General features: G+C 63.7%; 46 protein-coding genes and 1 other RNA gene (1 of these 47 running past the window's edge). 23 read left to right on the forward strand and 24 right to left on the reverse strand.

Annotated elements, in window-relative coordinates:
- The 4 genes from CH268_RS15910 to CH268_RS15925 all read left to right on the forward strand — a co-directional run.
- Positions 1-78 carry the 3' portion of a TIGR01777 family oxidoreductase gene (locus tag CH268_RS15910; RefSeq protein ID WP_048318650.1) on the forward strand. It extends 813 nt beyond the left edge of the window, so only the last 78 of its 891 coding nucleotides appear in the window; the start codon falls outside the window, past its left edge; it ends in the stop codon at positions 76-78.
- Positions 79-99: 21 nt separating this feature from the next.
- Entirely contained in the window at positions 100-891 is a 792-nt protein-coding gene (lipB, locus tag CH268_RS15915; RefSeq protein WP_094664995.1) for a lipoyl(octanoyl) transferase LipB, read from the forward strand.
- 10 nt (positions 892-901) lie between these two features.
- Entirely contained in the window at positions 902-1,915 is a 1,014-nt protein-coding gene (lipA, locus tag CH268_RS15920; protein WP_176457962.1) for a lipoyl synthase, read from the forward strand.
- A 61-nt stretch (positions 1,916-1,976) separates the two neighbouring features.
- Complete coding sequence (locus CH268_RS15925) at positions 1,977-2,732, forward strand: DUF4191 domain-containing protein (RefSeq protein WP_027497404.1); 756 nt, start codon at positions 1,977-1,979, stop codon at positions 2,730-2,732.
- Between the two features lie 37 nt (positions 2,733-2,769).
- Here the strand turns inward: CH268_RS15925 and CH268_RS15930 are convergent, their stop codons facing one another.
- Positions 2,770-3,234 carry an RDD family protein gene (locus tag CH268_RS15930; RefSeq protein ID WP_032368127.1) on the reverse strand — a complete coding sequence of 155 codons (465 nt, stop codon included), beginning with the start codon at positions 3,232-3,234 and terminating at the stop codon, positions 2,770-2,772.
- A gap of 169 nt (positions 3,235-3,403) precedes the next feature.
- Between CH268_RS15930 and glnA (CH268_RS15935) the strand changes: the two genes are divergently transcribed.
- The 5 genes from glnA (CH268_RS15935) to CH268_RS15955 all read left to right on the forward strand — a co-directional run bounded on the left by glnA (CH268_RS15935) (position 3,404) and on the right by CH268_RS15955 (position 8,652).
- A complete protein-coding gene (gene glnA, locus CH268_RS15935) occupies positions 3,404-4,840 on the forward strand; it encodes a type I glutamate--ammonia ligase (RefSeq protein ID WP_032368128.1) in 1,437 nt (478 codons plus the stop codon).
- A 207-nt stretch (positions 4,841-5,047) separates the two neighbouring features.
- A complete protein-coding gene (locus tag CH268_RS15940) occupies positions 5,048-5,698 on the forward strand; it encodes an ABC transporter permease (protein ID WP_027497407.1) in 651 nt (216 codons plus the stop codon).
- Positions 5,691-6,887, forward strand: coding sequence for an ABC transporter ATP-binding protein (locus CH268_RS15945; protein WP_094664997.1), 1,197 nt, complete (start codon positions 5,691-5,693; stop codon positions 6,885-6,887). Before CH268_RS15940 ends, CH268_RS15945 begins: the two co-directional genes overlap by 8 nt.
- Positions 6,884-7,669, forward strand: coding sequence for an ABC transporter permease (locus CH268_RS15950; protein ID WP_027497409.1), 786 nt, complete (start codon positions 6,884-6,886; stop codon positions 7,667-7,669). Before CH268_RS15945 ends, CH268_RS15950 begins: the two co-directional genes overlap by 4 nt.
- Positions 7,669-8,652 carry a glycine betaine ABC transporter substrate-binding protein gene (locus CH268_RS15955; RefSeq protein WP_027497410.1) on the forward strand — a complete coding sequence of 328 codons (984 nt, stop codon included), beginning with the start codon at positions 7,669-7,671 and terminating at the stop codon, positions 8,650-8,652. The genes CH268_RS15950 and CH268_RS15955 overlap by 1 nt, the downstream gene beginning before the upstream one ends.
- Here the strand turns inward: CH268_RS15955 and CH268_RS15960 are convergent.
- From CH268_RS15960 to CH268_RS15970, 3 genes are all read right to left on the reverse strand, one after another.
- Positions 8,649-11,696, reverse strand: coding sequence for a bifunctional [glutamine synthetase] adenylyltransferase/[glutamine synthetase]-adenylyl-L-tyrosine phosphorylase (locus tag CH268_RS15960; protein ID WP_032382797.1), 3,048 nt, complete (start codon positions 11,694-11,696; stop codon positions 8,649-8,651). The two genes, CH268_RS15955 and CH268_RS15960, sit on opposite strands and share 4 nt — an antisense overlap.
- A 142-nt stretch (positions 11,697-11,838) precedes the next feature.
- On the reverse strand, positions 11,839-13,179 hold the full coding sequence (gene glnA / locus CH268_RS15965) for a type I glutamate--ammonia ligase (protein ID WP_027497412.1): 1,341 nt from the start codon (positions 13,177-13,179) through the stop codon (positions 11,839-11,841).
- A 101-nt stretch (positions 13,180-13,280) separates the two neighbouring features.
- Complete coding sequence (locus CH268_RS15970; RefSeq protein WP_094665051.1) at positions 13,281-14,846, reverse strand: alpha/beta hydrolase; 1,566 nt, start codon at positions 14,844-14,846, stop codon at positions 13,281-13,283.
- Between the two features lie 83 nt (positions 14,847-14,929).
- Between CH268_RS15970 and CH268_RS15975 the strand changes: the two genes are divergently transcribed.
- The 4 genes from CH268_RS15975 (at position 14,930) to pip (ending at position 19,098) form a co-directional block, all read left to right on the forward strand.
- Complete coding sequence (locus tag CH268_RS15975; protein ID WP_094664999.1) at positions 14,930-16,654, forward strand: NAD+ synthase; 1,725 nt, start codon at positions 14,930-14,932, stop codon at positions 16,652-16,654.
- A 143-nt stretch (positions 16,655-16,797) separates the two neighbouring features.
- Positions 16,798-17,649 carry a 3-methyl-2-oxobutanoate hydroxymethyltransferase gene (gene panB, locus CH268_RS15980; RefSeq protein ID WP_032368131.1) on the forward strand — a complete coding sequence of 284 codons (852 nt, stop codon included), beginning with the start codon at positions 16,798-16,800 and terminating at the stop codon, positions 17,647-17,649.
- Between the two features lie 41 nt (positions 17,650-17,690).
- Entirely contained in the window at positions 17,691-18,140 is a 450-nt protein-coding gene (locus tag CH268_RS15985; protein ID WP_176457963.1) for a hypothetical protein, read from the forward strand.
- A gap of 1 nt (position 18,141) precedes the next feature.
- Positions 18,142-19,098, forward strand: coding sequence for a prolyl aminopeptidase (pip, locus tag CH268_RS15990; RefSeq protein WP_032374378.1), 957 nt, complete (start codon positions 18,142-18,144; stop codon positions 19,096-19,098).
- Here pip and CH268_RS15995 read toward each other — a convergent pair.
- The 5 genes from CH268_RS15995 to CH268_RS16015 all read right to left on the reverse strand — a co-directional run bounded on the left by CH268_RS15995 (position 19,088) and on the right by CH268_RS16015 (position 23,203).
- A complete protein-coding gene (locus tag CH268_RS15995; protein WP_094665001.1) occupies positions 19,088-20,533 on the reverse strand; it encodes an RNB domain-containing ribonuclease in 1,446 nt (481 codons plus the stop codon). The two genes, pip and CH268_RS15995, sit on opposite strands and share 11 nt — an antisense overlap.
- 2 nt (positions 20,534-20,535) lie before the next feature.
- Entirely contained in the window at positions 20,536-20,718 is a 183-nt protein-coding gene (locus CH268_RS16000) for a hypothetical protein (RefSeq protein ID WP_027497419.1), read from the reverse strand.
- A 59-nt stretch (positions 20,719-20,777) separates the two neighbouring features.
- An RNA gene (gene rnpB / locus CH268_RS16005) (RNase P RNA component class A) lies at positions 20,778-21,217 on the reverse strand.
- Between the two features lie 25 nt (positions 21,218-21,242).
- A complete protein-coding gene (locus tag CH268_RS16010) occupies positions 21,243-22,613 on the reverse strand; it encodes an MFS transporter (protein ID WP_094665055.1) in 1,371 nt (456 codons plus the stop codon).
- Positions 22,614-22,642: 29 nt separating this feature from the next.
- Complete coding sequence (locus CH268_RS16015) at positions 22,643-23,203, reverse strand: TetR/AcrR family transcriptional regulator (protein ID WP_094665057.1); 561 nt, start codon at positions 23,201-23,203, stop codon at positions 22,643-22,645.
- Positions 23,204-23,292: 89 nt separating this feature from the next.
- Here CH268_RS16015 and CH268_RS16020 point away from each other — a divergent pair, with 89 nt between their 5' ends.
- A complete protein-coding gene (locus tag CH268_RS16020) occupies positions 23,293-23,817 on the forward strand; it encodes a DUF1697 domain-containing protein (protein WP_027497422.1) in 525 nt (174 codons plus the stop codon).
- Positions 23,814-25,064 carry an SLC13 family permease gene (locus CH268_RS16025; RefSeq protein ID WP_094665003.1) on the forward strand — a complete coding sequence of 417 codons (1,251 nt, stop codon included), beginning with the start codon at positions 23,814-23,816 and terminating at the stop codon, positions 25,062-25,064. The genes CH268_RS16020 and CH268_RS16025 overlap by 4 nt, the downstream gene beginning before the upstream one ends.
- A 19-nt stretch (positions 25,065-25,083) precedes the next feature.
- Here CH268_RS16025 and CH268_RS16030 read toward each other — a convergent pair whose 3' ends face one another.
- The 4 genes from CH268_RS16030 to cobC all read right to left on the reverse strand — a co-directional run bounded on the left by CH268_RS16030 (position 25,084) and on the right by cobC (position 29,210).
- A complete protein-coding gene (locus CH268_RS16030; RefSeq protein ID WP_255182410.1) occupies positions 25,084-26,196 on the reverse strand; it encodes a bifunctional RNase H/acid phosphatase in 1,113 nt (370 codons plus the stop codon).
- On the reverse strand, positions 26,193-26,930 hold the full coding sequence (locus CH268_RS16035) for a zinc ribbon domain-containing protein (RefSeq protein WP_032387854.1): 738 nt from the start codon (positions 26,928-26,930) through the stop codon (positions 26,193-26,195). Before CH268_RS16035 ends, CH268_RS16030 begins: the two co-directional genes overlap by 4 nt.
- A gap of 106 nt (positions 26,931-27,036) precedes the next feature.
- Positions 27,037-28,158, reverse strand: coding sequence for a Nif3-like dinuclear metal center hexameric protein (locus CH268_RS16040; RefSeq protein WP_094665007.1), 1,122 nt, complete (start codon positions 28,156-28,158; stop codon positions 27,037-27,039).
- Positions 28,159-28,172: 14 nt separating this feature from the next.
- The gene (cobC, locus tag CH268_RS16045; RefSeq protein ID WP_094665009.1) at positions 28,173-29,210 is read right to left on the reverse strand and encodes an Rv2231c family pyridoxal phosphate-dependent protein CobC; all 1,038 of its coding nucleotides are present in this window, start codon (positions 29,208-29,210) and stop codon (positions 28,173-28,175) included.
- Between the two features lie 42 nt (positions 29,211-29,252).
- Between cobC and CH268_RS16050 the strand changes: the two genes are divergently transcribed.
- The 3 genes from CH268_RS16050 to CH268_RS16060 are packed head-to-tail and all read left to right on the forward strand — an operon-like array spanning position 29,253 to position 31,351.
- Positions 29,253-29,945, forward strand: coding sequence for an HAD-IA family hydrolase (locus tag CH268_RS16050; protein ID WP_027497428.1), 693 nt, complete (start codon positions 29,253-29,255; stop codon positions 29,943-29,945).
- Positions 29,942-30,415, forward strand: coding sequence for a low molecular weight protein-tyrosine-phosphatase (locus CH268_RS16055; protein WP_176457964.1), 474 nt, complete (start codon positions 29,942-29,944; stop codon positions 30,413-30,415). The genes CH268_RS16050 and CH268_RS16055 overlap by 4 nt, the downstream gene beginning before the upstream one ends.
- 18 nt (positions 30,416-30,433) lie before the next feature.
- Positions 30,434-31,351, forward strand: coding sequence for an SURF1 family cytochrome oxidase biogenesis protein (locus CH268_RS16060; protein ID WP_094665011.1), 918 nt, complete (start codon positions 30,434-30,436; stop codon positions 31,349-31,351).
- On the opposite strand, the gene CH268_RS16065 is transcribed toward CH268_RS16060, so the two are convergent.
- The 3 genes from CH268_RS16065 to CH268_RS16070 all read right to left on the reverse strand — a co-directional run bounded on the left by CH268_RS16065 (position 31,292) and on the right by CH268_RS16070 (position 33,536).
- On the reverse strand, positions 31,292-32,260 hold the full coding sequence (locus CH268_RS16065) for a cobalamin biosynthesis protein (protein WP_032390987.1): 969 nt from the start codon (positions 32,258-32,260) through the stop codon (positions 31,292-31,294). The two genes, CH268_RS16060 and CH268_RS16065, sit on opposite strands and share 60 nt — an antisense overlap.
- A gap of 47 nt (positions 32,261-32,307) precedes the next feature.
- A complete protein-coding gene (locus CH268_RS28260; RefSeq protein WP_255032530.1) occupies positions 32,308-32,433 on the reverse strand; it encodes a hypothetical protein in 126 nt (41 codons plus the stop codon).
- Between the two features lie 200 nt (positions 32,434-32,633).
- The gene (locus CH268_RS16070; protein WP_094665013.1) at positions 32,634-33,536 is read right to left on the reverse strand and encodes a LysR family transcriptional regulator; all 903 of its coding nucleotides are present in this window, start codon (positions 33,534-33,536) and stop codon (positions 32,634-32,636) included.
- 75 nt (positions 33,537-33,611) lie between these two features.
- Here CH268_RS16070 and CH268_RS16075 point away from each other — a divergent pair, with 75 nt between their 5' ends.
- Together CH268_RS16075 and CH268_RS16080 are read left to right on the forward strand one after the other, a co-directional pair.
- Complete coding sequence (locus tag CH268_RS16075) at positions 33,612-35,141, forward strand: CoA-acylating methylmalonate-semialdehyde dehydrogenase (RefSeq protein WP_032384612.1); 1,530 nt, start codon at positions 33,612-33,614, stop codon at positions 35,139-35,141.
- Between the two features lie 82 nt (positions 35,142-35,223).
- On the forward strand, positions 35,224-36,390 hold the full coding sequence (locus CH268_RS16080; protein WP_094665015.1) for an iron-containing alcohol dehydrogenase: 1,167 nt from the start codon (positions 35,224-35,226) through the stop codon (positions 36,388-36,390).
- Here CH268_RS16080 and CH268_RS16085 read toward each other — a convergent pair.
- Positions 36,387-37,796: an amino acid permease gene (locus CH268_RS16085; protein ID WP_094665017.1), complete on the reverse strand. Its 1,410-nt coding sequence runs from the start codon at positions 37,794-37,796 to the stop codon at positions 36,387-36,389. The genes CH268_RS16080 and CH268_RS16085 overlap by 4 nt on opposite strands.
- A gap of 113 nt (positions 37,797-37,909) precedes the next feature.
- Between CH268_RS16085 and CH268_RS16090 the strand changes: the two genes are divergently transcribed.
- Positions 37,910-38,851 (forward strand): NAD(P)/FAD-dependent oxidoreductase, encoded by a 942-nt coding sequence (locus CH268_RS16090; RefSeq protein WP_094665019.1) that lies wholly within the window; start codon positions 37,910-37,912, stop codon positions 38,849-38,851.
- Positions 38,852-38,863: 12 nt separating this feature from the next.
- Here the strand turns inward: CH268_RS16090 and CH268_RS16095 are convergent, their stop codons facing one another.
- From CH268_RS16095 to CH268_RS16110, 4 genes are all read right to left on the reverse strand, one after another.
- Positions 38,864-39,535 carry a nitroreductase gene (locus CH268_RS16095; RefSeq protein WP_094665021.1) on the reverse strand — a complete coding sequence of 224 codons (672 nt, stop codon included), beginning with the start codon at positions 39,533-39,535 and terminating at the stop codon, positions 38,864-38,866.
- A gap of 96 nt (positions 39,536-39,631) precedes the next feature.
- Positions 39,632-40,519: a MetQ/NlpA family ABC transporter substrate-binding protein gene (locus CH268_RS16100; protein WP_094665023.1), complete on the reverse strand. Its 888-nt coding sequence runs from the start codon at positions 40,517-40,519 to the stop codon at positions 39,632-39,634.
- Between the two features lie 26 nt (positions 40,520-40,545).
- The gene (locus tag CH268_RS16105; protein ID WP_255182411.1) at positions 40,546-41,250 is read right to left on the reverse strand and encodes a methionine ABC transporter permease; all 705 of its coding nucleotides are present in this window, start codon (positions 41,248-41,250) and stop codon (positions 40,546-40,548) included.
- Positions 41,247-42,254: a methionine ABC transporter ATP-binding protein gene (locus CH268_RS16110; RefSeq protein ID WP_057473384.1), complete on the reverse strand. Its 1,008-nt coding sequence runs from the start codon at positions 42,252-42,254 to the stop codon at positions 41,247-41,249. Before CH268_RS16110 ends, CH268_RS16105 begins: the two co-directional genes overlap by 4 nt.
- Before the next feature lie 170 nt (positions 42,255-42,424).
- On the opposite strand from CH268_RS16110, the gene CH268_RS16115 reads away from it, so the two are divergent.
- Entirely contained in the window at positions 42,425-43,816 is a 1,392-nt protein-coding gene (locus tag CH268_RS16115; protein WP_094665025.1) for an LLM class flavin-dependent oxidoreductase, read from the forward strand.
- Between the two features lie 2,796 nt (positions 43,817-46,612).
- Here the strand turns inward: CH268_RS16115 and CH268_RS28460 are convergent.
- The 3 genes from CH268_RS28460 to CH268_RS16135 are packed head-to-tail and all read right to left on the reverse strand — an operon-like array spanning position 46,613 to position 49,279.
- Positions 46,613-47,521, reverse strand: coding sequence for a transporter substrate-binding domain-containing protein (locus tag CH268_RS28460; protein WP_094665029.1), 909 nt, complete (start codon positions 47,519-47,521; stop codon positions 46,613-46,615).
- Positions 47,518-48,771 carry a methylaspartate mutase gene (locus tag CH268_RS16130; protein ID WP_094665031.1) on the reverse strand — a complete coding sequence of 418 codons (1,254 nt, stop codon included), beginning with the start codon at positions 48,769-48,771 and terminating at the stop codon, positions 47,518-47,520. The genes CH268_RS28460 and CH268_RS16130 overlap by 4 nt, the downstream gene beginning before the upstream one ends.
- 4 nt (positions 48,772-48,775) lie before the next feature.
- Entirely contained in the window at positions 48,776-49,279 is a 504-nt protein-coding gene (locus tag CH268_RS16135) for a cobalamin B12-binding domain-containing protein (protein ID WP_094665033.1), read from the reverse strand.
- Positions 49,280-49,567: 288 nt separating this feature from the next.
- Between CH268_RS16135 and CH268_RS16140 the strand changes: the two genes are divergently transcribed.
- Complete coding sequence (locus CH268_RS16140; protein WP_094665035.1) at positions 49,568-50,467, forward strand: DMT family transporter; 900 nt, start codon at positions 49,568-49,570, stop codon at positions 50,465-50,467.
- Positions 50,468-50,521 lie beyond the last annotated feature (54 nt).

Raw genomic sequence — 50,521 nt, forward strand, 5'->3', positions numbered from 1 at the left:
AAGGCACTCGAGGATGCCGGCTACACCTTCGAGCACAACACCGTGGGCGAGGCACTGCGGGTGGCTGTCGGCTCATGACCCGGCGTAGCGTCTCGGTTCATGAGTGACGTGAACGCACCGTCGATTCCGGCCACCGGCACCGACTCGGCCCGGGCCAGCAGCGAACCGGTCGTCGTGCGAGAGCTGGGCACCGTCGAGTACACCCAGGCGTGGGCTCTCCAGCGGGAACTGGCCGACGCCCGCGCCGACAATCGGGGCCCGGATACGTTGCTGTTGCTCGAGCACCCTTCCGTGTACACCGCGGGGCGGCGCACCTCGGAAGAAGACATGCCGCGCGACGGTACTCCTGTGGTCGAGGTGGACCGCGGCGGCAAGATCACCTGGCACGGGCCGGGCCAACTGGTCGGCTACCCCATCGTCGCGCTGGCACAGCCCATCGATGTCGTCAAGTACGTCCGCCGGATCGAGGAAGCGCTGATTTCCGTGGTGTCCGATCACGGCATCGCGTGCGGGCGGGTGGACGGCAGGTCCGGGGTGTGGCTCGCGTCCGAGGTTCGCGACGGCGTGCTTCTACCCGAACGCAAGATCGCGGCCATCGGCGTGCGAGTTCAGCGCGGCGTGACCCTGCACGGCTTCTCCCTCAACTGCAATTCGGCGATGACGGGTTTCGACGCGATCGTGCCGTGCGGAATCGCCGACGCCGGTGTGACGTCACTGTCGCTCGAGCTGGGGCGAGACGTCCCGGTCGCCGAGGTACTCGAGTCGGTCACGACGGCAGTTCTGGCCGCGTTGGACGGATCGATGCCGGTCAGAGAGCACGACCTCGAGCAGCCGGAGATCACCACCGCGACGGTGAACCCGCAATTCACCACGGTTCGGTTCGGCGCGTAGCATTGCTGGCGTGACTGTGGCCCCAGAAGGACGCAAGCTGCTCCGCCTCGAGATCCGAAACGCGGAGACCCCCATCGAACGCAAACCCAGCTGGATCAAGACCAAAGCCAAGATGGGCCCGGAATACACCGAGCTCAAAGGTCTTGTGAAGCGTGAGGGTCTGCACACGGTGTGCGAGGAAGCCGGCTGCCCGAATATCTACGAATGCTGGGAAGATCGCGAGGCGACCTTCCTCATCGGCGGCGAACAATGCACCCGTCGATGCGATTTCTGCCAGATCGATACCGGCAAACCCGAGGATCTCGATCGCGACGAGCCTCGCCGCGTGGCGGAGAGTGTGCAGGCCATGGGCCTTCGCTACTCCACGATCACCGGAGTCGCCCGCGACGACCTGGAAGACGGTGGTGCGTGGCTCTACGCAGAGACCGTCCGGTACATCAAGAAGCTCAACCCCAACACCGGCGTCGAGCTGCTGATCCCCGACTTCAACGCCAAGCCCGATCAGCTGGCCGAGGTGTTCTCCTCCCGCCCGGAGGTGTTGGCCCACAACGTCGAGACCGTGCCGCGCATCTTCAAGCGCATCCGTCCCGCATTCCGGTACCAGCGGTCGATGGACGTCATCACCGCAGCGCGTGACGACGGTCTGGTCACCAAGTCGAATCTCATTCTCGGCATGGGCGAGACTCCCGAGGAAGTCCAGGAAGCGATTCGCGACCTGCACGAGGCGGGCTGCGACATCCTGACGATCACCCAGTACCTGCGACCGTCACCGCGGCACCACCCCGTCGAGCGGTGGGTCAAGCCGGAGGAGTTCGTCGAGCACTCCGACTACGCCACCGAGGTCGGGTTCGCCGGCGTGCTGGCCGGCCCGTTGGTCCGCTCCTCGTACCGCGCCGGACGCCTCTACGCGCAGGCCATGGCACACCACGGTCGCGAACTGCCCGAGAGCATGAGCCACCTCACCGACGGCGGCGAAGCTTCTCAGGAGGCCAGCTCGTTGATGGCTCGGCTGGCTCCTCGCTGATCGCTCCACTCGACGTGGCGCGATGCACGTGAGCGTCGGCACAGGCCGTATCCTGTGAGGTATGGCGAACGGCAGTAAAGCTGGCAAAGCGGCAAAGCCCAGCAAGGAAGCAAAGGCGGCTGCCAAGGCAGCCCGCAAGCAGGCATCGAAGGAACGGCGCAGCCAGTTGTGGCAGGCGTTCCAGATGCAGCGTAAGGACGACAAGGCTCTCCTTCCGCTCATGATCGGAGCGGTGGTCGGTCTCGGACTGATCGGCTTCCTGATCGGTCTGGCCTTCGGCTTCCAGTGGTTCCTTCTCCCCATCGGTCTCCTGTTGGGCGTGCTGGTCGCGTTCATCATCTTCGGCCGGCGGGTTCAGAAGTCCGTGTACAAGAAGGCCGACGGTCAGGCCGGTGCTGCGGCGTGGGCCCTGGACAATCTTCAGGGATCGTGGCGTGTCACCAATGCGATCGCAGGCACCACTCATCTCGACGCCGTGCACCGGGTGATCGGGAAGCCCGGAGTGATACTCGTCGCCGAGGGTGCGCCGCAGCGTGTGAAGACCCTGCTGGCCCAGGAGAAGAAGAAGACCGCCCGGCTGGTGGGCGATACTCCGATCTACGACATCATCGTCGGCAACGGGGAGAACCAGATTCCACTGTCGGGTCTGCAGAAGTACCTGTCGAAGCTGCCGAAGAACATCGACGGCAAGCGGATGGACACCATCGAGTCCCGGCTGGCCGCGTTGGGCACCAAGGGTGGCCCGGCAATGCCCAAGGGACCGATTCCCGGTGGGGCCAAGATGAAGGGCGTTCAGCGGACCATGAAGCGTCGCTGACCCGTATTTCGACCGACAGCCCTGGTGCGTCGACCCCTCAGCGGGTCCGCAGCAGGGCTGTTCCCGTTGCGCGGTCGTGCATTCCCCGGCCGTCCATGTCGGTGATCACGGCCGGGACGACGAACAGCAGAATGAGCTGCCGCACCAATGCCCGGACGAAGCCGACTCGCGCATGGGCGTCGATGCGTCCCACCTGCACTCCCACGATGAACTGCCCCGGGGTGAACGAGAACAGCGAGACGCTCGCGATTCCTACGACGAACCACACGGCCAGCACGATCGTCGAGATCAGTCCGCTGGTGGTGTAACCGCCGAGAATCAGCGACGCCACACCGGTGGCCATCGTCCAGTCCAGCAGCAACGCCAGGACTCTACGACCGGTTCCGGCGAGTGCGCCGACGCCCTGCGCGGGCAGACCGAGTTGTTCCCCACGGAAGTTCTGCGGCGGTCGTGGGTTCGCGGCCGCCGGTCCGGACAACCAGGACCCTGTCATTCGTGCCATGATTCCCAGGATAGGCGCGGTCGGGCGCGCGGAAAAACGGGTGGACGTACTGTTGTTCGTGCCAACCGTGAACCACGACGTGTAACACGGGCGAAACACGAGCTTGACGGGCGGGCAACACCGAGTCCATACCGTCAGTTCGACGGACTCTCAACTAAGGAGCAAAAGCGTGGCGTTTTCCACGGCCCAAGAGGTCATCAAGTTCATCGCAGATGAAGGAATCGAATACGTCGACATCCGATTCACGGATCTGCCGGGTGCACAGCAGCACTTCTCCATCGCTGCCAAGGCGTTCACGGCCGACACCCTGGAAGACGGCCTCGCGTTCGACGGCTCGTCCGTCCGCGGCTTCCAGTCGATCCACGAGTCCGACATGATCCTGCTGCCGGACTACGCCACCGCTCAGGTCGACCCGTTCCGCAACGCCAAGACGCTGAACATCGACTTCTTCGTCCACGACCCGTTCACGCGTGAGGCCTACAGCCGCGATCCGCGCAACGTTGCTCGTAAGGCCGAGGAGTACTTGGCCAGCACCGGCATTGCCGACACCGCGTACTTCGGTGCCGAGGCCGAGTTCTACATCTTCGATTCGGTTCGCTTCGATTCGCAGGCCAACGGTGCGTTCTACGAGGTCGACTCGTCCTCGGGTTGGTGGAACACCGGAGCCGAGACCGAAGCCGATGGCAGCCCCAACCTCGGCTACAAGGTTCGCTTCAAGGGCGGCTACTTCCCCGTCGCGCCGTACGACCACTACGTCGACCTGCGCGACCAGATCTCGACCAACCTGCAGAACGCAGGCTTCGAGCTCGAGCGTGCCCACCACGAGGTCGGCACCGGCGGTCAGCAGGAGATCAACTACAAGTTCAACACGCTGCTCCGCGCGGCGGACGATCTGCAGCTGTTCAAGTACATCGTCAAGAACACCGCCTGGCAGAACGGCAAGTCGGCAACCTTCATGCCGAAGCCACTGTTCGGCGACAACGGCTCGGGCATGCACGTGCACCAGTCGCTGTGGAAGGACGGTAAGCCCCTCTTCCACGACGAGGCCGGATACGCCGGACTGTCCGATCTGGCACGTCACTACATCGGCGGCATTCTGCACCACGCTCCGTCGCTGTTGGCCTTCACGAACCCGACGATCAACTCGTACCACCGCCTGGTGCCGGGCTACGAAGCCCCCATCAACCTGGTCTACAGCCAGCGCAACCGCTCTGCGGCGGTGCGCATCCCGATCACCGGTAACAACCCGAAGGCCAAGCGCCTCGAGTTCCGCGCGCCGGACTCCTCGGGCAACCCGTACCTGAACTTCGCCGCTCAGATGATGGCGGGCCTGGACGGAATCAAGAACAAGATCGAGCCGATGGCTCCGGTCGACAAGGACCTCTACGAGTTGCCGCCCGAGGAAGCCAAGAACATTCCTCAGGCACCCACCTCGCTCAACGCGGTCATCGACCGTCTCGAGGCCGACCACGACTACCTCACCGAGGGTGGCGTCTTCACCACCGACCTCATCGAGACGTGGATCTCGCTCAAGCGTGAGCAGGAGATCGCTCCGGTCAACCTGCGTCCGCACCCGTACGAGTTCTCGCTCTACTACGACGTGTGAGTTCTCGGGTCATCTTTCGTCGGTGACCCGTCGATAGTCCACGAACGCCCGACCGGGCTGACCCGGTCGGGCGTTCGCGGTTCGAATGGGCTTGTCGCCGAAGCCATTTCGTCGTTTCGCTGCAAAAGGGTTCACCTGACGTTTGAATGGGTAACGACGGGGTACAGAAAAGCATCCGCGCTCAGCCGAACAGAGGACTACAACTGCATGGACGCTCTGTGGGACTTCATTGTCGGGCGGCGAAGGCAGTTGGCGATCGATTCGTATCTCCACGTGTCGGCCGTCATTCAATGTGTCGTCATTGCAACCGTCATCGGGGTGGCGATCGGTGTGCTCGTGTACCGAAGCCCTGCGGGCTCCGCAGTCGCGACGGCCCTGGCGAGTACGGTTCTCACCATCCCGTCGTTCGCACTGCTCGGAGTTCTCATTCCGGTGCTGGGTCTGGGCGTCAAACCCACTGTGACAGCACTTGTTCTGTACTCCCTTCTCCCCATCATCCGCAACACCGTGGTGGGCTTGGCAGCCGTCGATCCGGCCGTTGCCGACGCGGCCCGCGGAATCGGAATGAGCCGCGCTCTGGTGTTGCGCCGCATCGAGATCCCACTCGCGTGGCCGTCGATCCTCACCGGCATGCGCGTCAGTACGCAGATGGCCATGGGCATTCTCGCCATCGCCGCGTACGCCAAGGGTCCCGGACTCGGCAACCTCCTCTTCTCGGGCCTCGCCCGCGTGGGTAGCCCCACAGCTCTACCGCAGGCTCTGACCGGCACTGTCCTGATCGTCCTGCTGGCGTTGATCCTCGATGGGATCTACGTGTTGATCGGCAAACTGACCACCTCGAGGGGTATCCGTGAGTGACTCGACCCGTACATCGAATGTCTCCGGCGCGGAAATCGTGCTCGAGAACGTGACCAAGAGCTACCCGGGGCAGAAGCTCGCTGCCGTCGACAACGTGTCGATGACCATCCCCGCGGGCGAGGTCGTCGTACTCGTCGGGCCGTCCGGTTGCGGCAAGACGACGACGATGCGCATGATCAACCGTCTGATCGAGCCGACATCGGGCCGCATCACGATCGGTGGCAAGGACGCACTGTCGATCGATCCGAACGAATTGCGCCGGACCATCGGCTATTCCATTCAGCAGGCAGGCCTGTTCCCGCACATGACGATTGCGCAGAACGTCGGGATGGTGCCGGGTCTCATCGGGTGGAACAAGAAGCGAATCGACGACCGCACGGACGAGATGCTGGACCTCGTCGGCCTCGATCCGGCGGTCTATCGCCAGCGTTATCCGCGGCAGCTCTCCGGCGGTCAGCAGCAACGCGTCGGAGTCGCACGCGCTCTCGCCGCCGATCCCCCGGTGCTGTTGATGGACGAACCGTTCGGTGCCGTCGACCCGATCACCCGCGGGTTGCTGCAGGACGAATTGATGCGTCTGCAAGCAGAATTGGGCAAGACCATCGTTTTCGTCACGCACGATTTCGACGAGGCGGTCAAGCTCGGTGACCGCATCGCCGTGCTCGGTAACCAGTCCACGATCCTCCAGTACGACACTCCCGAGGCGGTGCTCGCCAACCCGGCCGACGACACCGTGGCCGGGTTCGTCGGAGCCGGAGCCGCGTTGAAGCAGCTGACGTTGATGCGAGTACGCGACATCGAGCTGTCCGACGTGCCAGTGTTCGGCGAGGACGACTCGGTGGAATCGATGAACACCGCGCTGGGATCGGATCCCGAAGCCTGGGGAATCATCGTCGACTCCCGTAGACGCCCGATTCGGTGGACGGATCGACGCCACCTCGCGGGTGTGGGGAGCCTCCGTGACGTCGGGGTGCCGATGGGAGAACTGGTTTCGACCCAGTCCACCCTGCAGGATGCGCTGGAAGCTCTACTGTCCGAGGGCAATGCGACGGCGACCGTCACCGGCAATCGCGGCGAGTACGTCGGCACCGTGACCATCGACGTGCTGATCGACACCATCAAGTCGTTGCGGTCGCAACACGCGAACGATCACGACGAGCCGCGCGAAGCTGCTGGGACTCCGTCGTGACGACACTCGCCGATACCGGCGACGAGACCAAGGACGCCGCGCGTACTGCCAAGCGCGCCGAGCGAATTCGTCTTCTCATCCAGCCGGCCCTGGTGCTGGTGATCGTGGCGATTCTGTTGGTCTACGCGTTGACCAGAGACCTCACCGCGACGCAGGCCGAGACGATCAACATCAGCACGATCTCCACCAGGGTTCTCGAGCATGTGCTGATCACCTTCGTCGTCACCGCGTTGGTGCTCGTCATCGCCGTGCCTCTGGGAATTCTGTTGACTCGCAACGGGTATCGCAAAGCTGCACCACTGTTCATCGGTATCGCGAACATCGGGCAGGCCGCACCGGCCGTCGGCTTGCTGGTGTTGTTGTTCCTGTGGACGGGCGCAACGGGTTTCTGGACCGGCGTTCTCCCGATCGCGTTCTATTCGTTGCTCCCCGTTCTGCGCAACACCATGTTGGGCTTTCAGACAGTCGAGCCGAACTACATCGATGCCGCTCGCGGACAGGGCATGTCGAACATGGGCATTCTGCGCCGCATCGAATTTCCGCTCGCGGTGCCGTTCATCCTGGCGGGTCTGCGCACCTCGCTCGTGCTCGCCGTCGGCACCGCAACTCTGAGCTTTCTCGTCGGAGCAGGCGGGCTCGGCGTTCTGATCGACACCGGCTACAAGCTCAACCAACCACTCATTCTCGTCGTGGGTGCCGTTCTCGCGGTAGCACTCGCGCTGTTGGTGGATTGGCTGGGCGCACTCGCCGAGGCCTACCTCGGACCGAAAGGACTCCGCTGATGCGGCGCACCACCCGACGACTCGCAGCGCTGTGCGCCACCACCGTTCTCGCGCTGACGGGGTGCGGATTGCAGTCCGGCGGCGCGATGCCGTTGTCGGTCGAGGCCGGCAGCATCACTCCGCTCGAGGGGCTCGAAGGTGCCGAGTTCACCGTCGGATCGAAGGACTTCACCGAGCAGATCATCCTCGGCTACATCCTCGAATTCGCGCTGAGCGCAGCCGGTGCCGACGTTCGAGACCTCACCAACATCGTGGGCTCGCAGAGCGTTCGACTCGCGATGCAGAACGGCCAGGTGGACCTCGCCTACGAGTACACCGGAACCGGGTGGATCAACTACCTGGGCAACGAGAAGCCCATTCCCGATGCCACGGAACAGTTCGAGGCAGTGCGCGACGCCGACAAGGCCAACGGCATCGACTGGGTCAATCCCGCGCCGATGGACAACACCTATGCGCTGGCCATGAATCAGCAGGTCGCACAGGAAACCGGTGTGCGCACGCTGTCGGACTACGCCGCTCTGGTGAACCGAGATCCCGCCGCCGCGTCGCTGTGCGTCGAGACCGAGTTCAACAGTCGCCAGGACGGGCTCCCCGGTCTCGCCGCCACGTACGGTTTCGACGCCAACGCCATCTCGGTGCAAATCCTGCAGACCGGCGTCATCTATCAGGCAACTGCGGACGGTTCGCAGTGCCGCTTCGGTGAGGTGTTCACCACCGACGGTCGAATCAAGGGCTTGAACCTGACCGTGGTCGAAGACGACAAGGCGTTCTTCCCGCGGTACAACGCGACTGTAGTCGTGCGGCAGGAGATCGCCGATCGCTATCCGGAGATAGCCGAGGTCACCGCTCCCATCTCCGCTGCGCTCACCAACGAAGCGATCTCGGAGTTGAACAAGCAGGTCGACATCGACGGCCGGGAACCCGCGGACGTCGCACGTGACTGGATGGTCGAGCAGGGCTTCGTCACCGCGGGCAGCGACTAGAGCCCGCCGAACGTCCTCTCCACGACTGCCTTGGCCCGACGCGTGACGCGCAGATAGTTGTCGAGGAATGCCCCGGCGTCGCCGTTCTCCCACCCCGCCACCTGTGCGACGGCGGACAGGACGGCACCCGGTCTCGGCAGTTGGTCGGTCGGCTTACCGCGAACCAGGACGAGCGCATTGCGCGCTTTCGTCGCCAGGATCCACGCTTCGCGCAGCAGCTCGATGTCGGTCTCACTCATCAGCTCGGCTGCGCCGATCGCGTCGAGAGTTTGCAGCGTCGAGGTGTTGTGCAGTGACTCGACCTTGTGTGCGTAGCGGAGCTGGATGAGCTGTACGGTCCACTCGATGTCCGCCAGTCCCCCGCGTCCGAGCTTGGTGTGGGTGGCCGGGTCGGCTCCCTTGGGGAGACGCTCGGAGTCGATCCGCGCCTTGATACGCCGAATCTCACGAACGGCGTCGGCCGACACTCCCCCCTCGGGGTAGCGAACCTTGTCGGCCATCAGCAGGAAGCGGATGCCCAGGTCCTGATCTCCCGCCACCTGATGCGCACGCAGCAGAGCCTGCACCTCCCAGGCCTGAGCCCACTGGGCGTAGTAGGCGGCGTAGGACGACAGCGTGCGCACCACCGGGCCGTTGCGACCTTCCGGGCGGAGGCCGGTGTCGACTTCGAGAGGCGGGTCGGTGCTCGGCGCTCCGAGCAGTTTCCGGATGCGATCGGCAATGGTGTTGGCCCACTTGACCGCAACGGTCTCGTCGACGCCGTCCACCGGTTCGCAGACGAACAGCACGTCGGCGTCGCTTCCGTAGCCGAGTTCGCCGCCGCCGAGGCGTCCCATACCGATGACGGCCAGGGTCGCCGGTGCCGGCTCGCCGCGCTCCTTCTCACTCGCCCGCACGGCGGCCGCCAATGCCGCGTTGATCACTGCGGCCCACACCGAGGACAACGCCCGGCAGACCTGAGGGACGTCGAGCATGCCGAGGATGTCTGCCGACGCCACCCGGGCCAGTTCGTGGCGGCGCAGCGCCCTGGCGGCATTGATCGCCCGAACCGGGTCCTCGTAGCGAGCCGAGGACGACAGGATGGCGCGGTAGGTCTCTTCGGGTTCGGCGTCCAGCAGGCGCGGGCCGGTCGGCCCGTCGGCGAACAACCTGATGACCTCGGGGGCCTTGATCAGCAGATCCGGCACGTACGCCGAGGATCCGAGGACGATCATCAGCCGCTGGGCCACCGCACCCTCGTCGCGCAGCACTCGCAGGAACCACGTCTGCTCGCCGGCCGATTCCGAGAGCCGTCGGTAGTTCAGCAGTCCGGCGTCGGGATCCGGTGTGTCGGCGAGCCATTCGAGCAACGTGGGGAGCAGCACGGCCTGAATCTGACCGCGGCGGGTACCGGAACCGACCAGCGCTCGCAGGTGGCCCAACGCATTCTGCGGCGTCGCGTACCCGAGCGCGGCAAGCTGACGCGTCGCCGCGTCGGGGGTCAAACGCACTGTCTCCGAGTCGAACTTGACCACCGAGTCGAGCAGCGGCCGGTAGAAGAGCTTGGCGTGCAGCCGACGGATGCGCTGCGCGTTGCGCTTGATCTCGGCGTTCAGCACACCGAGCGCATCACGATTACCGTCGGGGCGCATGTGCGCGGAACGCGCGAGCCACCGCAGACCTTCCTCGTCGTCCGGTGGAGGCAGGGTGTGTGTGCGACGCATCCGCTGCAACTGCAGTCGGTGCTCGATCAATCGCAAGAATTCGTAGGACGCGGTCAGATTCGCGGCGTCGTCACGGCCGACGTACCCGCCCTCGGTCAGAGCCGTCAGGGCATCGGTCGTGCCCAGTACGCGCAACGACTCGTCTGTTCTGCCGTGTACCAATTGCAGGAGCTGGACGGCAAATTCGACGTCGCGCAGACTGCCGCGTCCGAGTTTGATCTCCCGTTCGCGCAGCTCGGTCGGCACCATCTCCTCGACCCGTCGCCGCATCGCGCGGACCTCGGGCACGAAGTCCTCACGCTGACTGGCCAGCCACACCATCGGGTTGACGGCATCGACGTAATCGTTGCCGAGGGCGATATCGCCGGTCATCGGCCGAGCCTTGAGCAGGGCCTGGAACTCCCACGTCTTGGCCCAGCGCTTGTAGTAGGCCACGTGCGAGTCGAGCGTGCGAACCAGCTCGCCGCGCTTACCTTCGGGGCGCAGCGCAGCGTCGACCTCGAAGAACGCCGAGGACCCGATGCGCATCATCTCGCCGGCGATCCGACTCGCCTGTGAGTCCGCCGGCTCGGCGACGAACACGACATCGACGTCCGAGACGTAATTGAGTTCGCGCGCACCGCATTTGCCCATGGCGATGACGGCCAGCCGCGTCGGACACGGGGCATCGGGACACACGGTCGCCACCGCCACCGACAGAGCCGCAGTGAGCGCCGCATCTGCCATGTCGGACAGTTGGGCTCCCACCACCGTGTACGGCAGGACCGGTTCGTTCTCGACGGTCGCGGCGAGGTCGTACGCGGCCAACACCATGATCTGGTCGCGGTACTTCTTGCGCAGGGCGATCACGGCGGGCGGGCCGGTGACGGACGCGCGGTACAGATCGGGTGCGGCATTGGGCCCGGTCTCCGGCTCGGCCCCGACGGCCTCGAGCAGTTCCGCGACCAGCGTTGCCTTGCTGGGCAACTGGATCTTCGCCGACACACCGCTGCTCTGACCTTCCGCGGTCAGTAACAACCGCCAGGTGGTGTCGTCGGCAACGAGGTGGTCGGCGAGTGCACTGGACGCGCCGACGAGTCCCAGGAGGCGGCCGCGGAATCCCTTGTCGTTACGCAGTGCGGTGTCGAATTCGGCCCAGCCACTGCCGAGCATCTCGTACATGCGCACCAGCGTGCGCAGTGCGAGATCGGCGTTGGGGGCACGCGAGAGCGACCACAGCAGCTCGAGACTCTCTTCGCCCGTCCAGCCCAGGGTGCGCAGATCGGACGGCGCAGTCTCCTCGACGAGACCGAGGCGGCCAGGTCCGGGTACGACCGACCTGGAAGTGGGAGGACGCACCATCAGAATCCACCTCGGGGTGCCACAGATATACCTCGTCGTCAGTAATGCGACGCGAGGGTGCCCACGCCGGCATCGAACCTACATTCGGGATCGACTAGAACGTAGCCCATGGCAGCGCTGGGTTGTTACAGACCCCGCTGCTCTACAAACCGAGGTACGCCCTCAGCTCGTACGGCGTGACGTGGCTGCGGTATTCCTCCCACTCGCGACGCTTGTTGCGCAGGAAGAAGTCGAACACGTGCTCGCCCAGTGCTTCTGCGACCAGCTCGGAACCCTCCATCGCGTTGAGCGCTTGGTCGAGGTTGCCCGGCAGTTCCTTGTAGCCCATGGCGCGACGCTCCGCAGAGGTCAATGCCCACACGTCTTCCTCGGCCTCGGGCGGCAGGGTGTAGCCCTTCTCGATTCCGCGCAGACCGGCCGCGAGCAGCACCGCGAACGCCAGGTACGGGTTGCAGGCCGAGTCGGGGCTCCGGATCTCGACGCGTCGCGACGACGCCTTGTTCGGCGTGTACATGGGCACACGAATCAATGCCGACCGGTTGGCCGGTCCCCAGGATGCAGCGGTCGGGGCTTCGCCACCACGCACGAGACGCTTGTACGAGTTGACCCACTGGTTGGTCACGGCACTGATCTCGTTGGCGTGCTCGAGGATGCCGGCGATGAAGGACTTGCCGGTTTCGGACAGCTGCATCGGATCGTCCGGGTTGTGGAAGGCGTTGGCGTCGCCCTCGAACAAACTCATGTGCGTGTGCATCGCCGAGCCGGCCTGGTCGCTGAACGGTTTGGGCATGAACGTCGCGCGCACGCCCTCTTCGATGGCGACTTCCTTGACCACGTAGCGGAAGGTCATGATGTTGTCGGCCATGGACAGTGCGTCCGCGTACCGCAGATCGATCTCCTGCTGGCCCGGCGCTGCCTCGTGGTGGCTGAACTCGACCGAGATGCCCATCGACTCGAGCGCGTCGATGGCATGCCTGCGGAAGTTCGGAGCCGAGTCGTGCACGGCCTGGTCGAAGTACCCGCCGTTGTCTGCCGGGGTCGGCGGTGAGCCGTCCTGGGGAGCGTCTTTGAGCAAGAAGAATTCGATCTCGGGGTGCACGTAGCAGCTGAATCCGAGGTCGGCAGCCTTGCTCAGCTGGCGACGCAGCACGTGGCGCGAATCGGCCCAGGACGGCGAGCCGTCGGGCATGGCGATGTCGCAGAACATGCGGGCAGAGTGCTGGTGACCCTTGCTGGTCGACCACGGCAGGATCTGGAACGTCGACGGATCCGGCTTGGCGACGGTGTCGGCCTCGGAGACGCGGGCGAATCCTTCGATGGCGCTGCCGTCGAAGCCGATTCCCTCGTCGAATGCACCTTCGAGTTCAGCGGGCGCGATGGCCACCGATTTGAGGTACCCGAGGACGTCGGTGAACCAGAGGCGGACGAAACGAATGTCGCGCTCTTCGAGAGTCCGGAGCACGAATTCCTTTTGACGATCCATGAACGCGAGAGTAAGCAAACGGAGTTAAATCTGTGTTACATCGTGAATTCAGTCTCACTTCGTGGAACTCTCCGCTCACCGCGCGCCCGGTGAGGTAGGTGTCAGCAGACCAGCCCTTCGCCTGGTGGGACGAGGTCCACCAGGTAGTTCGTCAGCGGATCGTCGATGCACTCCACTCCCGAGAACGCCACCGTGTGTTGCGTGCCGTTGTAGGTGACCAAGTCGCCGCGCAGCTGGTCGGCCAGTTCCACGCCCGCTTGGTAGGGCGTCGCCGGATCGTTCGTCGTCGAGACCACCACCAGCGTGGGCAGCCCCTCCGCCTCCACGATGTGGGGCTCGCTGGTGTTCGGCACCGGCCAGAACGCACACAGATCCAGCGGCGCGTTCCCGGTGGAGCGGCCGTCGTCGAGGTACGGCGCTGCCGCTCGGAACCTGGCGTCGGCCTCGTCGGCCTCCCCCCGGTCGGTGGTCGGCGGGCCGTCGACGCATCGGACGGCGTTGAACGCGTCGTCGATGTTGGTGTAGCTACCGTCCTCGAGCCGTCCGGAGTAGGTGTCGGCGAGGCGCAGCAGTGTGTCTCCCCTTCCCTCTCGCAGTTCGCTCAGTCCGGCTCGCAGCAAGCGCCAGAGCTGCGGTGAGTACAGCGCCTGTTGCGCTCCGGTGATCGCGTCGTCGTAGCTCAGTCCGCGCGGATCGGTGGTGTCGGCGGGCGTGTCGACCAGCGGGTCGACCAATGTCCGGAACTGCGCCACGGCCTGGGACGGATCCGTGCCGAGCGGACAGGTATCCGTCTGCGTGCAGTCCGCAGCGAACTGGTCGAACGCGGTCTGGAACGCCGCACCCTGGGCGACGGCCTCGTCGACGGGCGACTGGTCGGGATCGAGTGCTCCGTCGAGCACCATGGCCCGCACGTTCGACGGGAACGCCTCGGCGTAGGCGGTACCGATGCGTGTCCCGTACGAGTACCCGACGTACGTGAGCTTCTCGTCGCCGAGCACTGCGCGGATGACATCCATGTCGCGGACGACTTCACGGGTGCCGACGTGTTCGAGCACGTCGGCCCCGGTGCGTTCGACACATTGCGCCGCGTAGTCACGATGATCGGCTTCGGTGGCGGCGATCCCTTCCGGGCTGACGTCGACGTCCGGTTCCCGACGCTCTTCGTCGACTCCCTCGGACGTCAGGCAGCGCACTTCGGGTTCGGAGGCCCCGATTCCACGTGGATCGAATCCGATGCGGTCGAACCGGTCGGCGATCGGGGTGCCGTCGGCTTGCTCGGCGAGGTAGAGCCCCGACGATCCCGGACCGCCCGGGTTCATCAGGATCGACCCGATCTTCTCCCCCGTCGCCTGTGTGCGTGAGATCGCGATGTCGATGGTCTTGCCGCCCGGATCGGCGTAGTCGAGTGGCACGGTCACTCGGGCGCACTGGACTGCGTCGCCGAGTTCGGACCCATCCGTGTTGTAGGACTCGCACGATTCCCACTGCAGATTCTGGGTGTAGAACGCCTCGAGCCCGGCAGGAACAGGACCGGCCGGAGCCGAGAACGTGGAGTCGGACGCGGTGGACGGATCGGGGTCGGCACCGGGCCCGGGCGCGGAGCAGCCGGCGAGGACGAGGGCGACTGCGGACAGTGCCACGACCGACGTCGTGGTGCGCGTTCTCATGAGTCGATCGTGCCAGGTCTTTCCGGCCACACTCCATTCTCGCTGCCCGGCAGGGACGGCCGTCGAGCACTAGCGTCTACACGGTGCAGGCCCTCAGACTCGCCCTCGCCCAGATCAATCCCGTCGTCGGCGATCTCGAAGCGAATGCGGCGGCAATCGTCGAATGGACCGTCCGTGCCGCCCATGACGGTGCCAACGTGGTCGTGTTTCCGGAGATGGCCCTGACCGGGTATCCGGTCGAGGATCTGGCGTTGAATCCGTCGTTCGCCGCGGCATCGGCGCGGGCACTGACGGGGCTGGCGGAGTCCCTGGACCGAGCGGGGTGCGGCGATCGCATCGTCGTGGTCGGGTATCTCGACCGCGATGTCGAGGGCTCGAGAAACAGCGCGGCGGTGATCGTCGACGGCCGGGTCGCAGCTCGGTACGACAAGCATTCATTGCCCACCTACCGGGTGTTCGACGAGGCACGTTATTTCGCGCCCGGCTCCCGTTTGAGCATCGTGACGGTCAACGGCATGCGACTCGGACTCGTTGTGTGCGAGGATATCTGGCAACCCGGTGGATCCGTTGCCGCCTACGCCTCGGCCGGAGTCGATCTACTGCTGTGCCTCAACGCGAGCCCCTTCGAGCAGGGGAAGGACACGATTCGTCACTCTGTCGTCCAGCGCCGAGCCACCGAGATCGGGACCCCCATCGCGTACGTGAACGCGGTCGGCGGTCAGGACGAGCTGGTGTTCGACGGGGGAAGTCTCGTGCTCGGTCCCGACGGCTCGACGTGGGGCCGGGCTCCGCAATTCGTCGAGCACTTGCTGATCGTCGACGTGGATGCCCCCGCGGATCCGGTCGCGGACTCCCCCGCGGTGGCGGGCTGGACGATCGATCGCGTCGCTCTGCCCGACGTCGCGATCAGCGGCTGGCAGCGTACCGAGCCGTCCCTGGCTCAGCCCCTCGGCACCGAGGAACAGGTGTGGGGCGCGTTGGTGACCGGGCTACGAGATTACGTGCACAAGAACGGCTTTCGTGCGGTCACCCTCGGTCTGTCCGGTGGAATCGATTCGGCGGTCGTCGCCGCCATCGCCGTCGATGCCCTCGGCGCTGACGCGGTGTACGCAGTGTCGATGCCCTCGGAGTTCTCCTCGGAGCATTCGCGCATCGATGCCGAGGATCTCGCCGCGCGCACCGGCATTCACTTTCGAACCGAACCGATTTCCCAGATGGTCGCCGGCTTCGTCGACCAGCTGCACTTGACCGGCGTGGCCGAGGAGAACGTCCAGGCGAGATGCCGGGGAATCGTGTTGATGGCGCTGTCCAACACCTTCGGTCATCTGGTCCTTGCCACCGGGAACAAGTCCGAACTGGCGGTGGGTTATTCGACGATCTACGGCGACGCGGTCGGCGGCTTCGCACCGATCAAGGACGTGCCCAAGACGCTGGTCTGGGGATTGGCGCGCTGGCGCAACGAGTCCGCGATCGACCGCGGAGACGTCCCGCCGATCCCCGAATCGAGCATCGACAAGCCGCCCTCGGCCGAGCTTCGGCCGGGTCAGCTCGACACCGATTCACTGCCCGACTACGACACCCTCGACGCCATCCTGTTTCGGTACGTCGACCACGATCAGGGCGTCGCAGACATCGTCGCGGCGGGTTTCGACGCGTCCGTCGTGGCGGACGTCGTGCGCAAGGTGGACACGGCGGAATACAAGCGGCGGCAGTATCCGATCGGCACCAAGGTCACCTCGCGGGCGTTCGGACGCGATCGCCGGATGCCGATCACGGTCGGGAGGGGCGCGTCCGAGCCCCCGAAGTGACGATCGGCTGTTGCTTCGACTGTGACAAATTGCACTCCCTACCAGCATTCCTGCGACGGAAGGGCGGTGGCAGACTGGTCACGTCATCACACCCCATCCCGGGGACCCGCCGCGCGGGCCTCGAGGACCAGAAAGGGACAAAGATGTCCGAAAATGCTGTGTACGGCGGTTCCTCAACCGAATCTCCGGCGACCGCGCTGACCCGCAAGACCCGTACCCACCATCTGCTGCAGATGAAGGCAGAGGGTGAGCGCTGGGGAATGCTGACGGCGTACGACTACTCCAGCGCCCGCATCTTCGAGGAAGCCGGCGTGCCTGTGCTTCTCGTCGGCGACTCCGCGGCCAACGTCGTGTACGGCTACGACACCACCGTGCCGATCACCGTGGACGAATTGCTTCCTCTCGTACGTGGAGTGGTACGCGGCGCACCGCACGCGCTCGTCGTCGCAGATCTGCCCTTCGGTACCTACGAAGCCTCACCGCAGCAGGCCCTCGAAACCGCTGTTCGTTTCATGAAGGAAGGCCTCGCGGGCGCGGTGAAGCTCGAGGGCGGCGAGCGGGTCGCACCGCAGATCGCCGCCATCACCGCTGCCGGCATCCCCGTCATGGCCCATGTGGGATTCACCCCGCAGAGCGTCAACACCCTCGGCGGATTCCGCGTTCAGGGTCGCGGTGACGCGTCCGAACAACTCGTCGCCGACGCCATCGCCGTACAGGAGGCAGGTGCCTTCGCCGTCGTCATGGAGATGGTCCCCGCCGACATCGCCGGCCAGGTCACCCGCAAGCTCACGATCCCGACGGTCGGCATCGGAGCGGGCAACGAATGCGACGCTCAGGTTCTCGTGTGGCAGGACATGGCCGGATACACCAACGGCAAGACCGCCAAGTTCGTCAAGAAGTTCGCCGACGTGGGCGATTCGCTGCGCACCGCAGCCACCACGTACATGTCCGAGGTGCGCTCGGGAGTCTTCCCCGGACCCGAACACAGCTACTGACCGTCGTCGTCTGATCCCGGTTCGGATGGCACACTCGGGCCATGACAATCAGACGGGGTACGACGTCCATTGCAGGAAGAAGCGCAGTCGCACTGGTCGGTGCGGCTGCGCTTCTCGCCGTAGTGGGGGCATGCAGCACCGACACGACCAACACCGGTTCGTCGTCGACCACGACGACCGCTCCGAGCACGACGGTGGCGACGACGACTCCTGTGGGAGCGGCTGTCACCGATGCCCAGAAGCAGCAGCTGTGCACCGATCTCGAGGCGCAGCTGTCCAATTGGCGCGTGCAGGGCCCCACTCTCGGTCGCGGCGGTCTGAACATTCTGGTGCAGACCTGGGCTGCGCAGAGCGGCGTCATCAATCTCCAGGTGGTGCAGAATCGCGCGCTCGTCGACGACATCACGAAGGAAACGTGCTCGGACGTGCGGGACGAGGCCATCCGCTCCCTCGACATCCCGGATCTGGCCTCCGGTCTGGTCGGTTTCTAGGATGCGCACCTTGTACCCGGAGATCGAGCCCGTGCAGACCGGTCACCTCGACGTCGGCGAAGGGCAGCGGATCTACTGGGAGATCTCCGGCAACCCCGACGGCGAACCGGTGGTGTTCGTGCACGGCGGTCCCGGCGGTGCCACCAATCCGCTGCAGCGTCGCTACTTCGATCCGCAGGTCTACCGCATCGTGTTGTTCGATCAGCGAGGCTGCGGGCTGTCGACCCCTCATATTGCCGACGGGGCAGATCTGTCGGTCAACACCACCGATCGCTTGATCTCCGACATGGAGAAACTCCGCGAGCACCTGAACATCGACACCTGGTTGGTGTTCGGCGGATCCTGGGGCTCCACGTTGTCGCTGGCCTACGCACAGACGCATCGCGAGAGGGTGCGAGGACTCGTGCTCCGAGGAATCTTCCTCGTCCGGCCGTCGGAGATCGACTGGTACTACCGCGGCGGTGCCGGACACATCTTCCCGGACCTGTGGGAGGAGTTTCTCGCTCCCATTCCGGAAGGCGAACGAGACGGGGATCTTGTCGAGGCATATCACCGACAGTTGATGTCCGAGGACGACGCTGCCGCGACCCGGGCCGCGGTGGCGTGGTCGTCGTGGGAGGCAGCGACGAGTTACCTGCTCCCGAAACCCGATGCTGTACAGCATAATTCGGATGCGCGTTTCGCTCGCGCCTTCGCCGGAATCGAGAACCACTACTTCCGCAACGGGTGCTTCCTCGAAGAGAACCAGTTGTTACGCGACGCGCACCTGCTCGACGGTATTCCTGGCGTGATCGTGCAGGGCCGCTACGACGTGGTGTGCCCGGCCACGAGCGCGTGGGCACTGCACAAGGCCTGGCCGAGTGCAGATCTAGTAATCGTCGACGATGCCGGCCATTCTGCGGCCGAGCCGGGCATCGTCCACCACCTGGTCGAGGCGACCGACCGATTCAGGCCGTGACAGACGGATAGTCGAATCGGACTGTGCGCGAGTCGGTGTCGGCCCGAGTCAATCGGACCTTCACCGACTCCCCCGCAGGCGGCTCGCCGTCGCACTTGCCCATGACGATCGGTTCGGACACGAGCACCTCGGCGTCACGCTTGCCCTCGGCACCTCGCAGCACCACTGCGTCGAACGTCTGACCTACGCGATCTTCGAGCACGTGCGCTTCGGTCAGATCGATGCAGGCTCGGTCCACTTTCGACGCTGCAGAATCCGATCCACGCATGATCGCCGGTAGCTCCGGCAGCGCCTGCGCCGCCCACTCGGGGACGGACACACCGGCAACCACGGCCAGACACACCTCGGTGGCGAACCGATCCGACAGCCGTCGCAACGGGGCCGTCACATGGGCGTACGGCGCTCCGATACCCGAGTGTTCGACGGAATCGTCGGTGCCGGGTGCATCGATGGTCGAGTTCGGAGTTCGACTGTCGAACGCCGAATAGTCGGCTCCCCGAAGCAATCCCGTGGCCTGAGTCATCATCGCCAGAGTCGACGGTTCGTCGGTGGGCAGGCCGGCGAGTACCGCGCCGGCGGACGCGCCGACGGGCCACTCGATTCCGAGTGCGTTCGCGGTCTTCTTCAGGGTCTCGACGGCCTCGGGCGGTGCGGGCGGAAGCGTGCGTACGATGCCGATTCCGGCGTCGAGCATGATTCTGGCTGCGCACATGCCCGTCAGCAAGGACACCTCGGCGTTCCAGCCGTCCACTGCTGTTCGCGGTTGCAGAACGATTCGCCAACCGTGCCCGTCCGGAACCACTTCCTGCTCGGGGAGCGTGATGTCGATGGCTCCTCGACGCCTCGCTGCCTCCGCCCGTAGGTGTCCGAACTCGGCAAGGGCAGCGATCGACGGGTGCGGTGTGCCGGCGTCGAAGTCGGCTTGCACTCCCGCGTAATCGAGACGCGCGGTCGAACGCACGAGCGCCCGGGTGACGGTCCACGCCGCGGCTTCACCGACGTCGTCGAGTTCGATGGTCCACAGCGCAGCGCAGCGAGTCTGGCCCTCCAACAGGCTTCCCGAGCCCTCCGACAACTCACGCGGGTGCAAGGGAACAGATCCGTCGGGGAGATAGTACGTCTGGCCGCGTCGGCGGGTTTCCACGTCGAGCGCTCCCCCCGGCATCACCAGCGCACCCACGTCGGCGATCGCGTAGTGCACCACCAAGCCGTTGGCCGTCTTCTCGATGTGTACGGCTTGATCGAGGTCCTTCGAGCCGGGTGGGTCGATTGTGACGAAAGGAATGTCGGTGCGGTCGATTCTGCTGTCGGCGTGCAGGTCTCGGGCTTCGATCGCGTCGCGCATCACGTCTGCGTCGAAGACATCGGACAGACCGAACTCGGATCTGATGGACTCGAAATCGAAGTTCGGAGCCCTCAGCCGGGTGAGCAGCACCGTCAGTTGTTCCAGTCGTCGTCGGAGTCGGCGGCCTTGTTGCGGGCGGCTGCGATCTTCAGCGCCTGCTCTGCGGTGGCCTTGTCCGGATACGGACCCATGCGGTCGAGGGCATTGGTCTCCTTGCCCTGCACAACCTGCTTGGTGCTGATGTCGTAGTACCAGGAGCTGTCGTCGTCGGTCATGACTTCCAGTGTGCCCCATACAGCCACGCCGCAGGTGTACCGCGCGAGAAATTGGAGTGCGAACGAGTCGGCCTGTAAGCCGGATCCTGTGCATCGACCCGCTCTCGCGAGATCGAATAGACGACCATCCATCTGGGCACACCGTTGCCGGGTACCTCGAGCAGTCCACCCGCAGGCTCGGGCGAGCAGCCCTCGAGCACCTGCGCAGCTGCACCCCTTGCGCGGTGCAGCCTTCGACCTTGCTCCGGGCGGGGTTTACCTAGCCACCCCAGTCACCTGGGATGCTGGTGCGCTCTTACCGCACCGTTTCACCCTGACCTGCGTTTCGATTCCGAAGAACCGAACCGCAGGCGGTCTGTTTTCTGTGGCACTGTCCCGCGAGTCACCTCGGGTTGCCGTTAACAACCGCCCTGCTCTGTGGAGTCCGGACTTTCCTCGGCCCGAAGCGGAACGGAACCTGTCCGTCGGTACTTCGAGCCGCAGCCGTCCAGCCAACTCGTTCGCGATTGCGTACTCTACCCGCCTCACGTCGGATGCCCGGCGATTGCCCGGCCATGAAGAACAGAGGCACTCACGATGGCCGCGGCAGCGGTGACGACCACCCCCACCCAGGCGGCGGACGTGTAAGCATCCTCTCCGGGGAAGGTGGAGCCCGGACTCGTTCCGGCGGCGAGTACCAGACCACCGACCGCGCTTCCGAAAGAGAATCCGACACTGCGCACCACCTGGTTGATACTCATAACGCTCGAGGTCTCCGCGGAGGGCACCACCGGCAGCACGACGGCCGGCAGCGCGGCCGAAAAGCTTCCGACTCCGAAACCCAGAACCGCCATCACCGCACAGAGTTCAACGACGCCGGCGCGGGTACCGGCGAACAAGGCGAGAGCCACCAGAACGATCAGTGCGCTGACCGTCAGCGCGCTGCCTGCCCCCACCCGACGCAGCGCTCTGGGTACCAGCTTGCCCGCGAGAAATCCGAACACCGAGAACGGAACCAGGACGAGGCCCGCCGCGAACACGTCGAGGCCGAATCCGTATCCGGCACCGGAAGGCGTCTGCGCGTAGCGCGTAGCGAGGGTCAGTAGCAGATACATTCCGATGCCGCCGAGAAACATCGCGCCGTTCGCTCCGATCACGGCCCTGTGACGAAACAACCGAAGATCGACGAGCGGTGCCGAGCTTCTCAGTTCGACGCGCACCCACATGCCCGCAGCGATGACCGAGACGGCAGCCAGCACCCCCGCCGTCCAGGGGCGGCTCGTCCACAGCGCGGTCTCACTGATGAGAACGAGCACCAGCGTGAGAGGGAGCGCCAGCAGCACCGCACCCGGAACGTCGATGCGGGTCGCGCGCTTGCGCGTCGAGGCAGGAACAACTCGCAGAGCAACGGCAAACGCCATGACCGTCATCGCAGCACCGAATCCGTATGCGAGCCGGAGACCGCCGTGCTCCGCCAGAAACCCCGACAAGGGATAGCCCACACCGACACCCGCAGTAGACGCGACCGACAACAAAGAAATGGTCGATCCGGACCGCTTGTCGGACAGATGATCTCGCACCACACCCATCAGCATCGAAGTCAGGGCCAGTCCCACTCCCTGGGCTGCGCGGCCGAGGAGCAGCCAGGAGAAGGACAGCGGCAGTGCGGTCAGAATGCCTCCGGCCGAGACGACGCCCAGTGTCCCGAGGATTGCTGCCCGTCGATGCGGACCCGATCCGAGGCGGCCCAGAACCGGTGTCGTGACGGCACCGGTCAACAAAGCCAGCGTCAACGTCCACTGTGCACTGGAGAGGGAGACGTCGAAAGTGGTTGCGACGCTGGTGATCAACGGGGCACCGAGGCTACCGACAGCGGCGACGACGACTCCGACGAACAACAGAGAAGGCACGAGCATTCGTGATTCGTCGTGCTCGGAGCCGGAGATCAACGGTTCGTCTCGCTCGTGATGTGGTCGAACAATCCGGCGTGGATACGAGTGCCCACTCCGTTCGCCCAGGGTTGGTCGACGTCATGAATCTGCAGGGCCGCGCCACTGTTGAGCAGCATGCCGAACGCCAGAAACGCTTTGACGGTCACCGCATCGAGACCGGTGACCTCTACGACGGTGTTCCACATCCGGCCGAACGCCTCTCGAACAGCGTCGCGCACCTCTTCGTCGCCACACGCGGCGATCCCCTGCAGCTGCAGCAGGAGTGAGGTTCGATCCTCGAGCATGGCGTAATAGCACTCCCCCATCGAGGCCAAGGCTTGCTGACCGGTGGCAGTACCTGCGGCCGCGCGCATCCCATCCGCCACACGGTCGAACGACGCGACCACCAGCTCGGAGAAGAGTGCCTTCTTGGTTCCGAATATTCGAAAGATGTAGGCCTGGGTGATCCCTGCTTCGCGGGCGATCCTGTCGGTCGAACCGCCGTGCAGTCCGGACGATGCGAATTCGGCTGCCGCTATCCGCAGTATTTGCTGCCGTCGTTCCGTGCCTGTCATCCGTCCTCTCTGCGCCATGCCGCCAAGTTACTGGTTACTAACTACTGACTTCAATGGTTGTTCTCGTGCGCTTCACTACAGTTCTTTCCATGAGTGAATGGGTTGTGCTGCTGCGCGGCATCAACGTCGGCGGCATCAACATCAAGATGGTCGACCTCCGCGCAGCTCTGGCCTCGGCCGGCTTCACGAATGTCCGCACGATTCTGGCGACCGGCAACGTACTGCTGCAGTCGCCGCTGGCGGCCGCCGCCCTCAAAGCACAGGTGGAGAGAACGCTCGCCGAGGCGTTCGGCTACCGAGCCTGGGTTGTCGTACTCGACGTCCCGACACTGAGGGCGATAGTGGAGTCCTACCCGTTCGACGCCGAACGGGAGGGCTGGCATCCTTATGTAGTGTTCGGTAACGACGATAGCCATTTGACCGAATTGTCCGCTCTTGCAGTGGAACTCGACCCCGATCTCGAGAGGATTGCCGAGGGGAACAGCGTGCTCTACTGGGAGGTGCGCAAGGGCAACACCACCGACAGTACGTTCGGAAAAGCCACGGCGAAGGCGAAGTACAAGGCCACGACCACCACGCGGAACGTCCGCACTCTCGTGAAGATTCTCGCGTGACCGTTCTCGCTGCGGCATTGGTCGCCGCCGTTCTCGTATTCGCCATCGTTCGCCCGCGCGGTCTTCCCGAGATCGTTGCTGCACTTCCAGCGGCCGCAGTTGTTCTTCTCGTCGGCCTCGTCAGCCTCGACGCGGCCCGTGAGCAGGTACTCGAACTCGCACCCACCGTCGTCTTTCTGGCGTTCATCCTGATCCTGGCGCATCTGTCGGATGCCCTCGGTGTGTTCACCTGGATCGCTGCGAAGCTACGCCGCGGATCCAAGGGCAGCCCCCGCAGACTGCTGACCCTCGTGTTCGCCGCTGCCGCTGCCACCACAGCCGTACTGAGCCTCGACGCCACCGTTGTTCTGCTGACACCGGCCATCATCGGTGCCGCTCGGATCCTGGGGATGTCGCCGCGTCCACACAGTTACGCCACTGCGCACCTGTCCAATTCGGCGTCGACCTTGCTGCCGGTGTCGAATCTGACCAACCTGCTGGCCTTCGCTGCGACGGGCCTGACCTTCCTGCACTTCACCGCACTGATGGCGCTGCCGTGGATTTTCGCGGTCGCCATCGAACTGGCGGTGTTCCTGATCTTCTTCCGCAAGGATCTGACCCGCACTGCGGCACCGACGGACTCCGCGACCAAACACAGCACTGACGACGTCCCAGCACCGCGAAGCACACTCGTCATCCTCGGCGCGACATTGATCGGCTTCGCCGTGGCAGGACTGTTCGATATCGAACCGTTCTGGGTGGCTGCCGTGGGCTCCGTGGCCATGGCGATCCCAGCACTTCGAGCTCGCCACACCACACCTCGCGCGATTCTGCGCGGTGCCGATCTGCCGTTCTGTGGCTTCGTCTTCCTTCTCGGCATCGTCGTGCTCGGCGTGACGACGGGACCCATCGGCGACTGGCTGGCGCGAATTCTGCCGTCGGACACCACCTTCGCGTCCCTGTTGGCAGCCGCAGCCATCGCGGCGGTGGCGTCGAACATCGTCAACAACCTGCCCGCAACGTTGCTGCTCCTGGCGGCCTTCGGCGCGGACGCTCCCCCGGCGTTGTTGCTGGCCATGGTGATCGGGGTCAATCTCGGCCCCAACCTCACCTACGTCGGTTCACTGGCGATCATGTTGTGGCGACGCGTCGCATCGGCCAACGACGAGCCGGCGGATCTGAGAACGTTCACCATTCTCGGCGTCATCACGACTCCCCTGACCATCGTCGGTGCAGTGGCAGGCTTGTGGCTTGCGCTGCAGATCTGAGACCCGCACCTCCGCAGGATCAGGTCAGGTGAGACGTGTCGTTGACCAATTTCACCGATGCCCCGCCGTCGGGGTAGAACTCGGCGATGCTCAGCGACGCGAGGTCCAGGTGCATTCGGTAGAGCAGTGACGGTCCGACGTCCAGTGCCAGTTGCAGCAGTGTTTTGATCGGCGTCACGTGTGTCACGACTACGATCGTCTTGCCCGCGTACTCTCCGATCAATCGATCGCGTGCCGCTTCGATTCGAATGCGCACTGCGTCGAAACTCTCACCGTTGGGCGGGGCCACCGAGGTGTCACCCAGCCAGGCCCGATGTTGTTCGGGATAGCGGTCTTTCGCCTCCGCGAAGGTCAGACCTTCCCAGTCGCCGAAGTCCGTTTCGGTCAGATCGTCGACGGTGGTCACGTCGAGTCCGAGTGCACCTGCCGCGGCGTCGGCGGTCTGTCGGGCGCGGCCGAGGGGGGACGAGACGATCGCTGCGATGTCGTCGTGTCCGCCGAGCCGTGCCGCTGCAGCGGTGGCCTGTCGAACCCCCAGCTCGGTCAGTTCCGGATTTCCGCGGCCGGAATATCGCCGGTCGACCGACAGCGCGGTCTGGCCGTGGCGCAACAACAACATTCGGGTGGGGTCGCCCACTGCACCGGTCCACCCGGGGGCCGCCGCGGGCTGCTTCGCGGCCGGTTCGGAATCGGGCAGATCAGGGAGGTCGATCCCCTTGGCTGCGGCGTCCATCGCCTCGTTCGCCAGACCGTCGGCGTGTGAGTTCTGCTCCCGCGGAATCCATTGGAAGGTGACGTGATCGAACGTCCGAACAAGCTCTGCCGCTCGGCGATTGAGCGGAATCATGTCGGGATGCTTGACCTTCCAGCGTCCCGACATCTGTTCGACGACGAGTTTGGAGTCCATCCGAACGTCGACCTCACGGGCACCCACGTCCGCGGCCGCCGTCAACGCAGCGATGAGGCCCCTGTACTCGGCCACGTTGTTCGTTGCGATTCCCAGCGCCTCCCGGCGTTCGGCCAACACCTCGCTGCGATCTGCCGAGAACACCACGGCTCCGTATCCGGCGGGACCCGGGTTGCCGCGGGAGCCGCCGTCGGCTTCGACGACGACCCGTTGCGCGGCACTCAAATTCCGGACTCCTTGGTGCGCACCAGGATTGCGTTGCATTCCGAGCAACGAACCAGAGCATCGGCAGGCTTGTTGGCAATGCTCGCAATTTCGTTGCGATCGAGCTCGATTCGGCATGCGCCGCATCGGCGGGCCTGCAGCAACGCTGCGCCTCGACCGGTCAGTGCGCGCTGCTTCTCGTACAGAGCCAGCAGATCGGCCGGCATACCCGAGATCAATGCCTCGCGACGCTCGGCGCTCCGCTTCTCGGCGACGTCCAGGTCTGCGACAGCGTCGTCGCGGCGACGACCGGCGTCGACCATTTCGTCCTCGATCTGCGTCAGCTGCGCCCCGGCGTGTTCGTAGTCGCGCTCGCTGGCCTCGCGCTGTTCCATGACTTCGAGCAGTTCTTCCTCGAGGATGCTCTGCCGCCGTTCGAGACTGCCGAGCTCGTGCTGCAGCTCGGTCATCTGCTTGGGCGCAACCGTGCCGCTCTCGAGCATCTTCTTGTCGCGCGCCTCGCGCTGGCGAACGGCATCGACTTCGCCCTCGAGCTTGCGGATGTCGCGATCGAGGTCGTCCATCGAGATCTGCACCGTGACGGCAGCATCCTTGCGGGTGATGCGCTCGGCCTCGAGTTTGTCGACCTCCTGCTGCTCGGGGAGGGTCTTTCGGCGATGGGCGATCTGCGAGAGTTCGGTATCCACACCGGCCAATTCGAGTAGCGAGGCCTGGACTTTGGGATCGACGTTCACGCTTGATGACTCCTGCGACTATGGAAGTTGATTCCGATTACCCTACCGGCTGCGCAGAACGTACCGAGCCGGATCCGTCCACTCCCCCGGTCGCGGGGTTCGTCGGTCACAACGTCCACGGGTCGGTACGGACATCGCTGACCCTGCTGCTCCAGCCGTCCGTATCGCCGAATTCGGCGTCCACGATGCCCCTCGCCTGAGCACACCACGGGAACTCCGAGGCCCAGTGGGCCGTGTCGATCACCGCGGGTCCACCCGCCCTCAGGTGCTCGTCGACGGGATGATGCCTGAGATCGGACGTGACATAGACGTCGGCGTCGGTCCGCGCGACGGTTGCGAGGAACGAGTCCCCTGCTCCCCCGCACAGGGCGACGATCGACACCGTGGCGTCCGGATCGCCTGCAGCTCGCACTCCCCAGCTGGTGGCCGGCAGAGCGGCTCGGACGACATCGGTGAACTCGGCGAGGGTCATCGGATCAGGCAACCGTCCGATCCGCCCCAGACCGGTGCACGACGGTAGGGCCGCGGACTCGAAGACATCGAACGCGGGCTCCTCGTACGGATGCGCACGCCTGAGCGCGGACTGCATCCGCGCGCGGTCGGCCCGGGATGCCACCACCTCGATTCGGTCCTCGGTCACGGTGTGGACTTCGCCGACGACACCGAGCGTCGGATGAGCACCGGGCTGCGGCCGGAATTGGCCCAGCCCCTCCGTGTGCCAACTCGCTTCGCTGTAGTCGCCGATCTCACCGGCTCCGGCGTCGAACAGCGCCTGGCGCACCGCCGCAGTGTCGGCGGACGGCACGAATACGACCCATTTGTCGTGCGCCGGAGCAGGAATGGGATCGAGTGGCCTGGTGTCGATCACACCGAGGGCCGACGCGAGTGCGTCGGAGACACCGGGATCGGCCGAGTCGGCGTTGGTATGGGCGGTGAACAGCGCGCAGTCGGCCTTGATCAGGCGGTGGATCACCGAGCCTTTGGCGGTGTCGGCCGCAACCGAATCGACTCCTTTGAGCAGCAGAGGGTGATGGGCGACGATGAGGTCGGCACCCCAGGAGATGGCCTCGTCCACGACGGCCGGGGTGACGTCGACGGCGTAGAGCACTTGTCGCACTTCGGATTCCGGATCTCCGCATACCAATCCCACCGAGTCCCAGCTCTCGGCCAATCGAGGCGGGTATGCCTTGTCGAGAACCTCGATGACGTTCGCCAGAGTCACTGCCATGTCGATTGCTCTCCTCACAGAACGGTGTTCAACGCATGCACCAGTATGTCGACGTGTGCCGAGTCCCGTACGGCGACGCGTAGGTAGTTGCGATCCAGTCCGGGAAACGTGTCGCCGCGCCGAACCGCAATTCCCTTCGTGCGCAGGCGTTCTCGGATCCCGTCGGCGCCGTCGACCCGCGCCAGAAGAAACGGCGCTCGCGCCGGTCCGGCAATGTCGAGACCGAGTGCGGTCAGTCTCGCGATCATGGCGTCACGTTCGGCGTCGATACGCAGCGCTTCGGCTCGGGCCTGCTCGACCGCGAACGGCTCGGTACAGGCACGGATTGCTTCGAGTTGCAGAGTGCCCAGGGGCCAGTGCGCACGGCCCCGCTGCATTCGTTCGAGGACGTCGGGATGGGCCAGGGCGTAGCCGCACCGCAACCCCGCCAATGCCCACGTCTTGGTCAGGCTTCGGAGTACCAGCACGTCCGCGACGCTGTCCGAGGAGACCGATTCTCCTGCTCCCGTCACTGCGTCGGCAAATGCTTCGTCGACCACGACGATGCGGCCGGGCCTACGCAGACCGAGCACTTCCTCGCGGGGATGCAGCACCGATGTCGGATTGGTGGGATTGCCGACGATCACCATGTCGGCGGCCTCGGGCACCAGGCCCGGATCGAGCAGAAAAGGCGGCGGGAGTACTACCCGATGGACAGGGATGCCGGCCTGCTCGAGCACCCAATCGGGCTCGGTGAACGACGGGTGCACGGTTGCCACGAGGGCCGGCTCGAGCCGTGGCAGCATCGCGAATCCTTCGGCTCCGCCACCGAGCAGCAGTACCTCGTCCGGCGAGCGTCCGTGGTGTGCGGCGACCTGCTCCCGAGCCGCCCGCTCGGCTGCCCCCGATGGATACGAACCGAGCGAGTTCAGGGCTGCAGCGAGCCGATCACGAAGCCACGGGGGCGGGCCGTCACCGCGCACGTTGACGGCGAAGTCGACGAGGCCCGAGCCGACCTCGAGATCTCCGTGATGACGGAGAAGTGCATCGGGGCCGGACGCTGTATCGGACATCGCGACGAGCCTAGCCGTCACGTGCACCGATAGGCTCAGGCCATGTCTGCCGCTCTGCCCGCATCCGTTGTCCTGTTCGATCTCGACGGAACGTTGACCGATTCCGCACCGGGAATTCACGCAGGATTTCGCCACGCGCTGGCCTCGGTCGGCGCTCCCGAGCCGACCGAACAGCAACTCTCTCTCGTCGTCGGTCCACCGCTGATCGACACGCTGCGCTCGATGGGCCTGGACGAGGAGGCAGCTCAGCGCGCGCTCGCCGCCTATTTCGACCGCTACGACGAGCGGGGTTGGGCCGAGAACACCGCGTTCGACGGCATCGAGACAGTGCTGACGCGATTGCAGGATCGCGGTGTTCGGCTGGGCGTGGCGACGTCCAAGTCGGAGCGCTTCGCCGTCCGGATTCTCGACCACTTCGGCTTGTCCCGGTACTTCGACTTCATCGGCGGTGCCAGCAACGACGGGTCGCGGCGAGCGAAGTCCGACGTCATCGCGCACTCGCTGACCAATCTCGGCATCGATCCCGTCGAATCCTCGGACGGCGGCACCGCAGGGGTGATCATGATCGGCGACCGCGATCACGATGTGCACGGCGCGGCCCGGTTCGGAATTCCGGCGGTCTACGTGGAATGGGGCTACGGCATCGACGGTGAGAGCGACGACGCGGCGTTCACCGCGTCGGACATGGACGAACTGGCCGCCGTGCTCGAGCAGAACACGCAGGCGTCACGATGAGCGAGCCACTGCACGTGACGTTCGTGTGCACCGGAAACATCTGTCGATCACCGATGGCCGAGAAGGTGTTCGCCGCGCACCTGACCGAGGCGGGCCTAAGTGATGCCGTCCGCGTGTCGAGCGCGGGAATCGACGGGTGGCATGTCGGCGACGGCGCAGACCCGCGGACGGTCGCCGAACTCGATGCGCACGGCTACGAGAGCGAGCACGAAGCGAACCAGGTGGGACCGGACCACCTCGCCGCCGATCTGATCGTTGCTCTCGACACCGGCCACGCTCGATCTCTACTGCAGTTGGGTGCACCGGCCGATCGGGTGCAGCTGCTGCGTTCGTTCGATCCCGACGCCGACGATGCGTCGGTCGCAGACCCCTACTACTCGTCGGAGTCTGCGTTCACCGAGGTGCGAGAACAGATCGAGGACGCCGTGCCCGGCTTGATCGATTGGGCGCGGTCTCGGCTGACCGCCTGACCCGGCTACCGTGGTGGGGTGGAGAAGTTACGGTTCTTGCTGCGTCCGAAGTGGTTGGTGCTGGCCGCCGTCGCGCTGGCGTTCGCATTCTTGTGCTTCAGCGTGCTCGCTCCGTGGCAGCTGAGCAAGAACACCTCGACTTCTGCACGCAACGACTTGATCACCCGATCGGTCGGGGCAGATCCGGTGCCGATCACCGACGTTCTCACCGGGAACGGATTCGCGGCCGACGACGAATGGCGGCGGGTGATCGCGCAGGGTAGTTACGTGGAGAATTCCGACGCCCTGGTGCGGCTGCGCAGCATTCGTGAGCAGCCCGCGTACGAGGTCATCACTCCGTTCGTCATCGACGGTGGCCCTACTGTTCTCGTCAACCGCGGATACGTGCTCCCGGTGGAGGGAACGCGACCGCCCGAGTTCGCGGCAGCTCCGACCGGCCCGGTCACTCTCGACGCCCGCGTTCGTCAGGCCGAAGGAACATCACGTGAGCCGATCCAGGAGGACGGCCGCCTGCAGGTGTACAACATCAACCCGGAGCAGATCGGCGCAGCGGTCGGTGTCGACGCGATCGACGGGTACCTGCAGCTCGACGACGGTCAGCCCGGTGGCCTCGGCCTCATCGAACTACCGCAGACCGACGCGGGCCCCTATCTGTCCTACGGGCTGCAGTGGCTGGCGTTCGGCATCATGGCACCGTTGGGTCTTGCCTATTTCGTCCGCGCCGAGCTGCGGGAGCGACGCATGTCTCGAACCGAGATGGCCGACGCGATGTCCGATCAGTCCGACCCGACGTCCGACGACGATTCCGCGCCGGACGACGAAGAAGAATTCACTCTTCCGACCCGACGCGAGAAGCGGGCCAGGGCCCGCGCGGCGTCACAGGCGAGAACGCCGACGGATCCTCGCCTGGCGGATCGATACGGCAAGAACCGCTGACGCAGCCGTCGCGAACTCTTGCACCCGCGTCGACAGCACGACTGCTCGCCGAAGGTCCCGTGCCGTGGGCGCTCGCCCGTCGCCGAGTGTGGGCCTGATCTCCACGCCGTGCCGGTATTGAGTGCGCCCACCGAGTTGTAGTCCGAGCGCACCCGCCGACGCGGCTTCCGGCACCCCGGCATTGGGGCTGGGATGGCGGGATGCGTCTCGTCGCCACACCTGTAGCGCGTGGGCAGCAGAACCCTGCACCAGCGGTGCAGCGAGAACGGTCGCCGCACCCGTGACTCGTGCCGGCAACAGGTTCAGCGCGTCGTCGAGGCGTGCGGCGGCCCATCCGAACCGTAGGTATTTCGGAGACCGGTATCCCACCATTGCATCGAGTGTGTTGCTGGCTCGGTATGCCAGGATTCCCGGTACGCCGGCCAGGGCTCCCCACACCACGACACCGACTGTTGCGTCGGATGTGTTCTCGGCGATGGATTCGAGTGCCGCGCGTGCCAGCCCGTCGGAGTCGAGGAATGCCGGGTCACGTCCGCACAGTGACGGGAGCAATGCGCGTGCGCCGGGCAGGTCGTCTCGGTCGAGGTGATCGGCCATCGAGCGACCTACTACCGACAGCGATGATCCGCCCAGCGCGGCCCACGTCGCGGTAGCCACCAGAGCGGCCTCGGCCGGTGGGCCGAGACGCGACACTGCTCGCGTGGACGCGATTCCGAGTGCGGTGACGCCCCCGACCAGTACGGCGGTATGGATGACACCCGCAATCCTGTTGTCGCGGTAGAGCCGAGCCTCGACGCGAAGGGCAGCCGTTCCGAATCCTGCTACCGGATGCCAGCGCTGTGGGTCTGTGAACACTCGATCCAGGACGTAACCGACCAGCAATCCGATCGCTCGGGGGTGTGTCCACATCGCACGAATCTATCCACCGGCCATCCGGTGTGCGGAATCGGTACGGGTCAGGCCCAGCGCCGGTTGTACGCGCCGGAGAGCTGACGGCTCCTGAAGTCGATGTCGCTTCCGTCGTTGAGCAAGGCGATGGCCATACCGACGAAACCGATTGCTGCTACTACGAACATGGTCATGATTCCCCCAAGAATCGTTGTGGGCCTGCCGCGGCGGTGCCGTGGCCGACGTGTTCCGTGACAGATTGTTACCCGCCGGTAGGGCGATTCCCACTGCTTTGAGGTCGGCGTCACGTGTGTCTGTCGTCACGAGACGCCGGACACATAGAACGTCCAAAATTCAACGGCCACCGCCGATCTCGTGCATTTAGTGACCGCGACTATCGACCGACGGGCACCGCATGCATGTGCGGCTCCTCGGCCACGACCGAGCCGATGAAATCGTCCACCACCTTCACCCGCGCCAACCCCGTCAGCTCCCGCGGAATCACCGTCCAGTAGGTGCGTTCGACCGAGACGAGGCCCGGCAACACCGGAATCAACGTGTCGTCCGGTTCGCCGATGTAGCTGGGCAACGGCGCAATTCCCACGCCGGACCGCGCCGCGATCCACTGGCCGGTGATGTTGTTGGTCTGAATCTGTGCCCGACCGTCGGGCAGAATCGAATCCAGGATGCGCAACGGCGCAACGTCGAGCAGCGCATCCACGTAGGAGATCAGGGTGTGCCCACGCAAACCGTCGACCGAGTCGATCGTCGGCTGCGCAGCCAAATATCGCTCGGCGGCATAGAGCGCCAGGGTGTAGGTCGCCAGTTGCCGGGCCACCACCAACCTGGGCGACGGCCGTTCCAACGTGATGGCAATGTCGAATTCCCTGGTGGCCAACGAGTTGTGCTCGGTGGCGGTGACGAGTTCGATATCCAGATCGGGGTGCTTGTCACGAAGCACACCCAGCTTCGGCGTCAGAACGAAGGCACCGAATCCGTCCGGGGCAGCGATGCGTACCGTCCCTCGCAGCGATCCGGTATCGGATGTCTGATCTTCGAAGGCGGCGATCAGCGTGGACTCGACGGTTTCGGCGTACCCGACCAGCCTTCGCCCCGCCTCGGTCAATCGCCATCCCGTCGGGGTTCGGTCGAAAAGACGTTGCCCTGAGGACTTTTCGAGTGCCGTGATGCGTCGACCGACCGTGGTGTGGTCCACGCCGAGCGTTCGAGACGCATCGGTCAGACGTCCCGTTCTCGACACTTCGAGGAAATAACGAAGGTGGTCTGGGTTGAACACTCGCCCAGCCTATCCCCCTGTGCATTTATGCACGGCAATCTGCGATTTTAGCCTTTGACATGTGCATCTATTCGAATGAGACTCGAGACACACCGATGGAAGGAACGAACGTTGACCGACGTCATCTCACACTGGCTCGATGGTAAGACTTTTTCCGGATCTTCCGATCGGACGTCACCGGTCACCAACCCCGCCACCGGGGAGGTCACCGGCACGCTCACGCTCGCCGATCGGAGCGATGCCCGCGCCGTCATCGACGCCGCCGCAGCTGCCTTTCCCGCGTGGCGCGACACCTCCCTGGCCAAGCGCACCTCGATCCTCTTCTCCTTCCGAGAACTGCTCAACGCGAAGAAGAACGAGCTGGCCGAGATCATCACGGCCGAGCACGGCAAGGTGCTCTCGGACGCCCTCGGCGAGATTTCTCGCGGCCAGGAAGTGGTCGAATTCGCCTGTGGCATAGCCCATCTACTGAAGGGCAGCTACACCGAGAATGCGTCCACCGGAGTGGACGTCTATTCCATTCGTCAGCCGCTCGGGCCGGTGGCCATCATCTCCCCCTTCAATTTCCCTGCCATGGTGCCGATGTGGTTCTTCCCCATCGCCATCGCCGCCGGTAACACCGTCGTGCTCAAGCCGTCGGAGAAGGACCCGAGTGCCAGCATCTGGCTCGCGCGGCTCTGGGCCGAGGCAGGCCTGCCCGACGGCGTGTTCAACGTGCTGCAGGGAGACAAGGAGGCCGTCGACGAACTGCTCGAGAACAAGAAGATCAAGTCGATCTCCTTCGTCGGATCGACGCCCATCGCCCAGTACGTCTACTCGACAGGCACCGCCAACGGCAAGCGTGTTCAGGCCCTCGGCGGTGCCAAGAACCATGCCGTCGTCCTCCCCGATGCAGATCTCGACCTGGCCGCGGACGCCATGGTCAACGCCGGCTTCGGCTCGGCGGGTGAGCGATGCATGGCCATCTCCGCTCTCGTGGCCGTCGGGAAGATCGCCGACGAGCTCGTCGCCAAGATCGCCGAACGCACCACACCACTGGTCACCGGCGACGGCACCCGCGGCGCCGACATGGGCCCGCTCGTCACCCGGGTACACCGCGACAAGGTTGCGTCCTATGTCGACGCAGGCGAGGCGTCCGGCGCCACGATCGTCGTCGACGGCCGCACCGTCCAACCCGACGGGGCTGCGGACGGATTCTGGCTCGGCCCCACGCTCATCGACCATGTGACACCGGACATGAGCATCTACACCGACGAGATCTTCGGTCCTGTGCTCTCGGTCGTCCGTGTCGACACCTACGACGAAGCCCTCACACTGATCAACGACAATCCGTACGGCAACGGCACGGCGATCTTCACCAACGACGGCGGGGCGGCGCGGCGTTTCCAGAACGAGGTCGAGGTCGGCATGGTCGGTGTCAATGTGCCGATCCCCGTTCCTATGGCGTACTACAGTTTCGGTGGCTGGAAGAGCAGTTTGTTCGGCGACAGCCACGCTCATGGCACCGAAGGAGTGCACTTCTTCACCCGCGGTAAAGCCGTCACCAGTCGCTGGCTCGATCCCAGCCACGGCGGTATCGATCTCGGCTTTCCTGCAAACAACTGAGTTCTACAAAGCCCATGTGCGTGGAAACTCGTAGCCCACTACGAAGTTCCACGCACATGGAGATACCGCGAAGGAGCACTCCATGGTTGCCAATATCTCTTTTCCACGTTTTCTCAAACTCGGCGGCGGTGCTGTCGAGGAGCTGGGTACGGTACTGACCGACCTGGCCGTCTCTCGTCCCCTCCTCGTCACCGATGCGTTCATGGCAGGCAACGGTTCGGCCGATCGACTGATGACGATCATGACCGAGGCCGGTAAGTCGCCTGCTCTGTTCTCGGGCACCGTGCCCGATCCAACGACGGATTCGCTCGTCGCCGGTCTCGAAGCGGTGCAGCAGCATTCGGCCGATTCGATCATCGGGTTCGGCGGTGGCAGTCCGATGGACACGGCCAAGGCGTTGGCCATTCTCGCTGTTCAGGGCGGGACTATGCGGGACTTCAAGGCCCCGGTGCTCTCCACCGGTCCGGCGCTTCCGATCATCGCTATTCCGACGACCGCGGGAAGTGGTTCGGAGGCAACGCAGTTCACCATCATCACCGACGTGGCCTCGGACGAGAAGATGCTGTGCCCCGGCCTGTCCTTTCTGCCGATCGCGTCGATCATCGACTTCGAACTGACGATGTCGATGCCGGCGCGTCTGACCGCCGATACCGGCGTCGACGCTCTGACACACGCCATCGAGGCGTACGTCAGCAAGAAGGCCAACCCCATCTCCGACGGTTTGGCGCTCAGCGCGATTCGCACCATCGGAATGTCGCTGCTGCGGGCGTATCGAGACGGAGACGACCGGCAGGCACGCGAGGCCATGATGCATGCGTCCACCCAAGCGGGAATGGCGTTCTCCAACGCCAGCGTCTGTCTGGTCCACGGGATGAGTCGACCGATCGGCGCGCATTTCCATGTCGCGCATGGGCTGTCCAACGCGATGCTGTTGCCTGCCGTCACAGCCTTCTCCATCGACGGAGCCCAGGCCCGCTACGCCGACTGCGCCCGCGCCCTCGGTGCGGCATCGGAAGCCGATTCGGACGCGGTTGCCGGTGGCAAGTTGCAGGACGCCATCGTCACGCTGTGCCGTGAGGTCGAAGTTCCCACTCCGCAGACGTTCGGCATCGACAAGTCGACGTGGGACGACCTGTTGCCGCTGATGGCCGAGCAGGCCCTCGCCTCGGGCAGCCCCGGTAACAATCCGGTCGTCCCGACGGCAGAGCAGATCGTCGATCTGTACCGCCAGGTGTACGCCGGGATCTAGACCGAATCACCGGACACGCGGGCGGCAACCTTGTCGCGCTGCGTGTTTCGGCGTTGAACGATGATTCCGCCGATCACCGTCACTGCTGCCAGCACGGCCGAAAGCAGGATGGACGATCGCTGCTCGGGTCGCACGACCATCATCACCAAGACGAAGACGATGAACCCGATGGCCAGGTAGGTCAGCCACGGGTAGAGCCACATCAGAACGGCCGGGCGTTCGCCGTCGCGATCCAGTTGGCGACGCAGCACCAGTTGACTGCTGGCGATGGCCAGGTAGACGAACAGAGCTACGGCACCGGTGGTCGCGAGCAAGTAGGTGAAGAGTTTCTCCGGAAGAATGTAATTTCCGACCACGGCGAGGAAGCCGAGAACCATCGAGGCGATGACGGCAACCCACGGCACCCCGTTGGCGGTGATCTTCTTGACTGATCGCGGCGCATCGCCGCGATCACCGAGCGAGTAGAGCATGCGCGACGCGGTGTAGAGCGCCGAATTCAGGCACGACGCGACGGCGGTCAGAATGACGATGTCCATGATGGTCTCCGCGTGGGGAATTCCCATCTTGGACAACACATACTGGTAGGAGCCGGTGGCCGGGTCCAACTCGTTCCAGGGGACGAGCGCGACGATGACGAAGATCGATCCGAAGTAGAAGATCGAGATACGCCAGATCACCGAGTTGGTGGCGCGCGTGATGCCCTTTGCGGGGTCCTTGGATTCGGCTGCAGCGATGGTGACGATCTCGGATCCCATGAAGGAGAACATCGTCGTCAGCATGGCTGCGATCACCGCACCGAAGCCGAGCGGCATGAAGCCGCCCGAGGCCCACAGTTGGTCCACGCCACTGACTTCGGAGTTCGGCAGCCAGCCCAGGATGGCCGCGATGCCGAGACCGATGAACGCAACGATGGCCACGACCTTCACCAACGCGAACCAGAACTCGAACTCGCCGTAATTGCCCACGCTGATCAGGTTGGTCGCGGTGAGCGCGACGACGATGATCAGGGCCCACATCCATTGGGCACCGCCCAGCCAGTTGGTGAGGATGGCGGCAGCGGCGGTCGCCTCGACGGGGATCACCAACACCCAGAACCACCAGTACAGCCATCCGACGGAGAAGCCGGCCCAATGTCCCAGTGCCCGGGTCGCATACGTCGAGAACGAACCGGTGTCGGGGTTGGCGGTGGCCATTTCCCCGAGCATGCGCATCACCAGGATGACGAGGAGTCCGGCGAAGAAGTAGGCCAGCAGCACCGCAGGTCCTGCGGTGGCGATGGCGTTGGCGGAGCCGACGAACAGTCCGGCACCGATCACTCCGGCTATCGAGATCATCGTCACGTGCCGCGGTTTGAGACTGGTTCCCAGTCCGTGCTCTCCGGTATCTGGCTTATCCGTAATTGCCATTTCAACAGTTCAACACAAGGTCGGGCCCTCCGCAGCGGGTGACCGAATTGTCCAGACAATCAGTAGTACATAAGGCGGGCTTACTTACTCGGTCCGCCGGGCATACTGACGACATGACTGTCGATGTTGGGCGCACCACGGACTCGATCACCATTGTCGGCGCGGGTATCGCGGGTGCCGCCTGTGCCCGAGTACTGCGCGCGGCGGGCGTCCCGTTCCGCATCGTCGATCGAGGACGTGCCCCGGGCGGACGGATGTCCTCCCCCGAGCTTCACGGGCGTCGTGTGGATCTGGGTGCCGGTTACTTCACCGTCCGCGATCAGGATTTCGCGACGGTGGTGTCGGACTGGGAGTCGAGGGGCCTTGCGCGCCAATGGGCCAACACCTTCGGCATCCTCAAGCCCGATACCGCGCCGTGCACCACCACCGGCCCGGTTCGATGGGCCACCCCGAACGGACTCCGTTCTCTGGTGCGAGACTTGCTGGCAGACTTCGACATCGAAGGTGCCTCCGAGTTGACCGACCTACCCGACGGCCACGTCGTGGTTGCGATGCCCGATCCTCAAGCGACTCGACTGACCACAGTCCCCGACGCCGTCGATTACGAACCGGTCATCGCGGTGGCATGTGGATTCGACGGGTTGGATGTGCCGTTCCGCGACGCGGCCTTCGTCAACGATCATCCCGATATCGCGTTCGTCGTCGACGACGGTGCCCGGCGGGGTGACGGTGCGCCCGTGCTGGTGGTTCACACGACCCCCGAGCGGGCACAGCAGCACCTCGCCGATCCCGACGCAGTGATCGCCCCGGTCCTCGACGCGCTACGCGAACTGTCGGTAATCTCCACGGCACCCAACTGGACGCATGCCCATCGCTGGACGTTCGCGAAGCCTGCGGCGCAACATGATTCCACCTTTGCGCTCGAGCTGCGGGACGGACGGCTCGTCGGATTAGCAGGCGATCAATGGTGTGAATCCGGCGCGCCCAGGGTGGAAAGCGCTTGGCGATCGGGCACGGATCTGGGTACGGAACTGGTTGGTCGGCTCCAGAGCTGACGCCGTCACACCTCAGCAGAAAAATGTCACCGTCTCGCTCAACGGTGCACGGCTGGTGCGGAATCCGTTGATCGGGTGGCTCTCGTCGGGGTAGCCGAACGAGATGCCGGCTACCACCCGGCGGGTATCCGGGATATCGAACCATTCGTGGACGAACGGCGAGTACGCGGCGAGCGCGGCCTGAGCTATCGCGCCGAGCCCGAGACTCTGCGCCCCCAGCAGGAACGTCTGCAGATACAGCCCACAGTCGACGGCACCGTACACACCCAGGTCCGCATCGGTGGTGATGATTGCCGCGTGTGGGGCGTCGAACAGCTCGAAATTGCGAATGAACTGACGCGTCGTCGCCTCGGTGTCGGACTTGACCACGCCGATGCTCTCGTAGAGCGCACCGCCACACTCACGACGACGTGCCCGGTGCAAGGCGTTGTAGTTGGCCGGAAACGGAAAATCCGGTTGCGGCACACCGGACGCCACATGTTCCACCAGGGCCTCGGAGAACTTTCGCGCGGCATCGCCCTCGGTCACGATTATTTGCCACGACTGGGTGTTCGACCACGATGGAGTGCGCTGGGCGGCCGCCAACAACTGTTCGAGCACGTCCCGTGATACCTGCTTCGGCAGGAACTGCCGGCATGAGTACCGCTCGTCGAGGAGTTCGGTCAATGCTTCGTACCGGGTCACGTCGTCCGCCTCGTGTCATCGCTGTCGGGTGCGGATCGAACGTAGCACCACCGCTGCGCCCGACGGTCCGCTGTCGGACCGTCGGGCGCGAGGCCGTTACTGAAGTGGCAGGAGGATGTCCTTCACCCGCGGGTCGGTGGCGAGGAACTCCTGGACCGCAGGGTCCTTGAACGCGGCGACGAGGTTCTTGATGTTGTCGCTGCCCGCCCACCGGCTACCGATCGTGAGCTGGCCGGCGAACTCGTCCGGTGCCGGTGGTGCGAAGATCTGCTTCTCGACGGGAATTCCGGCCGCAAGGTAGTACTCCGTATAGCCCACTGCTGCATTGAGATCCGGCAATGCGCGCGATTGCGCGGCGAAGTCCAGCAACGTGAACTTCAGGTTTTTCGGGTTACCGACGATGTCCTTCTGGGTGGCTGTCGACTTGTCCACCGCCGGGTCGAGGGTGATCAGACCGGCTCGCTCGAGTACCCACAGACCCTGCGCTTCGTTGGCGGGATCCGAGTAGAGCGAGACCGTTGCGCCGTCCGGCAGTTGAGCTGGGTCGGAGTACTTGTCGGACCACAATCCGAAGCCCCAACGGAACACCGGGGTTGCGGCCTCTTCCTGGAAGTCGGGGTTGGATTCGAGTACCTGCCCGAGCCACAGCTTGTGCTGGTACACCGTGGCGGCCACCTCGCCCTCACTCACCGCGCGGTTGATGGTGTTGCTGTCGGCGAGTCCGCGGAATGCAACCGTGATGCCATACTTGGGAGCTACCTGATCGGCGACGAATTCAACGAGTGCCTGCTCGGATGCGTTGCCTTCGGCAGTGGCGACGACGAGTGTTGCGCCCTCGGTTTCGTTGGCCGAGGCCGTGTCGCCGAAGAACGCGATGCGGACAACCACGGCGAGTGCGATCAGCAGCACGACGGCCCCAATGATCCAGGGCGCTTTCCGACGGTTCTTCAGCTCGAAGCCGTGCGCTTCGGTGGACGTTGTCATGATGGATGAGACCTTTCGAATGTGGTTCAAGCAGTGCGCAATGCGCGCTGATGAGGTGTGGTGAAGCGAACGAGCGCATCGCCGACGAGCTGCACGACGGCGACAGTGAGAATCAGGATGACGATCGTGGCGATCATGACGCTGTGATCGAATCTTTGGTACCCGTATGTGACTGCGACATAACCGATTCCGCCCGCTCCGATGGTGCCGGCGATGGCCGAGTATTCGATCATGGCGATGACGTTGATGGTCAGGCCCCCGATGATCGACGGCACGGCCTCGGACAATTGTGTGGTGGTCACCTGCAGCGTGGAACCGCCGGACGCCCGGGCGACGTCGACCACCGACGTCGGGACCGAGCGGAGAGAGTTCTCGACAATGCGGGTGAAGAATGCGATGCCCGCCAACGACATCGGTACCACCGCGGCTGCAATACCGATGTTGGTTCCGGTGATCCAACGAGTGACCGGAACCAACGCAGCCATCAAGATCAGGAACGGCAACGACCGCCCGATGCTGACGATCCAGCTGATCGGCGCATGGAACACCGGGTTTTCGAACAGTCCGCCGGGGCCGAGGTTGAACAGCACCGCTCCGAGCGGCACACCGACGAGCACCACGATGAACATCACGATGCCGACCATGGTCAGTGTGTCGCCGAGCGCAGGCAGGAGCAGAGCAGGCAGCTCGTCGACCGGAACCTTGTTGCTTGCGGCCACGATTGCGATCACGACGCAGCCTCGAGGATCGGCTGCGCGGTCTGTGCAGATCCGGACAACCCCAGGGCTTTCAGTGCACCGGGGACGCGTCCACTCAGGTGGGCACCGATGCCGAGCGACGCACTGCCGACAGCCACTCCGGCCACTACCTGAACGGAGGCTCCCAACAGCGCAACCGGTGCGCCCAGGTCCTGGCCCAGCCGCGAGATCCAGTCCTGCGGAACGTCGGGCGAGTCGTAGGTGACGTACCAGCGCACGTCGCCGGCTGCAGCCTGTGCGTCGTCACGCCTGGGGCGCAGCTCGTTGCCGAGCGCCGACGTGTGGTCGGTCAGTAGGTCGACCAGCCGACCCGATTCGACGATGCGTCCGTGATCGAGTCTGGCCACCGAATCAGCGGCTCGCAGAACGGTATCCATTTCGTGGGTGATGAACACGATGGCTAGGTCGAGGTCCTGGCGCAGTTCTCGCAGCAACTCGACCACCGATTCGGTGGTCTGCGGATCCAAGCCGGAGGTGGCCTCGTCGGAGAGCAGCACCGACGGTCGAAGCGCCAACGCACGCGCAATTCCCACTCGTTGCCGCTGTCCGCCCGAGAGTTGAAAGGGATAGCGAGCGGCTTTGTCGGACAAACCCACTCGGTCGAGAAGCTCACCCACCCTCCTGTCCGTCTCGGCTTTCGTGGCCCCGAGGAAGTCCAATGGCAAGGCGACGTTCTCCGCCACGGTTCGACGCGAGAGAAGACTCGAAGACTGAAACACCGTGCCGATGCGCCGCCGCGCAACCCGAAGTTGTTTGGTATTCAACGCCGTCAGGTCGTCCCCGTTGACGATCACCGAGCCCGAGGTGGGCCGGGTGAGCAGGTTGATGCACTGGGCCAGCGTGCTCTTGCCGGCACCGCTGGGGCCGACCACGGCGAGAATCTCGCCGGACCGAACCGAGAAATCCAGCCGGTCGAGTACGACGGTTGTGCTCTCCCCTGTCCCGTAGGTCTTGGTCAACTGCGCTATTTCGATCATGCTCCGACGCTCTTTTCAGTGATGTGACGGCGCAACACTGAGGTGTCGGCGGCTCGATGACCAGCTATCGACTCATCACGATCCGAACTGTTCCCACCGGCCTGGGTCGTCGGTAGCGTCGCATCGCTGTCGATATCCAAGACAGGTCGTCCTGCCGAAGGAGTTCCCCCGTGTCACGCGAGATTCGTTTCAATGCCTTCGACATGAATTGCGTCGCGCATCAGTCCCCCGGTCTGTGGCGTCATCCGCTCGATCAGTCGTGGCGGTACAAGGAACTTGGGTACTGGACCAGTCTTGCGAAGCTGTTGGAGCGCGGGCTGTTCGATGGCCTGTTCGTGGCCGACGTCCTCGGCACCTACGACGTGTACGGCGGCAATCACGACGCAGCCATCCGGCACGGCGCGCAGATTCCGGTGTCGGATCCACTCCTGCTCGTCAGCGCGCAGGCCGCCGTTACCGAGCATCTGGGCTTCGGCATCACCGCGGGAACCGGTTTCGAGCATCCGTATCCGTTCGCACGCAGACTCTCCACGCTCGATCATCTGACCAACGGCCGCATCGGGTGGAACGTCGTCACCGGGTATCTGCCGTCGGCGGCGCAGAACATGGGACACGACGATCAGCTGAAACACGACGATCGTTACGACCACGCCGACGAATACCTCGAGGTGCTCTACAAGCTGTGGGAGGCATCGTGGGACGACGACGCGGTGGTCCGCGATCGCGAAACCGGCGTGTTCACCGACCCCACCAAGGTGCATCGAATCGGCCACCGCGGCAAGCACTTCACGGTGCCGGGTATCCATCTGGCCGAGCCGTCGCCTCAGCGGACGCCGGTGATCTTCCAGGCCGGCGCGTCACCACGCGGCGTGCGGTTCGCGGCGCAGAATGCCGAGGCGATCTTCGTCGGCGCACCCACCAAGGAGATTCTGGCGCAAACGGTTTCGAATATTCGTCGAGCCTTGCGCGATGCCGGCCGCGATCCGTACTCGGCACGGATCTACCAGTTGCTTACCATCGTCACCGACGAGACAGCAGAGCTCGCCCACGCCAAGCACGACGAGTATCGGTCGTATGCCAGTGCCGAGGGTGCGTTGGTGTTCATGTCGGGTTGGATGGGAGTCGACCTGTCGCGGTATGCGCTCGACGAGCCGCTCGGCAATGTCGAGAGCAACGCGATTCAGTCGTTCGTCGCGTCGTTCCAGTCGATCGGGGCCGACGGCAAGGAATGGACGGTCCGCGATATCGCCGAGTGGGGCGGAATCGGCGGTGCCGGTCCGCGCATCGTCGGCTCCCCCGGCGAAGTCGCGGACCAATTGCAGGAGTGGGTGGACGAGACCGACGTCGACGGCTTCAATCTTGCCTACGCCATCACTCCGGGGACCTTCGAGGATGTCGTGCGATTCGTCGTTCCCGAATTGCAGCGGCGGGGTGTTTACCGGACCGAATACACGCCGGGCACATTGCGTCACAAGCTCTTCGGTAGAGGTGATCGACTGCCCGAAGAACATCGGGCGCAGCAGATCGTGAGGGAGGTTCGTGCGAGCCGAGAATCGCTGTGAATGGTGGTCCTGAGTGGAAAACTCTCGAACCCCGAAACTGCACGTCAGCTGACCACCCTTACACAAACCTGCCCCAGACCCGCGCCCACACAGAGCCCCGCTCCGAAACTCACCCGTCGCCGAACGTCCCTCACCGAGAAAGAACTGCGGCATGCTGTGAGCGTGTACGCGGCCGGACAGTCGGTGAAAGGCCTGGCGAAGGAGCTTGACGTTCACCACACGGTGATTAGCAAGTCACTGAAGCAAGCGGGCGTGCGGCTACGCCAGACAGGACTGTCTGAGGCAGAAGTCGAAGCCGCGCGCACCCTGCGGGCACTGGGTTGGACGTACGCTCGTATTGCCGAGCGCTATAATTGCGGCGTTGAAACAGTTCGACGACGCCTGCGGCACGCCCAGCCAGAGGGCCGAGTCTGAACGGCCAACGCAACCCACACGATCGTCGCCTTCAATGCATAGTCGGCGGCGGCCGAAGGCACGGCGCGCATAGACACAAAGGTTGATGTCAACAAACTCGGTGGACTGTCGCAAATACTCCAATTTCCGCCGCCCTTCGCCACAAGGCTGACAATCCTCGCTACCCGCAGCACAGTTGCGGCGTAAGAGATATCCGACTCAAGTTCGACCCAATCCTCGCGGTCGCCCGAACACGTCAGCATTTCCCTACCTCTTCGCACGTCACGCCTGTCGTATTGGAAGCGTGGCGATTAAACCACAGCGCCACCCACACCCGGCACGTTTGGGAAGAAGAAGGCATTACGGCGCGCGCCGGAATATGACACCGAAATCAGAGGCAGCGCACCGCAGCTATTTCGAGCTGACTGTCCGAAACTCACTATCCGATCGACGAATTGTTCACAGTTCCAAAATGACCGCGATTAAAGCTGTTATTGACCTAGCCCGTTCAAGGCTTCACGCGCCTGTCTCCTAGCACCCGATTGGCGGCGTCGCGCCTGCTCGAGATTGATCGAAACGGCACCCCAAAATGGAGCCCCGAGCCATCCGATCAGGCGCGTATGCGGCCGGACGCGTGACAATTGCATTACCGTCCAGACGCTCGTTGGCACGGATAAGAGATAGGATGTTAGTACACCGAATGCTAACCACGTGCCGCTTCCAGCATACGCAGTCAGAAGAGCCAGAGCAATTCCAACGGACCTAATGACGTACGACTTGAATAGCAATTGCCACTTTTCTCTAGAGGTATCGTATCCAACCCATCGAAGATACGAGTAGTACCCTAAGATTAAGGCAGTAACACTACCGATCAAAGCCAAAGCAATCGCTCTTCGGGCGTCCTCTAGACCAATCGAGTTTGAAGCACCCCGGGCGATTGACATAGTCAAGGATATGCCAACCAACACCACCGCCGGCATTGACCCGATGGCGATAGCCCGGAGGATGTATCCCAGCACGCGAGATTTGCGCGGCAAGCACGCAAAGTCCCGACTGATGTAGGCCATGGAACCGATCCGTAGCCTGCGGCGAATCACTCTACGCAGCCTCGCGCCTGAAACGTTGTATCGGGTCAGCAGATCGGTCTCGTTCGAGTCGGCCGCGATGGAAGACGCCAGCATCACACACACTGCCGCAAAGAACAGAGCTAAGGTCCATACCCCTGAGCTGGTTCGCGGTCCCCCGCTGATTGAAGTCAGTGCGGCCATCACCAGCGACCCCACGGCCGCCACATACGCAACCCCACTCAAACAGTTCCTCCATACGGCATGTTGAACCTTTTGGACCAGATCGAGATTCCTAGACCGTCCTACTGTCAAGGTAACCGTCATTGTCGCGCACACCCCAAGACATGCAATCACGCCATCGAACGCTTCAGACGAGGTAATCCGACCAGAAATTTCGTAGTAAACCTGCCAGAGGGCATCGCCTACACCGCCAGATGAAGCACTGCCGCCGCCGCCGAGGATAGTTAGTGCAGAAAATGGATTCCAACATAAAACGAATAGTGCGAATACCGTGAGTGTTATTACCTTTCTCCTGATTACATCAAGCGCGTCCTTCCTAGCATTCAATACAACTTGTGCATCCTCTGGCACTCCGCCTGTCACGGGCCCACCTTTCTTTGAAAAAACAGCAGAGACAAGCAAAGGGACCTTACATTTCTAGCGCAATATCCGGGGTCTTATTTGGCCCATGAGCCAGATACCGGTGGCGAAGATGTCTTGGACCTGGCGAACTCGCGTTCGCTTGGCTCCGTGACCGGCCTACTTTCTCGGCGTTGCCAGACCTGATCCCACACGATCGTGAAGGTCAGCATGTCAATCCGCCAACCAAAGTCCGTACGCAAAACTAAACCTATGCAGTAGGCCACAATATCGAACCTGTCTGCCCGGAGAAGCTCGCCGTCCAAAGCACCGTGTGAAACGTGGATTCCGATCAACTGCACCCTATCCGGGCCGTGTCGCCGTCCACATCGATGATTGGTTCGCGCTGACGTGATGTGTAGCCTGCCATATGAGCAGTGACCTTTTGCGCCTGAACCGCTTCCGACTTCAGAAGGTCAGAATTCGCCAAGCCATGGCCGAAGGTTGCTCGCAATGAAGTCCCCATTCATTCGGCAAAGTAGGCTCACACCAGTATGCATGTAGGGCGATACCCAAGTTACTGGACAGCAGCGGCGCATACGTGACCGCGGCAATCGACCCTGCACCTATTACGCAGATATCGGCACACAAGGCCAGATATCACCAGGAATCCATCTTTTGCTCTTGGTTAGAATTGCGTAAGCAACTCGCCCTGAGCACCGAGTAAGGGAAAGATGGGCCCGAATCATTCAACCAGTCACGGTGGCGAGAACTGGCCTCCCGCACTTCGTATGGGCTGATTCGAGGCTGATCGCGCTAGATTCAGAGTCGACCGTTCTCCGAGGTTTGCAGCATAAATATCGCCGTAGTGCCCGATTCGGTCCAAGACAGTTCTGAGCCAGCCATCCGACAGTCCCCATCGTGAAGCAAGCTCATCCGTCTCACCTACTAGTCGTGCGAGGGCGTCGGCTGAGTGGACAGCCGTAACCTCCGCATTTAATAGTGTGAACAGCACGTGTCGGCAGATACGAAAAAGTTCGACATTCTCGGACGATACGAAAGGTGCCATCGGCTCGTAGGAGATGGTGTCAGGAAGTACTCGATGGGCCTCTGGGTCTTGGAGGTTTGCGCGGATGCCGGCCAGCGCGGATCGATCCAGCACGTATGCGGTTGTTTCGCCGCTCAGGTAGGCATGAAGCGCAGCGTCGGGAGTTGGAGCCTCGATAGCGTTGAGCGTAATTCCGTGTTCCCGACGTAAGCGGTCCAGATTCAAAGTGGTCGTGGTTCCTGCCTGCACGGAAACCGAGCTACCGTGCAATTCCGCAAGCTCAATCACTGAACTCAACGTCATGAAGCCTTCCCCATCGTGGCAAAGGACCCCAACGAACAACACGTCGGCGTCACGTGCGGTAGTCCACGAGGTGTTCGACGCGCCGAGGTCGGCATACCCCGCCGAGACCGCGGGGATACGTTCCTCGGGTGCGGTCGGCATCCACTCAATCGATGAGTCGTCCCCCGTCAAGGCAATTGAGACTGCGCGGGCAAAGTCGACATCGAGGCCCGTAGCTGTGCCGTCGGCGCGGACAAGCGATAGCCCCGGTATCCCGAGAGAAACCGAGACGCGAAGGCCGGTCCGCCGTACCTCAGCCAAGCTTCGGCTAGTCATGTCAGAACCCGATCGACGCCGCCAGATAGTTGTTCCCGGTCGAATCGAGTTTGGTTGTAATTGAGCACAACCAGGAGTTGATCGGAGCGCAACGGCGCTGCGCCCGATACCGCCGAAATCGGCATCCGCCCGGTATCACTCCATTCCAATCGCCCGTCTGCTCGAACCGTGGCGCGTGCGAGATTGGCGTTATCGGTGTGCAGGCAGAATGGGACGTCCAACAGGCCACGGCCGAAGGCGAGGTTCAAGGCGTGACCAACATTGTCCGATTGCTCGAGCGTCGCAGCAATCAAGCGGTCGGCTTCGGACATGATTGCTATGGCTTCTTCCTCTGATGCTTGGCCGAGTCGACCGGTCGGGCGCATGCGCCCGGCGAGTTCGAGTGCCGCGACGTTTTCCTCAATTGTCGGGATTCGGTGCGCTTCGGCTGGGGTCTTGACGATCAGTCGCTCCGCGCCCGATGCGTGCGCGAGCATGACGCTTCGTTCAAGCAACCTGTTCGATCCGATTGACGTGAGTGGATACACGCCCATGTAGGTGTAGATGACGGTGTGTCGTTCGGCCCGGTCCCCGATGTACCGGTCAGCGAGATTGCGAAGTGCAGTCACGGCCGCGACATCTTGGTCGAGATTGGTCTGCTGCGCGTAGCTCAACGAGATACTTTTGACACCGTACTGAGCGAAAAAAAGTCCTTCGAGCACGCTCAGCGCTACTAGCAAGCTGGGTGGGCATAGCTGGCCAAGCATGCAACCACCGAAAGTCTCAAGGTGGAGATCATTGTCGGCCGCGATCTCTGCGGTTTCGGCCCATGCGTCGACGGCGGCACTGATCGGAAGCCGACTGTAAGGCAGGCAGTAGCTGACCGGTCCGCCCTCGGTGGCTGGGAAGCCCGCGTCAACGAGAGTTCGCACAATGTCTTGTGGCTGAGCTGATCCGTGACGTATCTGGATCGGGAACTGACTATCGTGCACGTCAGCGCACATCAGCGCAGTCGATTCTGCGCCGTGCGCAACCAGTGGGTAGCCGTTTAGCGCTTCCTCAGTCGCTATCGCCAATGCGGCGGACTCGTGGTCGCCGACTCGGGTGAAGCTGTCAATTGTGATTGTCCCCAGCGTTGCGGCAGCGGCGTTTCGAGTTGCGATCAGTCCGTCTCTCATCTTTGCTTGATCTGAGAAACCCATACGAGGCTGGACAGCAAGTTTTCCTGACGCCTTAGCATTCATAACGCGTTCATGAAACGGATTTGACATCGTGCTATACCCCCTCTTCTATTTTTGATGATGACGCCATGATGACGCGCTGGCCTTGGTTGGTGCCAAGCATCTCTAGCAACGCGTTCTGCTGAAGAGATGGCGACGCCGTGGCCTCGAATACCGCATTGAATCCGGCCTCGATTAGCCCGCTTGCGTGTTCGATGTTGGCATCCCCGCTGACGCCGAGCTTTCCTCCCACGACCAGTGTCACACCCGAGCACCGGTCGTCCTCTCGAATTCTCTTTGCCACGGCTGGAGCATCCAAGTGCCCGTGCCCATTGACGCTGCTGATGACAACTGCGGACGCGTCGACCCTTGCAGCGGTTTCCGCGATGAGCTCGACCGGTGTGCACGGCCCGAGGTTCACGACGGTGTGCCCCGCCTCTGTTAAAAGAAGCTCCAGAAATACTAGATTCCACATGTGGGAGTCTGATTGTATTGTCGCGAGGATCACAGACTTCTTTGCGGGTCGCTCCAGCGTCGAACTTCTTCTGGTTTCGAGCATTGGGAATGAATTTCCTTCCAAATTTGTCGGGAAGCTTGAGGCTGGGCCGTTAAGAATGTTCCACAGGTAGTGCGGAACTGGAATTCGAGTGCCATCTGGAACTTCGATAGCCCTATCGAACAGACCGATTGGTCGGTGGTGCCCGTCCGAGAGTTCGATAGACCCATCGAAAGCTTGAATGCCGCCGCGTTCACATTTGTGCGGGCAACTTGCAGAATCAAGTAGTTCCCCGCCGGGGTCTGCAAACTCATCATGAAGATGTCATTCAACCGTAGGAGCCTGTTAATTATGATCGACGTCAAACCGCAGCCTTCAAGCAAGGTCGGCGTGATCGAACTCATCGCGGCAATGGTGCTGTCCGGAACGATCGGTGCCTTCGTTCTCGAATCCGGCGCTAGCCCTGGAACCGTCGTGTTCTTCCGTTGCGTGTTCGGAGCGGTGGCGCTCGCGATCTACTGCGCCGTGCGCGGCTTCTTCAGTGGCAGTGGGATGAATGCTGCCAAGCTGGGGCTGGCGGCCCTAGGGGGTGTCTTTATCGTCTACAACTGGACTCTTCTGTTCGCCGCCTACGGCAGCACCTCGATCTCTGTGGCGACGGTTGTCTACCACACGCAGCCGTTTTACGTGCTCATCCTGGGCGCCCTCATCCTTCGCGAGCGAATCACGCTGAACAAGTGGGCATGGATGGTTGTCGCGTTCGTTGGAGTCATTCTTGTCTCCGGGCTGACCAGCGGGCACCTGCTCGGCGATACCCAGTACATGATCGGCATCGGCTACGCCCTCGGGGCCGCAGTTCTGTACGCAGTCGCCACCATTATCGCCAAGCGGCTTTCCGGAGTACGCCCACACATCATCGCCCTGGTTCAGTGCGTCGTTGGAATTCCGCTCCTCGCACCGTTCATCACATATTCCGAGCTCGGCGATCTCGGTGCAGGATGGTTGTGGTTGATCGGGCTCGGAGTGATCCACACCTGCGTGATGTACATCCTCATGTACTCGTCGTACCAGAAGCTCCCCACACCGATGATCGCAGTGCTCGGCTTCGTCTACCCCGTGGTTGCGGTCATCGTCGATACGACATTGTTCGGTACTCGAATCACCCTTCTCCAGGTGTTGGGCATGATCCTGATCGTTGGGGCTAGTTGTAATGAGCAGGGACGTTGTGGACGGCGTGGCAGCGACAGATAGGTGAGGACCTCCGGTATCGGTGTGGTTACCACAACTGCACCGACAACCGAGAGG

It is taken from the genome of Rhodococcus sp. 06-1460-1B, assembly GCF_002258475.1.
GTDB classification, from domain to species: domain Bacteria; phylum Actinomycetota; class Actinomycetes; order Mycobacteriales; family Mycobacteriaceae; genus Rhodococcoides; species Rhodococcoides fascians.

What these genes read in the sequence shown, in the direction of transcription:
- CH268_RS16040 (WP_094665007.1), bottom strand. Translation starts at nt 28,158, where the DNA reads ATGGCAGTGACTCTGGCGAACGTCATCGAGGTTCTCGACAAGGCATAC.
- panB (WP_032368131.1), top strand. Translation starts at nt 16,798, where the DNA reads ATGTCCGAAAATGCTGTGTACGGCGGTTCCTCAACCGAATCTCCGGCG.
- CH268_RS16100 (WP_094665023.1), bottom strand. Translation starts at nt 40,519, where the DNA reads ATGACAACGTCCACCGAAGCGCACGGCTTCGAGCTGAAGAACCGTCGG.
- glnA (WP_027497412.1), bottom strand. Translation starts at nt 13,179, where the DNA reads ATGGATCGTCAAAAGGAATTCGTGCTCCGGACTCTCGAAGAGCGCGAC.
- CH268_RS15985 (WP_176457963.1), top strand. Translation starts at nt 17,691, where the DNA reads ATGACAATCAGACGGGGTACGACGTCCATTGCAGGAAGAAGCGCAGTC.
- CH268_RS15955 (WP_027497410.1), top strand. Translation starts at nt 7,669, where the DNA reads ATGCGGCGCACCACCCGACGACTCGCAGCGCTGTGCGCCACCACCGTT.
- CH268_RS16090 (WP_094665019.1), top strand. Translation starts at nt 37,910, where the DNA reads ATGACTGTCGATGTTGGGCGCACCACGGACTCGATCACCATTGTCGGC.
- CH268_RS16075 (WP_032384612.1), top strand. Translation starts at nt 33,612, where the DNA reads ATGAGACTCGAGACACACCGATGGAAGGAACGAACGTTGACCGACGTC.
- CH268_RS15930 (WP_032368127.1), bottom strand. Translation starts at nt 3,234, where the DNA reads ATGGCACGAATGACAGGGTCCTGGTTGTCCGGACCGGCGGCCGCGAAC.
- CH268_RS15970 (WP_094665051.1), bottom strand. Translation starts at nt 14,846, where the DNA reads ATGAGAACGCGCACCACGACGTCGGTCGTGGCACTGTCCGCAGTCGCC.
- CH268_RS16140 (WP_094665035.1), top strand. Translation starts at nt 49,568, where the DNA reads ATGATCGACGTCAAACCGCAGCCTTCAAGCAAGGTCGGCGTGATCGAA.
- CH268_RS16000 (WP_027497419.1), bottom strand. Translation starts at nt 20,718, where the DNA reads ATGACCGACGACGACAGCTCCTGGTACTACGACATCAGCACCAAGCAG.
- CH268_RS28460 (WP_094665029.1), bottom strand. Translation starts at nt 47,521, where the DNA reads ATGACTAGCCGAAGCTTGGCTGAGGTACGGCGGACCGGCCTTCGCGTC.
- CH268_RS16130 (WP_094665031.1), bottom strand. Translation starts at nt 48,771, where the DNA reads ATGTCAAATCCGTTTCATGAACGCGTTATGAATGCTAAGGCGTCAGGA.
- CH268_RS16080 (WP_094665015.1), top strand. Translation starts at nt 35,224, where the DNA reads ATGGTTGCCAATATCTCTTTTCCACGTTTTCTCAAACTCGGCGGCGGT.
- CH268_RS16020 (WP_027497422.1), top strand. Translation starts at nt 23,293, where the DNA reads ATGAGTGAATGGGTTGTGCTGCTGCGCGGCATCAACGTCGGCGGCATC.
- lipB (WP_094664995.1), top strand. Translation starts at nt 100, where the DNA reads ATGAGTGACGTGAACGCACCGTCGATTCCGGCCACCGGCACCGACTCG.
- CH268_RS16055 (WP_176457964.1), top strand. Translation starts at nt 29,942, where the DNA reads ATGAGCGAGCCACTGCACGTGACGTTCGTGTGCACCGGAAACATCTGT.
- pip (WP_032374378.1), top strand. Translation starts at nt 18,142, where the DNA reads ATGCGCACCTTGTACCCGGAGATCGAGCCCGTGCAGACCGGTCACCTC.
- CH268_RS16110 (WP_057473384.1), bottom strand. Translation starts at nt 42,254, where the DNA reads ATGATCGAAATAGCGCAGTTGACCAAGACCTACGGGACAGGGGAGAGC.
- CH268_RS16015 (WP_094665057.1), bottom strand. Translation starts at nt 23,203, where the DNA reads ATGACAGGCACGGAACGACGGCAGCAAATACTGCGGATAGCGGCAGCC.
- CH268_RS16135 (WP_094665033.1), bottom strand. Translation starts at nt 49,279, where the DNA reads ATGCTCGAAACCAGAAGAAGTTCGACGCTGGAGCGACCCGCAAAGAAG.
- CH268_RS15960 (WP_032382797.1), bottom strand. Translation starts at nt 11,696, where the DNA reads ATGGTGCGTCCTCCCACTTCCAGGTCGGTCGTACCCGGACCTGGCCGC.
- CH268_RS16050 (WP_027497428.1), top strand. Translation starts at nt 29,253, where the DNA reads ATGTCTGCCGCTCTGCCCGCATCCGTTGTCCTGTTCGATCTCGACGGA.
- CH268_RS15925 (WP_027497404.1), top strand. Translation starts at nt 1,977, where the DNA reads ATGGCGAACGGCAGTAAAGCTGGCAAAGCGGCAAAGCCCAGCAAGGAA.
- CH268_RS28260 (WP_255032530.1), bottom strand. Translation starts at nt 32,433, where the DNA reads ATGACCATGTTCGTAGTAGCAGCAATCGGTTTCGTCGGTATGGCCATC.
- cobC (WP_094665009.1), bottom strand. Translation starts at nt 29,210, where the DNA reads ATGTCCGATACAGCGTCCGGCCCCGATGCACTTCTCCGTCATCACGGA.
- CH268_RS16010 (WP_094665055.1), bottom strand. Translation starts at nt 22,613, where the DNA reads ATGCTCGTGCCTTCTCTGTTGTTCGTCGGAGTCGTCGTCGCCGCTGTC.
- CH268_RS16065 (WP_032390987.1), bottom strand. Translation starts at nt 32,260, where the DNA reads ATGTGGACACACCCCCGAGCGATCGGATTGCTGGTCGGTTACGTCCTG.
- CH268_RS15940 (WP_027497407.1), top strand. Translation starts at nt 5,048, where the DNA reads ATGGACGCTCTGTGGGACTTCATTGTCGGGCGGCGAAGGCAGTTGGCG.
- CH268_RS16085 (WP_094665017.1), bottom strand. Translation starts at nt 37,796, where the DNA reads ATGGCAATTACGGATAAGCCAGATACCGGAGAGCACGGACTGGGAACC.